The sequence below is a fragment of the Bradyrhizobium sp. Kon37 genome (assembly GCF_055807535.1).
On record NZ_JBVVOY010000020.1, the window covers coordinates 1 to 56638 of the forward strand.

At 64.2% G+C, this 56638-nt stretch carries 51 protein-coding genes (1 of these 51 cut by a window edge); 33 read left to right on the forward strand and 18 right to left on the reverse strand.

The features are described from left to right. Nucleotides 1–343: 343 nt before the first annotated feature. Together AC0L3J_RS28355 and AC0L3J_RS28360 are read right to left on the reverse strand one after the other, a co-directional pair. Nucleotides 344–718: a hypothetical protein gene (locus AC0L3J_RS28355; protein ID WP_473349166.1), complete on the reverse strand. Its 375-nt coding sequence runs from the start codon at nucleotides 716–718 to the stop codon at nucleotides 344–346. Between the two features lie 303 nt (nucleotides 719–1021). Continuing rightward, the gene (locus AC0L3J_RS28360) at nucleotides 1022–1270 is read right to left on the reverse strand and encodes a hypothetical protein (protein ID WP_354056949.1); all 249 of its coding nucleotides are present in this window, start codon (nucleotides 1268–1270) and stop codon (nucleotides 1022–1024) included. A 489-nt stretch (nucleotides 1271–1759) separates the two neighbouring features. Here AC0L3J_RS28360 and AC0L3J_RS28365 point away from each other — a divergent pair, with 489 nt between their 5' ends. The 6 genes from AC0L3J_RS28365 (at nucleotide 1760) to AC0L3J_RS28390 (ending at nucleotide 10095) form a co-directional block, all read left to right on the forward strand. After that, nucleotides 1760–2440: a response regulator transcription factor gene (locus AC0L3J_RS28365; protein WP_473293669.1), complete on the forward strand. Its 681-nt coding sequence runs from the start codon at nucleotides 1760–1762 to the stop codon at nucleotides 2438–2440. A 9-nt stretch (nucleotides 2441–2449) separates the two neighbouring features. Next, complete coding sequence (locus AC0L3J_RS28370; protein ID WP_473349167.1) at nucleotides 2450–3874, forward strand: sensor histidine kinase; 1425 nt, start codon at nucleotides 2450–2452, stop codon at nucleotides 3872–3874. 60 nt (nucleotides 3875–3934) lie between these two features. Next, nucleotides 3935–4852 (forward strand): RNA polymerase sigma factor RpoH, encoded by a 918-nt coding sequence (rpoH, locus tag AC0L3J_RS28375; RefSeq protein WP_473349168.1) that lies wholly within the window; start codon nucleotides 3935–3937, stop codon nucleotides 4850–4852. A 79-nt stretch (nucleotides 4853–4931) separates the two neighbouring features. After that, a complete protein-coding gene (locus AC0L3J_RS28380; RefSeq protein WP_473349169.1) occupies nucleotides 4932–8114 on the forward strand; it encodes an efflux RND transporter permease subunit in 3183 nt (1060 codons plus the stop codon). Beyond that, nucleotides 8111–9382: an efflux RND transporter periplasmic adaptor subunit gene (locus tag AC0L3J_RS28385; protein ID WP_473349170.1), complete on the forward strand. Its 1272-nt coding sequence runs from the start codon at nucleotides 8111–8113 to the stop codon at nucleotides 9380–9382. The genes AC0L3J_RS28380 and AC0L3J_RS28385 overlap by 4 nt, the downstream gene beginning before the upstream one ends. Before the next feature lie 11 nt (nucleotides 9383–9393). Further along, nucleotides 9394–10095, forward strand: coding sequence for a hypothetical protein (locus AC0L3J_RS28390; RefSeq protein ID WP_473349171.1), 702 nt, complete (start codon nucleotides 9394–9396; stop codon nucleotides 10093–10095). 48 nt (nucleotides 10096–10143) lie between these two features. On the opposite strand, the gene AC0L3J_RS28395 is transcribed toward AC0L3J_RS28390, so the two are convergent. The 4 genes from AC0L3J_RS28395 to AC0L3J_RS28410 form a co-directional block, all read right to left on the reverse strand. Beyond that, entirely contained in the window at nucleotides 10144–11352 is a 1209-nt protein-coding gene (locus AC0L3J_RS28395) for an ABC transporter substrate-binding protein (RefSeq protein ID WP_473349172.1), read from the reverse strand. A gap of 56 nt (nucleotides 11353–11408) precedes the next feature. Next, on the reverse strand, nucleotides 11409–14306 hold the full coding sequence (locus tag AC0L3J_RS28400) for an ATP-binding protein (RefSeq protein ID WP_473349173.1): 2898 nt from the start codon (nucleotides 14304–14306) through the stop codon (nucleotides 11409–11411). 482 nt (nucleotides 14307–14788) lie between these two features. Further along, nucleotides 14789–15016 carry a hypothetical protein gene (locus tag AC0L3J_RS28405; protein WP_473293677.1) on the reverse strand — a complete coding sequence of 76 codons (228 nt, stop codon included), beginning with the start codon at nucleotides 15014–15016 and terminating at the stop codon, nucleotides 14789–14791. Nucleotides 15017–15322: 306 nt separating this feature from the next. After that, a complete protein-coding gene (locus AC0L3J_RS28410; RefSeq protein WP_473349174.1) occupies nucleotides 15323–15565 on the reverse strand; it encodes a hypothetical protein in 243 nt (80 codons plus the stop codon). A gap of 254 nt (nucleotides 15566–15819) precedes the next feature. Between AC0L3J_RS28410 and AC0L3J_RS28415 the strand changes: the two genes are divergently transcribed. Together AC0L3J_RS28415 and AC0L3J_RS28420 are read left to right on the forward strand one after the other, a co-directional pair. Continuing rightward, nucleotides 15820–16101, forward strand: coding sequence for a hypothetical protein (locus AC0L3J_RS28415; RefSeq protein ID WP_473349175.1), 282 nt, complete (start codon nucleotides 15820–15822; stop codon nucleotides 16099–16101). 245 nt (nucleotides 16102–16346) lie between these two features. After that, complete coding sequence (locus AC0L3J_RS28420) at nucleotides 16347–19067, forward strand: ATP-binding protein (protein WP_473349176.1); 2721 nt, start codon at nucleotides 16347–16349, stop codon at nucleotides 19065–19067. Nucleotides 19068–19071: 4 nt separating this feature from the next. Here AC0L3J_RS28420 and AC0L3J_RS28425 read toward each other — a convergent pair whose 3' ends face one another. Both AC0L3J_RS28425 and AC0L3J_RS28430 read right to left on the reverse strand, forming a co-directional pair. Next, entirely contained in the window at nucleotides 19072–21942 is a 2871-nt protein-coding gene (locus AC0L3J_RS28425; protein ID WP_473349177.1) for an ATP-binding protein, read from the reverse strand. 202 nt (nucleotides 21943–22144) lie between these two features. Further along, nucleotides 22145–23038 (reverse strand): SDR family NAD(P)-dependent oxidoreductase, encoded by an 894-nt coding sequence (locus AC0L3J_RS28430; RefSeq protein ID WP_473349178.1) that lies wholly within the window; start codon nucleotides 23036–23038, stop codon nucleotides 22145–22147. Nucleotides 23039–23374: 336 nt separating this feature from the next. Here AC0L3J_RS28430 and AC0L3J_RS28435 point away from each other — a divergent pair, with 336 nt between their 5' ends. The 9 genes from AC0L3J_RS28435 (at nucleotide 23375) to cydB (ending at nucleotide 30561) form a co-directional block, all read left to right on the forward strand. After that, a complete protein-coding gene (locus AC0L3J_RS28435; RefSeq protein ID WP_473349269.1) occupies nucleotides 23375–24430 on the forward strand; it encodes a catalase family peroxidase in 1056 nt (351 codons plus the stop codon). Then, nucleotides 24427–24990, forward strand: coding sequence for a cytochrome b (locus tag AC0L3J_RS28440; protein ID WP_473349179.1), 564 nt, complete (start codon nucleotides 24427–24429; stop codon nucleotides 24988–24990). The genes AC0L3J_RS28435 and AC0L3J_RS28440 overlap by 4 nt, the downstream gene beginning before the upstream one ends. Before the next feature lie 63 nt (nucleotides 24991–25053). After that, complete coding sequence (locus AC0L3J_RS28445) at nucleotides 25054–25554, forward strand: Dps family protein (RefSeq protein ID WP_473349270.1); 501 nt, start codon at nucleotides 25054–25056, stop codon at nucleotides 25552–25554. Nucleotides 25555–25563: 9 nt separating this feature from the next. After that, nucleotides 25564–25764, forward strand: a complete 201-nt coding sequence (locus AC0L3J_RS28450) for a hypothetical protein (RefSeq protein ID WP_473349180.1) — start codon at nucleotides 25564–25566, stop codon at nucleotides 25762–25764. A 72-nt stretch (nucleotides 25765–25836) separates the two neighbouring features. Further along, nucleotides 25837–26436 carry an HdeD family acid-resistance protein gene (locus tag AC0L3J_RS28455; protein WP_473293687.1) on the forward strand — a complete coding sequence of 200 codons (600 nt, stop codon included), beginning with the start codon at nucleotides 25837–25839 and terminating at the stop codon, nucleotides 26434–26436. Nucleotides 26437–26439: 3 nt separating this feature from the next. Continuing rightward, entirely contained in the window at nucleotides 26440–27276 is an 837-nt protein-coding gene (fdhD, locus tag AC0L3J_RS28460) for a formate dehydrogenase accessory sulfurtransferase FdhD (protein WP_473349181.1), read from the forward strand. 19 nt (nucleotides 27277–27295) lie between these two features. Next, nucleotides 27296–27964 carry a YoaK family protein gene (locus AC0L3J_RS28465; RefSeq protein ID WP_473349182.1) on the forward strand — a complete coding sequence of 223 codons (669 nt, stop codon included), beginning with the start codon at nucleotides 27296–27298 and terminating at the stop codon, nucleotides 27962–27964. A 198-nt stretch (nucleotides 27965–28162) separates the two neighbouring features. Further along, nucleotides 28163–29572, forward strand: a complete 1410-nt coding sequence (locus AC0L3J_RS28470) for a cytochrome ubiquinol oxidase subunit I (RefSeq protein WP_473349183.1) — start codon at nucleotides 28163–28165, stop codon at nucleotides 29570–29572. Between the two features lie 2 nt (nucleotides 29573–29574). Further along, nucleotides 29575–30561 (forward strand): cytochrome d ubiquinol oxidase subunit II, encoded by a 987-nt coding sequence (gene cydB / locus AC0L3J_RS28475; protein WP_473349184.1) that lies wholly within the window; start codon nucleotides 29575–29577, stop codon nucleotides 30559–30561. An 83-nt stretch (nucleotides 30562–30644) separates the two neighbouring features. Here the strand turns inward: cydB and AC0L3J_RS28480 are convergent, their stop codons facing one another. After that, nucleotides 30645–31892: an oxalate decarboxylase family bicupin gene (locus tag AC0L3J_RS28480; RefSeq protein ID WP_473349185.1), complete on the reverse strand. Its 1248-nt coding sequence runs from the start codon at nucleotides 31890–31892 to the stop codon at nucleotides 30645–30647. A gap of 249 nt (nucleotides 31893–32141) precedes the next feature. Here AC0L3J_RS28480 and AC0L3J_RS28485 point away from each other — a divergent pair, with 249 nt between their 5' ends. Next, complete coding sequence (locus AC0L3J_RS28485; protein WP_473349186.1) at nucleotides 32142–34433, forward strand: FdhF/YdeP family oxidoreductase; 2292 nt, start codon at nucleotides 32142–32144, stop codon at nucleotides 34431–34433. A gap of 22 nt (nucleotides 34434–34455) precedes the next feature. On the opposite strand, the gene AC0L3J_RS28490 is transcribed toward AC0L3J_RS28485, so the two are convergent. Then, complete coding sequence (locus tag AC0L3J_RS28490) at nucleotides 34456–35526, reverse strand: sensor histidine kinase (protein WP_473349187.1); 1071 nt, start codon at nucleotides 35524–35526, stop codon at nucleotides 34456–34458. Nucleotides 35527–35547: 21 nt separating this feature from the next. Between AC0L3J_RS28490 and AC0L3J_RS28495 the strand changes: the two genes are divergently transcribed. Beyond that, nucleotides 35548–35763, forward strand: a complete 216-nt coding sequence (locus AC0L3J_RS28495) for a hypothetical protein (RefSeq protein WP_473349188.1) — start codon at nucleotides 35548–35550, stop codon at nucleotides 35761–35763. A 298-nt stretch (nucleotides 35764–36061) separates the two neighbouring features. Here AC0L3J_RS28495 and AC0L3J_RS28500 read toward each other — a convergent pair whose 3' ends face one another. From AC0L3J_RS28500 to AC0L3J_RS28515, 4 genes are all read right to left on the reverse strand, one after another. Next, nucleotides 36062–39205 carry an efflux RND transporter permease subunit gene (locus AC0L3J_RS28500; RefSeq protein WP_473349189.1) on the reverse strand — a complete coding sequence of 1048 codons (3144 nt, stop codon included), beginning with the start codon at nucleotides 39203–39205 and terminating at the stop codon, nucleotides 36062–36064. After that, a complete protein-coding gene (locus AC0L3J_RS28505; RefSeq protein WP_473349190.1) occupies nucleotides 39202–40374 on the reverse strand; it encodes an efflux RND transporter periplasmic adaptor subunit in 1173 nt (390 codons plus the stop codon). The genes AC0L3J_RS28500 and AC0L3J_RS28505 overlap by 4 nt, the downstream gene beginning before the upstream one ends. A gap of 20 nt (nucleotides 40375–40394) precedes the next feature. Further along, nucleotides 40395–40853, reverse strand: coding sequence for a hypothetical protein (locus AC0L3J_RS28510; RefSeq protein ID WP_456768678.1), 459 nt, complete (start codon nucleotides 40851–40853; stop codon nucleotides 40395–40397). 219 nt (nucleotides 40854–41072) lie between these two features. Further along, on the reverse strand, nucleotides 41073–41414 hold the full coding sequence (locus AC0L3J_RS28515) for a hypothetical protein (RefSeq protein WP_473293695.1): 342 nt from the start codon (nucleotides 41412–41414) through the stop codon (nucleotides 41073–41075). Between the two features lie 303 nt (nucleotides 41415–41717). Between AC0L3J_RS28515 and AC0L3J_RS28520 the strand changes: the two genes are divergently transcribed. The 9 genes from AC0L3J_RS28520 (at nucleotide 41718) to AC0L3J_RS28560 (ending at nucleotide 49709) form a co-directional block, all read left to right on the forward strand. Further along, nucleotides 41718–42503 (forward strand): alpha/beta hydrolase, encoded by a 786-nt coding sequence (locus AC0L3J_RS28520; protein ID WP_473349191.1) that lies wholly within the window; start codon nucleotides 41718–41720, stop codon nucleotides 42501–42503. Between the two features lie 162 nt (nucleotides 42504–42665). Continuing rightward, the gene (gene mdcA, locus AC0L3J_RS28525; protein ID WP_473349192.1) at nucleotides 42666–44312 is read left to right on the forward strand and encodes a malonate decarboxylase subunit alpha; all 1647 of its coding nucleotides are present in this window, start codon (nucleotides 42666–42668) and stop codon (nucleotides 44310–44312) included. Nucleotides 44313–44322: 10 nt separating this feature from the next. Continuing rightward, nucleotides 44323–44640 (forward strand): malonate decarboxylase acyl carrier protein, encoded by a 318-nt coding sequence (mdcC, locus tag AC0L3J_RS28530; protein WP_473349193.1) that lies wholly within the window; start codon nucleotides 44323–44325, stop codon nucleotides 44638–44640. Beyond that, the gene (locus AC0L3J_RS28535; RefSeq protein ID WP_473349194.1) at nucleotides 44637–45575 is read left to right on the forward strand and encodes a biotin-independent malonate decarboxylase subunit beta; all 939 of its coding nucleotides are present in this window, start codon (nucleotides 44637–44639) and stop codon (nucleotides 45573–45575) included. Before mdcC ends, AC0L3J_RS28535 begins: the two co-directional genes overlap by 4 nt. After that, nucleotides 45562–46284 carry a biotin-independent malonate decarboxylase subunit gamma gene (gene mdcE / locus AC0L3J_RS28540; RefSeq protein ID WP_473349195.1) on the forward strand — a complete coding sequence of 241 codons (723 nt, stop codon included), beginning with the start codon at nucleotides 45562–45564 and terminating at the stop codon, nucleotides 46282–46284. The genes AC0L3J_RS28535 and mdcE overlap by 14 nt, the downstream gene beginning before the upstream one ends. Next, nucleotides 46259–46939, forward strand: coding sequence for a malonate decarboxylase holo-[acyl-carrier-protein] synthase (mdcG, locus tag AC0L3J_RS28545; protein WP_473349196.1), 681 nt, complete (start codon nucleotides 46259–46261; stop codon nucleotides 46937–46939). The genes mdcE and mdcG overlap by 26 nt, the downstream gene beginning before the upstream one ends. Continuing rightward, the gene (gene mdcB, locus AC0L3J_RS28550) at nucleotides 46936–47817 is read left to right on the forward strand and encodes a triphosphoribosyl-dephospho-CoA synthase MdcB (protein WP_473349197.1); all 882 of its coding nucleotides are present in this window, start codon (nucleotides 46936–46938) and stop codon (nucleotides 47815–47817) included. Before mdcG ends, mdcB begins: the two co-directional genes overlap by 4 nt. After that, nucleotides 47814–48764: an AEC family transporter gene (locus tag AC0L3J_RS28555; protein WP_473349198.1), complete on the forward strand. Its 951-nt coding sequence runs from the start codon at nucleotides 47814–47816 to the stop codon at nucleotides 48762–48764. The genes mdcB and AC0L3J_RS28555 overlap by 4 nt, the downstream gene beginning before the upstream one ends. Nucleotides 48765–48773: 9 nt before the next feature. Then, complete coding sequence (locus AC0L3J_RS28560) at nucleotides 48774–49709, forward strand: acyltransferase domain-containing protein (RefSeq protein ID WP_473349199.1); 936 nt, start codon at nucleotides 48774–48776, stop codon at nucleotides 49707–49709. A gap of 216 nt (nucleotides 49710–49925) precedes the next feature. On the opposite strand, the gene AC0L3J_RS28565 is transcribed toward AC0L3J_RS28560, so the two are convergent. The 4 genes from AC0L3J_RS28565 to AC0L3J_RS28580 form a co-directional block, all read right to left on the reverse strand. Then, on the reverse strand, nucleotides 49926–50942 hold the full coding sequence (locus AC0L3J_RS28565; protein WP_473349200.1) for a helix-turn-helix domain-containing protein: 1017 nt from the start codon (nucleotides 50940–50942) through the stop codon (nucleotides 49926–49928). A 217-nt stretch (nucleotides 50943–51159) separates the two neighbouring features. Beyond that, complete coding sequence (locus AC0L3J_RS28570) at nucleotides 51160–51540, reverse strand: response regulator transcription factor (protein WP_473293706.1); 381 nt, start codon at nucleotides 51538–51540, stop codon at nucleotides 51160–51162. Nucleotides 51541–51642: 102 nt separating this feature from the next. Then, entirely contained in the window at nucleotides 51643–52314 is a 672-nt protein-coding gene (locus AC0L3J_RS28575) for a response regulator transcription factor (protein ID WP_456768691.1), read from the reverse strand. Further along, nucleotides 52311–54188 (reverse strand): PAS domain-containing sensor histidine kinase, encoded by a 1878-nt coding sequence (locus tag AC0L3J_RS28580; RefSeq protein ID WP_473349201.1) that lies wholly within the window; start codon nucleotides 54186–54188, stop codon nucleotides 52311–52313. The genes AC0L3J_RS28575 and AC0L3J_RS28580 overlap by 4 nt, the downstream gene beginning before the upstream one ends. Before the next feature lie 70 nt (nucleotides 54189–54258). Here AC0L3J_RS28580 and AC0L3J_RS28585 point away from each other — a divergent pair, with 70 nt between their 5' ends. The 5 genes from AC0L3J_RS28585 to AC0L3J_RS28605 all read left to right on the forward strand — a co-directional run. Further along, nucleotides 54259–54528 (forward strand): hypothetical protein, encoded by a 270-nt coding sequence (locus AC0L3J_RS28585; protein WP_473349202.1) that lies wholly within the window; start codon nucleotides 54259–54261, stop codon nucleotides 54526–54528. A gap of 144 nt (nucleotides 54529–54672) precedes the next feature. Beyond that, a complete protein-coding gene (locus AC0L3J_RS28590) occupies nucleotides 54673–55524 on the forward strand; it encodes a helix-turn-helix domain-containing protein (protein WP_473349203.1) in 852 nt (283 codons plus the stop codon). Next, complete coding sequence (locus AC0L3J_RS28595) at nucleotides 55521–55730, forward strand: hypothetical protein (RefSeq protein ID WP_456768695.1); 210 nt, start codon at nucleotides 55521–55523, stop codon at nucleotides 55728–55730. The genes AC0L3J_RS28590 and AC0L3J_RS28595 overlap by 4 nt, the downstream gene beginning before the upstream one ends. A 428-nt stretch (nucleotides 55731–56158) precedes the next feature. Next, on the forward strand, nucleotides 56159–56353 hold the full coding sequence (locus AC0L3J_RS28600; protein WP_473349204.1) for a hypothetical protein: 195 nt from the start codon (nucleotides 56159–56161) through the stop codon (nucleotides 56351–56353). Next, nucleotides 56325–56638 carry the 5' portion of a hypothetical protein gene (locus AC0L3J_RS28605; protein WP_473349205.1) on the forward strand. It continues 139 nt past the right edge of the window, so only the first 314 of its 453 coding nucleotides appear in the window; its start codon is at nucleotides 56325–56327; its stop codon lies off the right edge, out of view. Before AC0L3J_RS28600 ends, AC0L3J_RS28605 begins: the two co-directional genes overlap by 29 nt.

A 56638-nucleotide genomic window follows, 5' to 3' on the forward strand; every position in this document is an offset into this window, starting at 1 on the left:
CAGAAGGAAAGTTCGGCTCCCGGGAGAGCACGGCATAAGCCGTCCGACCATCGCGCAGGGAAGGCCGAGTGATTGGCACCACCTGTATGCTGCTGTGTGGTTCTTCCTGCGTGTGCGTTTCGCGCAGCGGAGGGTGTGAGGTCAGCACCCGGCCTTCCCTGCGCCCTCTTGGATCTACGAGGGTGAATGACCAGGCAAAGCTCGGGCGATAAGCGCCGCGAGGATGCGAAACTGTGTGTTGCGCCATCATGCATGCCGACAGACGCGCCATGATACTGCGCTAGCGGGATCGGCCCGGACCGTAACGCTGTGCGATCCGGACCGATCGGCGTGATGCGCGGATCTAGCTGCAGCTCAGCGGCAACGACCGGCCGGGATGCAGTTCGTACCAATCATAACAATCCGGATAGGCGCCGTAGAATCCATATCCGGGCCGGTAGCGACCGTAGCTGTGAAACGCGTGTTGGCGGAGGTCGCCGGCATGATCGCCGAAGCCGAGGTGCCCGCCGCCGAACCGGGCGCCGCCGCCGAATCCGCCCTCATGTCCCATGCCGCCGAAATGCGCGCCGCCGCCAAAGCCAGCATGTCCGCCGCCAAAGCCGCCGCCGCCAAATCCGCCGTGGCCGCCGCCACCACCACCGCCATGCGCGTCGGCCGTGCCGATCGCGAGCGTCGAGGCGAGCGCTGCTGTTGCCAGAATCATGATGACTCGTTTCATGGAAAACTCCTCTCGTGTTGAGCCCGGTCATCCCTGAAGCCCGCTTCCGCGTCGCGCGGTGCGCGCGAGGCTGCTTGATGGCTGGGCGTGTGATGCTGGAGAGGTAGGAGCGCTGCGCGGCAATCCAACTGAATTCGACGTCAGACATTCAGGTCAGACATCGGGCGCGCCGCGCACGAAGGTGATCGCGCCGCGCGTGGCCGCGAGGCAACGCAAGGGAGCGGGCTGACGAGGTCAGTCCGCTCCCCGTGATTCGATAAACGTCCGGCCGGCGAAGTCACCCGGCCGGAAACGTTGGCGCGATCAGAAGAAGCTGCCGGTGCCGGGCTCGCAAGGCACGTTGTTGCCGGTCCACGGCGCAGTGGCGAAGGCGCCGACGCGCGGCGCAGGAACGCAGCCACGTTCGCCCTGATAGACGGGCGCGCTCGTTGCGACCGTGTCGGCCTCCATCGCGGGCTGCCGCACGACGCGGTGATGCTCGCGCGCCATCACGGGACCGCCGAGCATCGCGGCTGCAATCAGTCCCATCGACAACAGTTTGGACGTGGTCATTCGCTCTCTCCTTTGATGACATCAGGCCGACCAAGCCGGCTGCTCATCGAGGTGTGCGCGACCGGGCACGATTCAAATGCACGAATTGCTCACCACAATTCAACGGCCCGTGAGCCGATGTAACGTCGCACCACGATCGTGCGAATCCATAACATTCGTTGTCCCCCGGACGACCGCGAGCGCGTCGAGCTCATATGTTCGATGCAGCGCAGTTCGGAGCGGAGCCCTGAAGATGATCACGCCATTGGCAACACGTATCGCCCTTGCACTGGCGCTGCTCCTCAGGCGCACGGCCGAGATCATGAACTGCAATTCAATGGTGCCCCCTGTGCCGCGAGCCTATCTCGTACCGCAGCGAGTGGCCGGCAAAAGGCGGCGTCAAGGCCGCGCATTCGACGAGCGCGGGCATCGAACATGACCCAGCGCGTCGCCGAGCCTACGCGTACCCACCGCGCGCCGAGACGCCGCGTGGAACGTGGAGCGAGGGTCATGAACCGGATTCTCCTGATCGAGGACGATGCGGAGACCGCGGAGGCGATTGTCGCCGAGCTTTCCGATCGCGGCTTCGAGGTGCAGTGGGCCGGCGACGGCGTCGACGGTCTCGACCGGGCGCGTGCGTCAAGCCCGGATGCCATGATCGTCGATCGCATGCTGCCGGGAATGGACGGGCTCACCGTCATCGAGGCGCTGCGCAGGGATCAGGTCCGGACACCCGTCCTGGTCCTGAGTGCGCTCGGCGCGGTGGACGATCGGGTGCGCGGGCTGCGTATGGGCGGAGACGATTATCTCACAAAGCCGTTCGCGCTCGTCGAGCTGGTCGCGCGGATCGAGGCGTTGCTGCGCCGTCCGATCGACAGCCGAGAAACGACCTTGCAGGTCGGGCCGCTCGAGATCGATCTGATCGAGCGTACCGCGCGACGCGGCGGGCGTGAGCTCGACCTGCTGCCGCGCGAATTCCGCCTGCTCGAATACATGATGCGCCGGAATGATCAGCTGCTGACGCGCGCGATGCTGCTCGAAGAGGTCTGGAACTACAAGTTCGTTCCGGCAACCACGAACCTGATCGACGTGCATATGGGCCGGCTCCGTCACAAGGTCGACGGCCCCGGAGAGGTGCCGCTCATCCACAACGTCCGAGGCTCCGGCTTCGTCCTGCGTTCGCGGCAATAGGGGCCGGCGATGCGTCAGATCCAGCTGATCCGCTCCAGCACGTTCCTTTCGGCCCTGGCCATGGCGGCATGCTTCGCGCTGTTCGTCGTCGGCCTGTTCGCATTCATCTACTGGAAGCTCGACAACTATCTGGTCGCGCGATCCGATCGCATGATTACCACCCAGATTCACTTTATCTCAGACCTGTCGCCGGCCCATCGCATCAGCGCGATCGCGGATCATCTGGATCAGGATTCCAGGGGCGTGCAATACGCGGGACTGTTCGATGCCGCGGGCACCCGCCTTGCCGGCAACATCGACCGCGTGCCGCGCGAGCTCGGGCTCGACGGAGCGGTGCAGGGCGTGCGCCTCGATCTCATCAAGTCGACGACAGTGCACGATCCCGTCGTCAGGGTGATCGGCAAGCGCCTCGACGGCGGCGATGTCCTGGTGGTCGGACGGAATGTCGACGAGACACGCGAGATCTCGAGTGTGGTGGGGCAGGCCTTGGCCCTCGGCCTGCTGCCGGCCTTCAGCCTCTGCCTGCTGGCCGGTGCCTGGCTCAGCCTCCGCGCCCAGAGGCGCGTCGAGGAGGTGAACCAGCGGGTCCAGCGCATCGTCGCCGGCGAGCTGCGCGAGCGGCTTCCGCAGGACGGGACGGACGATCCGTTCGCGCGGCTGGCCGGGATCGTCAACGGCATGCTCGACGAGATGGAAACAATGATCAATGCGCTCGCCGGCGTCGGCAACGACATCGCCCATGATCTCAGGACGCCGCTCACGCGCGTCCGCCTGGCGCTGGAGCGCGGGCGCTCCCATGCGGCCACGCTGGAGGAGCTGCAGGAGACCATCGACAAGGCCATTGCCGGCATCGACCAGTCGCTCGCGATCGTCACCGCCTTGCTACGCCTGACCGAGATCGAGAACAACCGCCGCATGGCCGGCTTCGGCGACGTCGCGGTCGACGAGATCCTGCGGGAGGTGTGCGACGTCTACGAACCCATTGCCGAAGACAAGCGCATTGCGCTTGCGGTCGTCATCGAGCGCGATGTGCTGGTGTGGGGTGACCGCGACCTGCTGTTCGAGGCCATCGCCAATCTCGTCGACAATGCTATCAAGTTCACGCCGTCAGGCGGTCGGGTCGAGCTCGCCTTGGAAGCGGACGACGACACGGCGCTGGTGTGCGTCAGCGATACCGGGCCCGGCATCAGCGAGCAGGAACGCGAGGCGGTGCTGCGTCGGTTCTATCGCTCCGACAAGATGCGCCATACGCCGGGCGTCGGCCTCGGACTGAGCCTGGTCGCCGCCATCGTCAAGCTGCACGGCTTTCGGCTGATCGTCGGTCCGGCCCCCGGAGGGCGGATCGAGATCCTGGCCTGGACCGGACGGGCGGGGACGGCCGCCGCGCGCCGGTGGCGGACATTGCTGCACGCCGACGCAGACCAGATGGGATGAGCCAAATGATCCGCGATGCTTTCGAGATTGAACAGCCGGCCTGGACCGTGGGAGCGACAGATGCAGACTAGCCACGAACTGACGAGGACCAATCCCCCTGCTACGCCGGTCGCACCGGTGCCGTTCCTCAGCGCGTATTCCGCGGCCATCGGGCGCTACGACTTCCTTGAGCCCGGTCAGGAGCAGCAGCTTGCACGCCGCTGGCAGCAGACGCGGGACCGGCGAGCGGCAGACGCGCTCGTCACCAGTCATCTCCGCCTCGCGGCCAGGCTGGCGCGAGGCTACAAGGGATACGGCCTTCCGATGGTCGATCTGATCGCCGAGGCGAATCTCGGCCTCGTGATCGCAGCGTCACGCTTCGAACCCGGTCGCGGCGCGCGCTTCTCCACCTACGCCATCTGGTGGATCAAGGCGGCCATTCACGAGTACATCCTGCGGTCCTGGTCCCTCGTCAAGATCGGGACGACGGCCGCGCAGAAGAAGCTGTTTTTCAAGCTCCGCGGCGAGATCAGGAAAGCCACCGGCAGCGCGATGTCGGGGCTCACCCCTGACGTCGCCGAATTGATCGCGGGGAAGCTCGAGGTTACCGCGCGAGAGGTGATCGAGATGGACACGCGGCTGCATGGCGACATGTCGCTGAACGTGCGCGTCGGTGGCGAGGACAGCGGAACCGAGCTGGAAGCCTTGCTGGTCGATGGGGCGGTCGACGCCGAGACGGTGCTGGTCGATCACGAGCAGACCGAGCGGCGTGGCAGCGCCTTGCGTGTTGCGCTCAGCGGGCTTGCGGCGCGGGAACGTCGCGTCTTCGATGCGCGGCGGCTGACGGAATGCCCCGTCACGCTCGATCGGCTCGCCCAGGAACTGTCCATATCCAGCGAACGTGTCAGGCAGATCGAGATCCGCGCCTTTGCCAAGGTCAAGCGTGCGGTGATGCTTGCCATGCAGGATGCGCCAAGGGGCACCGCATGCAGCGTCTGAATTCGTTTTCATTTGAACGCAGGTCCGGCCGCTCTCATCTGTCCGACGATCCCGCGTAAACCGCTCCAGGCAGACCATCATGGGAATTGTTCGCTTCGCGCTACGGCTTCCGCACACATTCTACGTGCTTGCCGCGCTGATCCTGTTCCTCGGCGGCATCGCGATCCGGTCGATGCCGACGGATATTTTCCCCGAGATCCGCATCCCCGTCGTCACGGTGATCTGGAGCTACACCGGGCTCTCGACGCCTGAGATGGAGCAGCGCGTCAGCACCTACAGCCAGTATTCGATCAGCGCCAACGTCAGCGGCATCAAGAATATCGAAGCGCAGACCCTTAACGGCCTGTCGATTCAGAAAGTCTACTTCCAGCCGGACGTCAATCTCGATCTCGCGATTTCGCAGATCGTCTCGGCGACCAACGCGATCCGCGCCCTGATGCCGCCGGGCATCCAGCCGCCGATCATCGTGCAGTTCAATGCCTCGAGCGTGCCGGTGCTCCAGCTCAGCCTCGAGTCGAACAGCCTGAACGAGCAGCAGCTCTACGATTTCGGCATCTACCGGGTCCGCCAGCAACTGGCTCCCGTCCCTGGCGTGACCCTGCCCACGCCTGCCGGCGGCAAATACCGCCAGATCATGGTCGACATCGATCCGAACAAGCTGCTGTCGCGCGGACTGACGCCGCTCGACATCGTCAACGCAGTGAACACCCAGAACCTGACGTTGCCGACCGGCACGACCAAGATCGGCGACACCCAGTATACCGTTCGCACCAACGCGACGCCGGCCACGATCGAGGACCTCAACATGATCCCGGTCAAGTTCGCGAACGGGGCCACGATCTTCCTGAAGGACGTCGCCCAGGTCCGCGACGGCGCCCAGGTGCAGCAGAACATCGTCCGCGAGGACGGCCATCGCGCCGTCCTGCTCAGCATCATCAAGAACGGAAACGCCTCCACGCTCGCCGTCGTCAACGGCGTCAAGGCGGCGTTGACGTCGATCCGCGCGGCGGCCCCGGCAGGGCTGAAGATCAATGAGCTGTTCGACCAATCGATATTCGTCGCCCATTCGGTCGACGGCGTGCTGCGCGAAGGCGCGATCGCGGCCGGCCTGACCGCACTGATGATCCTAGTGTTTCTGGGATCGTGGCGATCGACGCTGGTCGTCCTGATCTCGATCCCGCTGGCGATGCTGTCCTCGCTGATCGTGCTGTATTTCCTCGGCGAGACCCTCAACACCATGACGCTCGGCGGGCTCGCCCTCGCGGTCGGTATCCTCGTCGACGATTCGACGGTGACGATCGAGAACACGCACCGGCTCTGGACCGAGGAAGGCTTGCCGTTGCCGGAGGCGACGCTGCACGGAGCCGCCGAAATCGCCATCCCGACGCTGGTCTCGACGCTCGCGATCAGCTGCGTGTTCACGTCGGTCGTGTTTCTGGAGGGCCCGGCCAAATACCTGTTCACGCCGCTTGGCCTCGCCGTGGTGTTCGCGATGCTGGCATCATACGGGCTGTCGCGGACGCTCACGCCGATCACCATCGGCCTGCTGCTGAAGGGCGAGCGGCGTCATGGCGAAGGCGAGCGCCCGTCGGGGATCTTCTCGCGCGCCTCCGCCGCCTTCGAGCGCGGTTTCGAGCATCTGCGCGATGGCTATTCCGATCTCCTGCAGAAATTGCTGCGCCGTCGTGCCGTCCTGCCGGTCGTCGCCGTGCTGGTGCTGGCGCTCGGAGCCACCATGTTCGCCTATGTCGGCAGGGATTTCTATCCCGTCATCGATGGCGGCCAGATCCAGCTTCATGTTCGCGCGCCGGCGGGCACGCGGATCGAGCGTACGGAAGCGATCTTCCAGGCGGTCGAGGACAAGATCCGCGAGGTCATTCCGCAGCGCGACCGTGCGTTGATCGTCGACAATATCGGCCTCCCGGCGCGGGCCTACAATCTCGCATTCACCGATGGCTCGACGATCGGGGTGAATGACGGCACCATTCTGGTGTCGCTCAAGGACGGCCACAAGCCGACTGCGGATTACGTCAGGAAGCTGCGGCAGGTGCTGCCGGCGGCCTTCCCGGAGGACACGTTCTATTTCCAGGCGGCCGACATCGTCACGCAAATCCTGAACTTCGGTCTTCCGGCGCAGATCGATGTCCGCACGGTCGGCTACGGCAGCAACAATCTGGCCGTGGCCAAGGAGCTGCAGAAGAGCCTCGCGGCGATCCCCGGCGTGGTCGATGCGCATTTGCAGCAGGAGGTCGATGCTCCCGCGTTCTACGCCGACATCGACCGCACCCGCGCAGCGCAGCTGGGCCTCAATGCGAGCACGGTGGCGACCAATATCAATGTGAGCCTCAGCTCGTCCGCGCAGGTCTCGCCGAATTTCTGGACGGACCCGACCTCAGGCATCCCCTATTACCTGGCGGTGCAGACTCCCGAATACAGGGCCAACTCGCTGAACGCCCTGGGCAACACGCCGGTGTCGGCGTCGGCTGCCGCAAGCGGCCAGACCGTGCCCGGCCTGCTCAGCAACGTCGCGACGTTCAAGCGGGGGACCGTTCCCACCAATTCGAACCAGGCCAACGTCCAGCCGGTGTTCGACGTCTATGCGAGCGTCCAGGGGCGCGATCTCGGCAGCGTCGCGGCTGATATCGAAAAGGTGACGTCGACCCTGCAGAAGCAGCTTCAGCCAGGCAATTCGATCCGGGTTCTGGGACAGATCCAGAGCATGCATCAGTCGTTCCGCGATCTTGGAATCGGGCTGCTGTTCGCGGCCATCCTGGTCTACCTGCTGATGGTCGTGAACTACCAGAACTTTGGCGATCCCTTCGTCGTCATCCTGGCGCTGCCGGCGACATTCTGCGGTATCGTGACGATGCTGTTCATCACCGGGACGACGCTGAACGTGCCGTCGCTGATGGGAGCCATCATGGCGATCGGTGTTGCCTCGGCGAATTCCATCCTGCTCGTGACCTTCGCGCGTGACGAGCAATTGAAGGGACATTCCGCGTTCCAGGCGGCGCTGAGCGCGGGCCGAACGAGGATCCGGCCGGTGCTGATGACCGCGGCGGCGATGATCGTGGGCATGATCCCGATGGCGATCGGCGGGCCGGGCGAGGAGCAGAATGCCGCGCTCGCGCGGGCGGTCATCGGCGGCCTGCTGTTCGCGACCCCGACCACCTTGCTGATCGTGCCTTATCTCTTCGCCATGCTGCGCAAGGGCAATGACGGCAAGCCGCGCCACGGTGTATTCGAGGAGCAACCGGAATGAGTGACGTTCGCGCAAAGACGGATGACGACGGGGCGAGAGGTCGCCCGGCGACGGAGAGCCTCCGGGTCGTGGAACTGCCGGGCAAGGGCGCACGATCTGGACATCGTTACGGCGGTGCGTTGCTCGGCGGAGGCGTGCTCCTGCTGCTTGCGGGCGGTCTGGGCATCGGCGGCTGGCGGCACTATGAGGCTGCGCGTGAGGTTGCCGCCGTGGCGGAGCAGGTTCGGACCAGCGTTCCGGAAGTTCGGGTGGCGACAGTCAAGCCCAGCGGCGACATCATGAAGGTGAGCCTGCCGGCGACGACGACTGCGTTCGAGGCGGCCAACATCTTCGCGCGGACCAGCGGCTACATCGAGAAGCGCCACGTCGATATCGGCGATCGGGTCAAGAAGGGCGATCTCCTCGCAGAAATCACCGCTCCCGAACTGGATCAGCAGATCGCACAGGCGCAGGCGACGCTCGCCCAGAACCAGGCTGCGCTTCAACAGGCGCAGGCGAGCCGGGAGCTGGCGGACGTCACCAACTCGCGGGACAGCAATCTCGTCAAGCAAGGCTGGTTGACGGCACAGCAGGGCGACAATGACCGCCTCACCCTCCGCGCGCAGCAGGGGGCTGTTGGCGTTGCGCAGTCGAACATCACGGCGCAGGAAGCGCAGATTCGCGTGCTCCAGCAGGAGAAATCTTATCAGCGTGTGGTGGCGCCGTTTGACGGTGTGGTCACGCAGCGGAACGTGGACAATGGCAGCCTGGTGCAAGCCGGCTCCACCTTCATGTTCACGATGATGCATTCCGACGTGATCCGAACCCAGGTCTTCGTACCGCAGGACGAGGCGTTCGGCGTTGCCCCGGGCGTCGATGCCAACATCCGCGTCCCCGAGATTCCGGGGCGGACGTTTGCCGGCAAGGTCACGCGGATCGCGACCGCGCTGCAGCCGGGGAGCCGGACGCTGCTGACCGAGATCGACGTGCCGAATCCCGATGGCCTGCTCAGTCCCGGCATCTATTGCACGGTCGAATTATCGATCCCGCGCCGGACGCCGTCGATGACGATCCCGTCCGACGCACTCGTGTTCGATCAGAACGGCCTCCACGTCGCGGTCGTGCGGAACGGTACGGTCCATTTGCAGCAGGTCTCGATCTCCAGGGATTTCGGCACCACGGTGGAAGTGCGCGACGGCGTGCAGCCCGGCGATCAGGTCGTGCTCAATCCTGCGGTCACTCTGGCAGAAGGCAGCAAGGTCACCGTTCGCAAGCTTGAGACGAGCTAGGGACACGAAAGATGATGCGGTTCGCGTTTGCAATGATGGTCGCTTGCCTGCTCGGCTTCTCTCCGGGCCAGGCACAAATCGCAACGACCGGCAGCACCGCAATGGATCTGCCGACGGTGCCGGGCGCGATCGTGATCTCGCCGCTCAACAGTCCGGGGCCGTTTTCCGCAACGACCGTACCGGGTGCGCCGGATACGACGTTGGCGCCTGTTCCGCTCGCGTCGGATCCGACCACGCCGGGGACGGTGGTCGTCTGCACCCCGCCGTCGTCATCGCCAATGCCGGTGCCGGCGACGCCGACGGTATCGCCCTTCGGCCTCCCAACATCGGGTATCGCGGCTCCGATCCTGCCGGTCACGGGACAGAACAGCAGCTCCATCGGGACGATCGCCGCAGCTGCGCCGGCGGGAACGGCTGCGACAGTGGCATGCAGCTCAACGCCGGGAGGACAGGTGACGAGCGCTGCGTCCCTGCCGCTTTCGATTTCGCAAGTGCCCGCAAGCCCCGCGCCCGGCACGATCCTGGCGGACACCAACGGCGCCGGCGGCACGGGGATTGACTCGAATGCCGCCGTCGTGCCCAGCCCCAACAGCTCGGCGTGCGCGGAAGGAGTCTCGATGACTCTGGCGCAGCCCGCGACGATGTTGCCGGCCAACGCCTCAGGCGCGGCGCCGACGCCGGGCGTGTCGCCGATCCTGCCGCCGGGATGCTGAGGTGGCCTTGCAAGGCTTTCGTATCACCGCATCACAGCGCATTGCCGGTCATGTGGCCGGGCGGAGCTTGCGGACTTCGGCGTCCGGTGGAAGCATCGTACCGCCATCCCGGTATTTCCAGTCCACCATGACAGCCTTGTTGCCTCTGACCGCGGTGCGGCCGACGAACGTTCCCATCGTGCTCTGATGGTCGATCGAACGCCAAATTGCCGGCCCAAACGGCGTATCGAAGCCAACATTGCCAAAGCCATCGGCCATCGTTTCGGTCTCGACGCTTCCGAGTCGTTCGATCGGAGCCACGATGGAGCTGATCATGGCGTGACCGACCACGGAGCCCATGGTGGGAGCCTCGCCGTAGCGCACGGAATAGGCCGACGCGAACGAGCTGTTGGCCTGGTCCAGGATATCGGTCACGGGATAGCCGGTCACGATCCATCCTGTCGGCGCGTCCTTTCCGAACGGATGGAGATATTCGGGTTCGCCTGTTGTGAACGACACGACGTCTCGCCCTTCGAACAGGCCGCGATCATGTCCCTGCCGGACGAATCTGGTGAGGTCGGGCCCGAAGGTGATGTTGAGAATCGCTTCGGGGTTCTGCTGGGCAAGCGCGTTCACGACGACGCCGGCATCGATGGCGCCCAGCGGCGGCCACTGACTGCCGACGAACGCGACATCGGGACGACGTTGGCGCAGAAGCTGCGTGAACCACCTTGCGGCCGACTGCCCGTACTCGTAATTCGGAGCGATCGTCGCCCATCGCGACGCCTTGAGTTGCGCAGCCTCTTCCACCAGCATCGCTGCCAGCATGTATGTCGAGGGGCGGAGCCGGTAGCAATAGCGATGCCCGCTCTCCCAGACGAGGGCGTCCGTGAGCGGCTCGCTTGCCACGAACAGGATTCGGTTTTGCCGGGCGAAGTCGCTAATGGCGAGGCCGACATTCGACAGATATGCGCCCGCCAGCAGATCGACCTCGTTCCTGCGCACGAGCTCCTCTGCCGCGCGGATCGCGACGCCGGGTTTGCCTTCGTCGTCCCGGCTGATGACCTGCAGCTCGCGCCCGAGAAGGCCGCCTTTGGCGTTGACCTGCTCGACCGCCAACTGCCAGCCGCGACGATAGGGCAGGGTGAACGCGGGCGCGCTGCTATAGGAGTTGATCTCGCCGATCCTGATCGGGCGCGTGCCCTGCGCACGGATGATGCCGGGCGAAAACATCGACGCACCGATGCCGCCCAAAATCTGTCGTCGAGAAATGTTCATCACGCAAGGTCCGGAAGATGGAGTGAAGGGCAGTGTCGGCCGAAAGGCATCGCAACCTAATGGCAGGTGCAGGTTGGGGGCCGGTCGTCGTCGCATGTCGAAAGCGAGATGCCCGGTATTTCAGCCAGAGTACGGGCAAAGGCGAGGGCTGGAAGATCGACCTCCTGATCGAACAGAGCGCTGACCGGACCGACGAGATCGAGCGCCCTCTGCTGACGGTTCGATCCCGCCATGATCCTTGCCCATGCCGCGGCAACCTTCAGCTCGTAAAAGGGGCATTGCTGGTCCCTGGCCACGAACAGTCCTTCGCCGAACAGCAATTCGGATCGAGACAAATCGGATGGATCGTTGGCCAGGAGAATTTCAGCCTTGATCCTCAGGAGATCGGCAAGGCACCACAATTGCCTGCCCCGCCGCGACATCGACAAGGCCTCTTCCACCGCGGTCAGGGCCTGCGCAGCCTCGCCGCTTGCGAGCAGGCCTTCGGCAAGCGATCCGAGAAACTCGGGATTACGCATCAGCCAGCCGTTCTCGGTCCGAGCCTTCAGGCCACTGCGCAGCAGCGCTATTCCGTCGTGATGCTTGCCTTGCAGAACCAGCAATTGTCCCTTCAGGCAGGACGTCCAGCTGGTCCAGAAAGCTATTCCCTCGCGCGTGACGAGCTCGAGAAGGGAGGATATCGCCTGATCCGCGGCGGCAAGATCATGCGTCATCAGCGCGATCGGGCAGACGGCGTTGCGGAGTGCGTAGGCGATCGCAAGCTTGTCCTTCTCACGCTGGGCCTCCTCGAGGCACTCGGCGGCCAGAGATCTGCTCTGGGCGATCTTGCCCTGCAGCAGCAGGACGCGCGCCAACATCGCCTTGGCAAGCACACTCTGGTTCAGCAGAAACCACATCTGGTTCGCACTGCCGTTCAATCCGTGAGCCGAATGATCCAGCGACAACGTCAGCTCGCGTCGTGCATCCTCCTGCATTCCGAAAAAATGCGTGGCGGCGCCGATCAGGCGACGGCCGACCGCCTCGTTGGCGAGGCTCCCGGTGCGCAGCGCGATGTCGAGGTAGCGTTCGCCGACCTCCTTGGCCGCGGCATATTGACCCGAGTTGAGGTTATAGCTCCACAGCGTCCAGACCGCCCTGAGCTGAAGCTCGAGGTCGGACAGTTCCTCGGCGAGCGCGAGACCGATGCTCAGCGCCGCCTTCATGCGGTCCGCTGTTCCCGCCGTGTTGAGAAGCGCGAAACCCAACGCGACATAGAGCTGCGCCTTGAGCTTCGGAACGCAGGTGAACCCGGGACTGAAATGCGCAAGAGCGTGCTCGATCCGCGTCGAGCATTCCACGAAGGACAGCAACTGCATCCATACCGGAACGAAGCCGGCCGTCAGCTCGATGCCAAGCGCGGTATCGCCACCGGGCGAGAACGCCCAGTCGAGCGCTGCATGCACGTTGCCGATCTCCTGGGCGAAACGGGAGATGTCCTCGGGAGCGGGAGAGGCATCGCCGAGTGGCGCTATGATCTGCCTGAGAAAGCCGGCCTGCCGCCTGGCAGCCTGTTCGACGCGGCCTGCGTCCGCGAGCTTCTCCAGCGCATAAGCGCGGGTGCTCTCCAGGAGACGCCATCGCCCCTCGAATGAGGGGTCTAGCGACACCAGCGATTTCCCGACCAGATTGAACAGGGGTTCAATGACGTCCGACCGCGACAAAATGTCATCCATCATCGCGATGGCCGCGTCGAGGGCGAAGCCGGCCGGAAACACCGCGAGACGGCACAGTAGATCCTGCTCTGCCGGGGGTAAAAGGTCATAGCTCCAGTCCAGTGTCGCCCGGAGGGTCTGGTGGCGCGGCAACTGGTCACGGCGGCCGCCGTTCAGGAGCTCGAAGCGCTTGTCGAGACGGAGCAGTACGGTGTCCACGCCGAGATTGGCGGCCCGGGCCGCGGCAAATTCCAATGCGAGCGGAATGCCGTCGAGGCGGCGACAGATGGCGGCAATCTTCCGGAGCTCTTCCGTGCCTGCGACGAAGCTGGCGCGCAGGGCTTGCGTCCGTGCGACGAACAACTGCACCGCGCTTTCCCGCAGCAGCAGATCGGGATCGTGCATGTCGGGATCAGGAACCGACAGCGCTGGGATGGCTGCAACATATTCGCCGTCGATGCGGAGACCTTCGCGGCTGGTCGCGAGAACGGTGACGTTCGGGCAATAGCGAAGCACGGCACTGGCGATTTGCGCCGCCACTTCGATCACATGCTCGCAATTGTCCAGGACAAGAAGCAGACGGCGGGTCCCGATGGCCTGGGCAATGCTCGCGGCCGAGACTTCCTTGTCATTCGAGGCGAGCTTGAGTGCGCGTGCGCATGCGGATGCCACAAGTGCCGCATCCTGCAGAGTCGCGAGCTCGACCAGCGCCACGGAATCGTTGAAGGCAGGCGCGACGCTGCGCGCCAGCTCGATTGCAAGCTTAGTCTTTCCGATGCCGCCGGGTCCGACGAGAGTAATGGCCCGATAAGCCGAAAGCACATCGACCAATTGGCTCATGCAATCCTCGCGACCGATAAGGGGCGCACGGATGCTCGGCAGGTTGCTGGAAAAGGGCGCGTCGGCGGGAATCGTTATCGGTGCGGCGGCAGGGTGATCCAGATGCCCGCTTCGCCAGGTTCCGGCGAGCATATATCCGCGGCCCGAAACCGTCTTGAGGAGATTGCGATCCTCGCCGAGCGCCTTGCGAACGGCCGAGATATGAACCTGAAGCGTGTTGTCTTCGACGGTCAGGCCCGACCAGACGCTTCCGATCAAATCATCTTTGGTGACGAGAAGACCCGCCGAGCCGACCAGCTTCTCGAGTATCTCGAACGCGCGGCTGCCGATCGGCACGATGTCGTTGTCGTATCTCAGTTCTCGGCGTTGGCAATCGATCAGCCAATTTCCGAAAGAGTAGGTGCGGTCAACTGGCGATGACATGACGGGTCCGTGCATCAACTTCGCTGCCATGATCCCGGGGAATCACGAGCCCGTCCTTGAGATCACCGACCCTTGGCAAGAATTTGAAAGCGCGAATGCGCTTGGGCTGTCGTACAGGGGAGATTATCGGCGTGTCAAGAAGGCCCGCCCGGTCGCCGGCGGCTTTGTTCATCGTCGATGCTGACACCCGACGCGTTCGTGTTCGACACACGAATTCGTGACAGCAGCCGGGTGTGTGTCACGATAGGAGAGTCGGTCGGAAGGAGCCTGATGCCATCAATGGATGCGTCATTTGCTCACATCGCCGAAAATCGTCGGGCAAGGATTCCGGAGTACAAATGCGTGCCGGAGACGTGCACCGGTCGCAAGAACGGCGGCCCGATCGTGAGCCGCCGCCCTTCCTCCGCCGAGAGGTTGAATCCGGAACGTTGAGACCATCAACTTCCAGCCGGCGTCGACCGGACTTGCTCCGGTTCGCGAACTCAATAGCCCGAGGTGGGCTCGCACGGCGGCCGGCGCCAGGGAGCGGTTGCGTACGCGCCGACGTCGGGAGCACGGACGCAGCCACGCTTGGAGGTGACCGGGACGCGCTGAGCCGACGCGTAGGCGTCGACATTGGTGCGCTTCGCGTTGCCTTCGCGAGCCATCGCGGGGGAGGCAATCATGGCTGCGACCACGAATCCGGCCGACAAGAGCTTCAGTGTCGTCATCGAACATCTCCTTGAGAAAGCGACGCCGGGAACGCCCCGGCCCGCAAGCGAGACATGTGCGTTCGCGCGTCGGATCCATAGCGTTGATCGAACGAACATTTTCGTCTTCGCACGGAGTCGTCGAAGCGCGTTGACTTCAGACATCGACGACTCATCCGATCAGGAGCTTCGCGCCCTAATCAGGTGATGACGTCGCCTGCTGGCTGTGAGGTCCGAGGGCGCGTTGCGTGGCGCGGTCGCGCTCCTCGTTGTAGGTACTCTCATCTGCAATTGGCAGGACCCATGATGCTCGCTTGCGATATCTCCTCAATGACGCCAGTGCCGGTTGTGAAGCTGGTCCATGCCGAAGACGGGCGCCGCGCCACCGGGACGCTCGAGGCCCATTCGTCCAGCAGGTGTCAGCGCGCCGCCATTCAGCACGTCGCGATCGGGGTACATCGATGCAAAGGCTGCCGGCTCCTGATCGGCGAAGGACCAGGCTGCGGACGCGGATGATATCGTTGCGGTTGAGATCAGCGCCGCGGCGATCAGGATCTTGAATGCACTCATAGCGATTCTCCATTATTTGCTGTGTGCGGAGAGGCGCTTGGCGACGATCGCTGCTCGGCTGGTGGCGTTTCCGAAAATTATTCTTGATGATGGTGATGTAGGTTGTCCTGGTGGAAAACCCCCGCGGAGGTACATCACTCTTGCGGGAAGAGTCTGTCACGCTTGTCAGAATCCTCGCGCGAATGTGCGTGGTCAAACGCGTCCTGTGCACGTCTCTGGGAAGCAGGTCGTTTGAACATCTGGAGTTGTGACCCATGAGATTATTTGCTGCTATCTGCGTCGTCGCTAGCGTTGCGCTCTCGGGCACTGCGTTGGCCCGCGGCGGCATGGGATCGCATGTGTCGATGGGGCGCGGCGGTGCGCTCGGTACGAGCGCCGCCGCGCCGGGCACGACCTCGCTGGGCACCGCGCTTCCATCGTCCGACGGCGGTGGTCACGCGATGAAGGGGCCGTTGCTCGGCACGGACCAGACCATCGCCAAGGATGACATCCGGCTCGAGAAGATGCTGGAAGGATCAATCTGCCGCGGCTGCTGAACAGCGCCATTGCGAGGCGGGGGCTAGCGGCTGCGCCGTCCGGCAACTTGTGTCTTTCGAAAGGGTTGATGGTAAGCTGGACTGAAGATGATGAAACCGCTTGGGCTGTCCCAATGATGGCTGAGCCAGGCCAGCGCCCCGTCTACATTTGCGCGGAATGGGAGATCGATCTTGTCAGACGCGAATTGCGCTCGGCCGGAGAGCTTGTTCCTTTAGGCGGACGTGCCTTTGAGATTCTTGCGGAATTGGTTCAAGCGCAGGGCCAGCTCGTCACCAGGAACGACCTGACGGAGCGGGTCTGGCGGGGCGTCTTTGTCGAGGAGAGTGCGCTTCGGGTGCATATCGCGGCGATCCGAAAGGCGCTTGGTCCCGACCGCGACATGCTCTCGACCACCGTTGGGCGCGGCTATCGTTTGCGGGGAGCGTGGCGGATCCGGCATATGGAGACCCCGCTACAATCTGTCGCAACCGGCGTGCTGCCGTCGATCAACATTCCCAGCGCATCGTTTAATCTCATTGGCCGGGCTGCCGCGATCGCACATGTGTGGCGGCTTCTGTCGGCCTATCGCGTGGTGAGCCTGGTCGGGCCCGGCGGCATCGGAAAGACGGCGCTGGCGCTGGAGGCCGCAAGAACGCCGCCGCCCGGCTTTGCGGGTGATCGGTTGCTCGTCGAACTGGCCTCGCTATCCGACCCCAGGCTCGTCTGCTCGGTCATCGCCGGCGTGCTTGGCACCAAGCTCGAGGGCGAGGAGATTTCGCCGGACGCCATCGCGCGTGCGATCGGCTCTCGACCATTGTTGCTCGTTCTCGACAATTGCGAACATGTTATCGATGCCGTGGCGCAGGTGGCTGAACTTGTCGTCAGCCACTGTTCTGGGACGATTATTGTAGCGACGAGCCGGGAGGCGCTACGCATCGAGGGGGAGCATGTCTACCGCGTGCCTCCGCTCGGCGTGCCGCCTGAAGCCCGGCTCGAACCCGGCGGCGCTTCTGCGTATAGCGCAGTGGAATTGTTCACGAGCAGGGCCAAGGCGCTGGGTTCAAACTTCGCGCCCGACGAGGAGAACATCGGCGCCATCGCGGCGATCTGCCGGCGGCTGGACGGCATTCCACTTGCGATCGAGTTTGCGGCGGCGCGCGCGGTCATGCTCAGCCCACCAAAGATCGCGGCACTTCTCGACGACAGGTTCAAATTCTTGACGACCGGCCGGCGCACGGCGTTGCCGCGGCAGCAAACGTTGCGCGCAACGCTCGACTGGAGCTACGACCTCTTGCCGGACGACGAGGCGTGGCTGCTCCGGCAGCTCGGCATATTCGCTGGCGAGTTCCAGCTCGATGCAGTGATCGCGCTTGCCGGCGAGTGTATCGGCGACGTGACCGGACAGCTCGCCAGGCTGGTGGCGAAGTCGCTTGTTCTCGCCGATATTCGCGGCGACAGGCCTCATTATCGCCTGCTGGATACCACGCGCGCTTATGCATTGGAGAAGCTGCAGGCCGCCGGAGAATTTCCCGACGCCGCCCGCCGCCAGGCCAAATACTATTCCGGATTCTTTGCCCGCGCCGAAGCCGACAGCGAAGTGAAGCCGCAGGCGGAGTGGCTCACGATCTATGGCCGTCACATCGATAACGTGCGAACGAGCCTCGATTGGGCCTTCTCCTCCGGCGGAGACCCGCAAATCGGTGCGGCGTTGACGGCGGCTGCGGTCCCGCTATGGGTGCAGTTGTCGCTCCTCAGTGAATGCCGCGAGCGGACCGAACTCGCCCTGGCACGGCTCGATCCGACGGCTGCGAACGCACCGCGGCTCCGCATGCAGCTGTCGGCCGCGCGCGGCTGGTCGCTGATGTACGGTGTTGGCAGGGCCCGGGAGGCTGGTCCCGCCTGGGCTGCGACCCTGCAGCTCGCCGAGCAGCTCGGTGACAGGGATTACCTGTTGCGCGCGCTGTGGGGGCTCTGCATCGATCAGTTCAACAACGGCGAATTCCGCAGGGCGCTTGAATTTGCGAATCGCTTCGCGGAGGTCGTGGTCGACTCCGGAAATCCCGTCGACCGCATGATGGCCGATCGGCTTCTCGCAACCACGCTGCATTATCGCGGCGACCAGCGGCTCGCTCATCATCATATCGGGCGAACCCTGTCGCGGCTCTCGGAACTTGCGGCAAAGCCGCAGGTCATTCGTTTCCGGTTCGACCTGCGGGTCTCGACGCGCTATTTCCAGGCGCGGATCCTGTGGTTGCTCGGGCTCGCGGATCAGGCCCTGAGCGTCGTCGAGCACAACGTCGAGGAAGGCTGGACCAGCGGGCACGCACTCACATTCTGCAGTGTCCTTGGCCAGGGCGCCTGCCCGATTGCGTTCCTGGCCGGCGATCTCGACGCGGCCGAGCGCTATTGTACGATGCTGCTCGAACACACTGAGCGTCATCCGATCCGCTTGTGGAATCTGTGGGCGCGCGCCTTCAGGGGCCTCTTGATCTCGCGCCGGGGCGACCTCGCGACCGGATTGCCGCTGCTGCGCAAGGCGCTCGAACTTGCGGGCGAGGCGCGGCACCTGCCGCGGTTTCTGCTTCCCCTCGGCGAACTCGCGGTATGTCTCGGAGAGGCCGGCGAGGTATCGCAGGGGCTCGCGACCGCAGACGAGGTGCTCGCGCGATGCGAGGCGAGGGACGAGGGGTGGTATGTCGCCGAACTCTGGCGCATCAAAGGCGAATTGCTGCTGCTTCCGGGCGAGCACCGCTCGACGAGCGCCGCCAAGCAGGTGTTCGAGAGGGCGTTCGAGGTGGCGCGGACCCAGGGCGCCTTGGCCTGGGAGCTGCGAACGGCGATCAGCGTGGCACGATTGAGCGCGAGTGAGGGGCAACCGGCCGATGCACGCCGTGTTCTCGCATTCGTATACGGCAAGTTCACCGAGGGTTTCGAGACGGCCGACCTCCGTGATGCGCGCGCAATGATGTCGAAGTTGGGATCGTAGGCGATCACTTGGCCGCAAACGAGCACGAGCGCGGCGGGCTCAGCTCAGCCAGCAATTCCCTCGCCGTCTCGAGGCTGCGCGTGTGGAATCCCTCGGTAAACCGCCGATAGACGGACGCAAGCATATCGTGTGCCTCGTGGCGGCGCCCGCCTCGCTGCCATAGCCTCGCAAGCGCGATCGCCGCGCGAAGCTCATAGCCTAGCGCTCCCTGATGGCGGGCGACGTCGAGCGCCTGCACGAGGCTCAGCTCCGCTTGCGGAAGATCCGGACTTCTCTTGCGCATCAGCGCTTCCGCTCTGACGCGCAACATGTCGGGCATGTCCATCATGAAGTTGCAGTGCCGGGCCTGGGCAATCGCCCGATCAATGGTGTCCAGGGCTTCGTCGCCATGACCTGTCGCCGCCAGGGCTTCGGCGAGGGGCATGCGAAGCCCTGCCACTGCACCGAAATTCCGGCTCTGCAGCTTCTCGATCGAACCTTTCAGCATCGCGAGCCCGATGCCGGTCTCGCTGCGGGCCAGCAGCGTAATCCCCTTTATGGCCTCGCCGACCATCTGGAGGATGGCGAGGTTGTGCCTTCGGGCCTCCACGATGAACCTGTCGACATGTTCCTCACAATCCCCCGTGTCGCCATTCCAGAAGAAGACGCCGAATGCCCATGGCAACGCTCGGCAGAACATGACCGGATGATTCGTTGCGATAACGTCGGAGATGGCCCGGCGCACCAGTTGCGTCGCCTGATCGGGATGTCCCTGAAGCCAGAGGACGCGCGCAAGGGTGATTTGAGCGCGTTTGGGATATTCGAGGGTGAGGCCGCTAAGGACGTCCCCATCCAGGCCCGAATGACGCAACGCCGCTTGGATGTATGAGCGAGAGTCAATGAACCTGCCGAGATACTGGCAGGAGATGCTGAGCAACACGCGCATGCGCGCGACGGCATTGGAATCGTTGCTGGTCAGCGCAATGGTTTCGCCACGTTTGGCGGTAGCCAATGCCTCATCATATTTTCCGACGAACAATTGCAGCAGATGCAACTGGTCGATCAAACGGATCTGCTCTGGTATGTCACCGAACTTTTCGGTCAGAGCGAGCGCGCGGCGGAGGTGATTTGCGCCAAGCTCATCCAGCTGTCCCGTGAGCATGCGGGCGGCTCCAAGCGCAGTATGAAGGATGAGACCGTGCCTGCTGCTTGCATCGGTTTCGTCCAGTGCTTCGATGGCGCGGGTCACCCAGAGTTCGGATTCCGGCAGGAGCGACAGCTTGAAGAAGAGCGGTATCGATGCCGCGACGAGGGCCACGCCGGTTGTGCGGTCTCCCTGATCCGAGAAGCACCACGTCAGCGCGGCCCGTATGTTGCCGAATTCCTCGGCCGCCGCCGAAAGGTCCCGGCCCGCTTTGCCCGCGATCCTTTCAAGGAGACCGAGAAAGTAGCGGGCGTGACAGTGCAAAATCGCGCGGGCGTCGCCGCTGGCGGCAAGTTTCTCTTGCGCGTACGCCCGGGTCGAATCCGCGAGGCGGTAGCGGGTCGGTTGCGAGGCGGTGTTCAGTGCAAGCATCGACTTGGCGACGAGACTGTCGATGATCGCAAGGATCGCATCGTCGTTCTCCGCGGTCGCGGCAATCGACCGCGCGGCCTCCAGGGTCATGCTGCCGACAAACACCGACAGCCGGCCGAGGATTACGCGCTCCGGTTTGGAGAGAAGATCGTAACTCCATTCGATGGTTGCGCGCAGCGTGCGGTGTCGGGGCAGCGCGGTGCGTCGTCCCTCCCAGAGCAGATTGAGGTGCTGGTCGAGGAGCTGGACCATCGCTCTCGCGCCGTATGCGGCCACATGGCCGGCGGTGAGCTCGATCGCTAGCGGGATGCCGTCGAGCCGACGGCAGAGGTTGCCGACGTCGGAGGCGTTCGCATCCGTCAGCGTGAACTCGCCGCCTCCCGCGGTCGCACGCTCCACGAAGAGTTTTACCGAAGGGTAGGCGAGAGCATTTGCGGCCGTCAGAATGGCCTTCTCCGGCGGGCTCGGCAGGGGCGGGAGACGGTATGTGAACTCGCCTTCGACGCGCAGCAACTCGCGGCTCGTGGCCAGGATGTGCAGCTCGGGGGCCACCTGGTAGAGCCGTTCGGCCAGCGCTGCGGCCGCTTCGATGACATGCTCGCAGCAGTCCAGCATGAGCAGCATGCGCTTGTCGCGCAGGAATGTCGCGAGGCTGCTCGTGGGATCATTCGATCGAACCAGCAGCCCCAGCGAAGACGCGACGATCGCCGGCACCGGAGCGGCGTTGCCGGTCTCGCCGAGGCCGACGAAGTGGACACGACCGGCGAATTCCGCGAGCAAGGCATGGCCCGCGGAAACGACGACCGTGGTCTTGCCGATGCCGCCCGGGCCGACCACCGTGACGAAGCGGTGGGCTCGCAGCTTGTCCGAGATGTCCTGGATAGCTCGCTCACGTCCCACCATCTGTCGGGGATGCGCCGGCAAATTGTGGACGTAAGTCGGATTGGTTGGCGCGGGTTGCCTCTGTTCCGGGCGCGAGACCGCCGCGACGAAGCAGTAGCCTTGGCCGGAGACCGTGCTCAGATATCTGGCGCCGGCATTGCCGTCTCCGAGTGCCTTGCGGAGTGCGGCGATATGGACACGCAGACTGTTTTCCTCAACAGCGGTGCCAGGCCATGTCCTGGTGATCAGATCGGTCTTGCTGACGACGTGGCCGGCCTGCCGGACCAGCGCGAGCAGGATGTCGAATGCGCGACCCGATAGTTGGAGCGGACTCCCGTTTCGTTCAATCCGCCTCTGCGAGGGGTCGAGGCGAAACGGCCCGAAGAGAAAAATCTCCCGGGCGGACTCGTCTTCGGCGGGGCGGCCAGCTTGGGCCATCAAGTCGTTACTTTGCCAGCGGGGGGCCATTTTGGGACATCAACCCGGCGCACGACTCGTCACGTTCTGTGATTTGGAAGCACACCAAGACGTGCGACCGCAGTGGCGCTCAGACGGTAACATCCGGTCGTTTCAGGGTAAAGCATCGGGCTCTATCACTTTCGTCTGAGGCTTGATCGTGCGACGCCACGACGCGCCCGCCCTATCCGATCGATGCCGGCTTGAGAATGTCTTCCAGTCCGATCCGGCGGAGCAGTTCCGCGCGGACGCTGTCGGCGACGGCATCGACGGCTGCAGCTCCGTCATCGTCCGGGCCGAAATGAACACGCAGCGGACGCTGTCCGAATGGCATGTCGACGATATCGGCGATTGCGGTTGCGACGTCTTGCGGAGTTCGCTCCTTTGCTGAAAGCTGCGCAAGTGCCGATACTGCGATCTCGCTCAAATCGGCCGTCGGACCATCCGCATATTCCTCGGCCCTGATGGTGTCGAGCGGACGGCCGGAGCGAACGTAGTGGCTGGGTCCGAGCGCACTTGGGACGATGATGGTCGTCTCGACACCCCAGCGCGCGAGCTCGCCGGCATAACCGAGCGCCAGCGCGTCCAGTGCGGCCTTCGACGAAGCATAGGTTCCCAGGAAAGGAACCGAGCCGCCACGCGCGCTGCTCGACGAGACCCATATCAGCAGACCATGGCCCTGCCTGCGCAGCTGCGGCAGTGCGGCCCGATTGAGCCTTTGCGCACTCAGAACGTTGGTGTCGTAGAGTTCCGCAAGCTGGTCCGGTGTAAAGGCCTCCGCTGGCCCGTAGAGCACCTGCCGGGCATTGTGCACGATTACGTCGAGGCGGTTGTTCTCAGCGACGATGGCATCGATGGCCGAGTTTACGGAGGCTTCCGAGGAGACGTCGAACGCAATGGTTCGGAGTTCCGCGCCATGCGTCGCGGCCTCGGCTCCGGCCTCTCCGACGTCGGGCTCATCCTGGCCATCCATTTCCCGCATGGAAACGTAGACCCTATGTCCGGCTTGAGCCAGTTTCTGGCATGTGCTTCGTCCGATGCGGTTTGCAGCTCCAGTGACGACGATCACTTTGCTCATTCGATCCCCAATCGCATTGCGGCATCCGCAAAGGCACCAGCGTCGCGACACGTTCATCGTTCGTCGATCGACTGGCGGCCTTGCGTGAAGAACCTCTGAAATGCCGCCGGTTGCAAGACGGGTCTTTCGAGCCCGGCGGGCGATTTCCAGATCGCACGAATTATTTCGAGAAAGCCCGAAAGTGGAGCTTCCCGCCGATCGGACCAGCCGGAACGTGCCTTCGCGAAATTGGCGGTGGGTTTCAGAAGATCGCGATCCTGGCCGGCGGCTACAAAGAACCCGAACCGCTCGACAGAGCGAGCCGCGTGGCCGGTCTGCGCTTGGCGAGGAGAAGCAATGAATCAGTCAGGCAATTCGCCGCGTTCGGGGCTTGGCTGGCTCGTGTTGATCGTGGCCCTCGTCGGAGGCGGCGCTGCTGCGTTCGCGTACGCTGCGGGCTGGCTCTCGCCCGGGCGCCTGACACCGGAGCTGATGATTTCGGCGCTGACGCCTCCGAGTGGCGCGCCGCTCGGGCACCGGCGAAATCATGCCAAGGGAATCTGCTTCACCGGCGTCTTCGAGTCCAACGGAAACGGCGTGGAGCTCTCGAAGGCCAGAGTCTTCGAGAGAGGCGGGTATCCGGCCCTGGGCCGCTTCAATCTTGGCACAGCCGACCCGAACGCCGTGGATGCGACCGTGCGGGTGCGCGGTTTGGGGTTGCAGATCGCAGCGGCGGACGGCGAAGAGTGGCGGATGGCGCTGATCGACCCGCCGGTCTTTGCAGTGTCGACGCCGCATGCGTTCCACGATCTGCTGATTGCATCCGGCAAGAAGGATCCGGAGGCGATGAAGAGTTTCATCCAGGCAAACCCGGAATTCGCCGCCTTCGCGACCTGGGCCAAGACGGCGCCGTGGACCGCGAGCTATGCGGAGGATGCCTACAACGGCCTCAACAGCTTCATCTTCACGGATGCGAATGGCGGCGAGCGCGCGGTGCGATGGTCGCTGCGGCCGACCGCAACGGTCGTTCCGGTGTCACAGGCCGAACTGGAGAAGCGCGGCCCGGATTTTCTCGAGCAGGAGATAGCGGAGCGGGTCCGGACCGCCGGCTCGCAACGCTGGACCATGGTCACGACCATCGCCGATCCCGGTGATCCGACCGCGGACCCGAGCAAGGCTTGGCCCGAGGGGCGGCGTACGGTGCAGGTCGGAACGCTTGTCGTCCAGCGGATCGAACCCGAGCGGGATGGACCCTGCCGCGACATCAACTTCGATCCGACCGTGCTGCCCCAGGGAATCCGGGTGTCGGACGATCCTTTCCCGGCCGCGCGCTCGTCGGTCTACCGCAAGTCCTATGATTTGCGTGCGGCCGAAGCCGGCAACTATCCGCGAACCGCGACCGTCAAGCCATGAGCAACTCTCCGCATCGTTTCGCCCTGTTTCAGCGGCTCCTGCACTGGCTGATGGCAGCCTGCATCGTTGCCATGTTCTTCATCGGCGTCGGCATGGTGTCCACTGTGGCGGCGACATATCTGCCGCTCATCCTGATCCACAAGACGCTCGGCGTCACGCTTCTGGTCCTCGTCGTGATCAGGCTGGCGCTGCGGCTCCATTACGGCGCGCCGCCGTTGCCGGCAGATCTTCCGCCGGCGATCAAGCTGGGAGCGAGATTGTCGCACCAGCTCCTCTATGGCTTCATGATCGTCATGCCGTTGCTGGGTCTCGGCATGCTCTGGGCTGCGGCCTATCCGGTCGTCCTGTATGGCGGGATTCGAATCCCGGCGCTGCTGCCGCAGAGCGATCGCGTGCACACGCTGCTATGGAATGCTCATTTTTACCTGGGCTTCGCGTTCTTTGCCCTCGTGCTGCTGCATCTGGCGGCAGCGCTGTTCCACACATTGGTTCGCCGCGACGGCGTGTTCGGGACGATCGCACTGTTTCCACTGCGGAACAGGACGACGCCGGCAGAATGAGCGCTTGGCGCGTCGGCGACATGCGCGGCTCAAATTTTTCAACCTCCAACAAGGATGACGACAATGACCAAAGCAGATATCCAAACCCCAACGGATCTCGGGGCCAACGCGAACCGGGACGTTCCAGCCGCGCTGAGAGCGCTGCTGGCTGATGTCTTCGCGCTGTACCTGAAGACCAAGAATTTCCACTGGCACGTGTCGGGAAGGCACTTTCGCGACTACCACCTTATGCTCGACGAGCAGGCCGAGCAGATCTTTGCCATGACCGACGACATTGCCGAGCGGGCGCGCAAGATCGGCGGAACGACGCTGCGCTCGATCGGCCAGATCGCGCGCGAGCAGCGCATTCTCGACAACGACGCCGATTATGTCGACCCGCAGGACATGCTGGCCGAGTTACGCAGCGACAATCAGCAACTGACGCGGGAAATGCGCCGGGTCCACGAGCTCTGCGACGAATACGGCGATGTCGCGACCGCAAGCCTGCTGGAAAACTGGATCGACGAGACGGAGCGGCGGATCTGGTTCCTGTACGAGACCGGCCGGGGCGGCCCGAACTCGTAAGCACCTGGCATGGGATGCGGCCGCAAAGCGAAGCGGGCCGCGCGCTGCGACGACGCGGAAGCGACGGAGATCCTCGCGTCCGCGTATTGCTGGCTGATCGTCTTCGCATTGATCGACCAGGCGCACGCCATGTACCCGTCGGTCGTGAATCCCGCAGCAGCGCTCCGCATCGTGCGGATGAAACAATGGCGCTGCATCCTCGAAAGATGACTGGACGCGGATCTCTATAGGCTTGACCACGTCCACGACCGGCACGCCGGTCATACGTACAAGGGTCAAGCCATGACGGATATGTCGAACTCGAAGGCGTCGCTCGGAAGGGCCGTTCACGCGATCAGCGGAAAATGGGGCTGGTTCGTTGCGCTGGGGGTCGGTGAACTGATCCTCGGCGGCATTGCATCGGTCAATCTGATGGCGGCGAGCCTCGCCTCCGTGCTCGTCATCGGCGTCAGCATGGCAGTCGCCGGGATCTTCCAGATCGTGCATGCCTTTTCGGTGCACGGCCTGCGCGGCTTCCTGTTCTGGCTGTTCGCCGGGATCGTCTATGCCGCTGCCGGAGCCGTCGTCCTCTACGATCCGCTGCTGGCTTCGTTCACGCTGTCGCTCGTGGTGTGTGCTCTCCTGGTCGTTGCCGGTGCGACACGGATCTGGACGGGTTTCCATCTGCGGCCGGCCGCGGGCTGGCGCTGGATCGTGGCAGCCGGCGTTGTGACGTTCTGCGTCGGCGCGATGCTGATTGCGGTCTTGCCTGCCGTCGGCCTGTGGCTGCTCGGTGCGATGCTGGTCGTGGATCTGGTCTTCCAGGGTTGGGGCTTTATTGCATTCGGGCTCGCGCTCAGAAGCCGAGCCTCGCGGCATTCGGCCGAGCCGGCGACGGTCTGAGCCATGATGACAGGTTCGACATTCACGCGGCACCGGGAGATCGACTGGCGCGGTGGCCGCACGACATCGACGTCGCGGCTGGTTGCCGAGGAGAGCGCCATTGCGCTCACTTACAACGGATCGACCCATGCCGTGATGATGGGAACGCCAGCCGATCTGGAGGATTTTGGTCTCGGCTTCAGCCTGACCGAGGCGATCATCGACCGCGCAAGCGAGATCAGGAGCATCGAGCTGATCTCGAACGAACTCGGCATGGAGGTTCGGATGTGGCTTGACGGCGGCCGCGCGACGACCCTGGCCGCACGCCGCCGCGCCATCAGCGGTCCGGTCGGATGCGGATTATGCGGTATCGAAAGCCTCGAACAGGCGCGTCGCGCGCCGTCACGCGTTGAAGGGCGTGGCATTGCCTTTCACGCGCGGGACCTGCTGAACGCCATGCATGCGCTGTCTCCCCTCCAGATATTGAACCAACATACGCGGTCCGTTCACGCGGCAGCCTTGTGGCGCCCTCGCACCGGCATTGCTCTGATCAGGGAGGATGTCGGCCGGCACAATGCGCTCGACAAGCTTGCCGGCGCAATCGTCCGCGACGGCAAGTCAGCCTGCGACAGCGCCGTGCTGCTGACGAGCCGGGTTTCGGTGGAGATGGTGCAGAAGGCCGCGATGATCGGCGCGCCGGTCGTTGTGGCCGTTTCCGCGCCGACCGCGCTCGCGATCCAGACCGCGAACGAGGCGGGAATCACGCTACTCGCCGTCGCCCGCGATGACGGATACGGCGTGTTCACGCATCCGCGCCGTGTTCTGCTGCCTGACGAGGCCGCCCCGCGCGCCGGCTGCTGACTTCGGCGGACCCGCGAATATGGCCATGCAAACTGCAGCACTGGAGCCCCTGGCCGGGACAAGCGTCGAAGCCTGTGCCCCGGAACGATCGCTGCTGGTTGCCTCTGTGCTGAGCATGTCGGGCGGTTTCCTCGACGCGTTTACCTGGCTGTCACTCGGCGTCTTCGCGAGCTCGCAAACCGGCAATGTCGTCTTCCTCGGAATCTACGCGCTATCAGGGCAATGGCAGCGCGCGCTTCACCATCTTCTTCCACTCGTGGCCTTTGTCCTGGGAGCGTTGGTGGCGGTTCGCACCCGGGCGGCGTTATGTTGCCTCATCGGAGAGATCGTCTGTCTCGCCGCGACGATGCTGTTGCTTCATCGCGTTTCGGATGAGATCACGATCCTCGTCATCTCCTTTGGCGTCGCGCTGCAGTCGGCAAGCTTCAGACAGGTCGGTCACTGGAAATATCTCTCGGTCACGGTCACCGGCAACATGCTCCGGGCCATGGATCAGTTCGTTGCGGCGCCTGATCGCGATGCGGCGCGCGGCGCCGGAACCATGCTCACGCTCTGTTTGGCGTTCCTGCTAGGGGCCGCCGTCGGCGGTTGCGTGACGAAATGGTTGGGAACCTGGAGCCTCGCTCTGCCGATGGCATCGTCGATATACGTTCTCTGGCTCTGCCGCCGGCGAAGCCATTCGCACTGACGTCGCGCTCGCTTGTTGCAGGCAGAGGCGCTCGCCATGCCATTCGGAAAGAGGGCGTTCGTTCGCGGAAGCGCATGCGCCGTCCCGCGGATAAGCTCGGGGGTGCGGCCGCGGTGCTCAAGGTCGACAACATTCCGCAATCGGCCGCTCGCGCGCGGGCGACCGCGAAGCGGGCGTGAGCGAACGGGAGGCTCTCCGATGGATCCGACGGCACTCCTCCTGTCGCGGCTGCAATTCGCCTTCACCATCTCGTTCCACATCATCTTCCCGGCATTCACGATCGGGCTTGCGGCCTGGCTCACCGTGCTGGAAGCGATGCACCAGTACAGTGGCAAGCCCGTCTACCGGACCCTGTTCGCGTTCTGGCTGAAGATCTTCGGCGTGGCCTTCGGCATGGGCGTCGTATCGGGCGTGGTGATGGCATTTCAGTTCGGAACGAACTGGAGCGTGCTCTCGAAGATGTCGGGTCCGATCCAGGGCCCGCTTCTGTCCTACGAAACATTCACCGCCTTCATGCTGGAGGCGGGCTTCTTCGGCATCCTCATCTTCGGCCGGCCCCGGGTGCCGCCGTGGTTCTACCTGTTCTCGACCGCGATGGTTGCGCTCGGAACCACGCTGTCGGCGTTCTGGATCATGGTCAACAACAGCTGGATGCAGGTGCCGACCGGCTACGTCCTGCAGAACGGCCAGTTCGTGCCTGATGACTGGGCGCAGATCATCTTCAATCGCGTGGTCTGGGTCCGGCTTCCGCATATGCTGCTCGCGTCCTACCTGACCGGCGCGTTCTGCGTGGCGGCGACCGGCGCGTGGTATCTGCTGCGGCGGACCTATCGCGCCGAGGCGCATGTAATGCTGCGGATGGGCCTTGCGCTCGCGGCGGTGCTGCTGCCGGTCCAGCTCTTCATCGGGCATCTCGTCGGTGACTACGTCCACGACTACCAGCCGGCTAAGTTCGCCGCGATCGAGGCACGCTGGCATGACGAGCAGCCGGCCTCGGAGGTGCTGATCGCAATTCCCGATTCGAGCACCGAATCGAACAAATACGCGATCTCGATTCCCGTGCTCGGCAGCATCATCGGCAGCAGGAGCCTGACATCGAAAGAGGTCGGCCTGACCAGCTTTGCGCCGCAGGACCGGCCGCCGGTAACGATACCCTTCTTCGCCTTCCGCATCATGGTCGGCTGCGGTTTCGTGATGCTGGGGCTGGCCTTGCTCGGGACCTGGCTCGGCCTCAAGCATCGGCTGGATCGGAGCCGCCTGCTGCTGTGGGGCATCTTCCTCAGCTTCCCGCTGCCGTGGATCGCCATCCTCACCGGCTGGTACACCGCGGAAGTGGGGCGCCAGCCATGGACGGTCTATGGCGTGCTGCGCACTGCGGACGCCGTGACGCCGTTCCTGACCGCGTCGGCTGCGTTGACCTCGCTGATCCTGTTCGTCGCGGTCTACGCCTTCATCTTCTCGTTCGGGACATATTACATCTATCGGCTGCTGCGTGCCGGCCCGGCGGGACTCGGCGGCAAGCCGCTCCACGTCCCCGTGCCCAATCGGCCGATGTCGCTCGCCGATCAGGTGCCGGCCGCCAGCAGCTATCTCGAGGCAGGAGAGTAACCATGGTGATGTACTGGGTTGCCCTTCTTGCCATCAGCATTCTGATCTATCTCCTCCTCGACGGGTTCGATCTCGGCGTCGGCATGCTGTTCGGCCTGGCCGGCAGTGAGGCGAAGCGAGACGCCATGCTGAGCACGGTCGCTCCGGTCTGGGACGGCAATGAGACCTGGCTGATCGTCACGGGCGTGATCATGTGGGGCTCGTTTCCCGTGGTGTACGCCATGGTGATGTCGGCATTCTATATCCCGGTCGTCGTGATGCTGCTCGGATTGATCCTGCGCGGCGTGGCCTTCGAGTTTCGCGGCAAAGCGCTCCGTTCGCGCTGGGTCTGGGACGTCAGTTTCGTCGCGGGCTCGTTTGCGGCGAGTTTCATGCAGGGCGCGATGGTCGGCGCTCTCGTCGAAGGACTTCAGTTCTCCAACGGCGATTATACCGGTGGAACGCTCGGCTGGCTGACCGCCTTTTCCGCCCTGTGCGGGATCGGACTCTGCTTCGGCTATTCGCTGCTCGGGGCCTGCTGGCTGATAAGGAAGAGTGATGGTCCCGTTCAGGATGCCGCGCGGAGCCAGATCCCGCCGCTGGCGACCGGCGTCCTGGTGTTCCTGGTCGTCGTCTTTGCGTATGCGCTTGCCGAACATCTTCCGATTCTGCAGCGCTGGACCGACCGGCCCTATCTGCTCGTGTTTCCCGCGATCGGCGCCGGCGCGGCCGCGATGCTGGCCAAGAGCATCCTGGTCCATGACGATTATTGGCCGTTCCACATGGTCGCGCTGATCTTCGTGGCGGCTTTCGCCACGCTCGCTCTGTCGTTCTGGCCCTACATGATCCCGTTCGTCATCACGATCGACGAGGCCGCGGCGCCTCATGCAAGTCTCGCCTTCATGTTCTGGGGCGCTGGCCTGTTCGTATTCCCGCTGATGCTGCTCTATGTCGCCGTGGGCTATCGCGTCTTCCGCGGCAAGGCGGCCCCAGCGGCCGATCACTACTGACCGCTGTACGGCTCGAAACGCGGACAAAAAGAAAGGCGCCGGTTTCGGCGCCTTTCTCGTTCTGGTCCCTATGTGGATTTGCTTCAGGATTTGGGCATGACACCGGGGCCATTGTCCGGCCACTGGGCGATCAGCTTCTCGTCGATGTTGAAATGCTGGGCGACCAGGCTGGGAGGCGTGTGCGTCAGCCAGTTGGATAGCGACACCTCTTCGTAGCGAGGCGCACGAAACACACCGACGAACTGCAGTTCGGTGTCGCCGACGTTCTCCACATAATGACCGAGATTGCGCCTGATATAGCCGATGTCGCCGGCGGAAAAGTCCGTCGTCAGCGCGTTGGGGCCGGTGTCGAACACCGTCATCCGTGCCTTGCCCTTGATATAGTACTGCCACTCGTCGGCATTCGGATGCCAGTGCATCTCCCGGACCGCTCCCGGCGGCATCGTCACCAGCGCCGCGGCGACGGTGGTGGCGACCTTGAAGTTGCTGCTGTCGGCGACGCGGATGCTGCCGGCGGAGCTCTCCTTCACCGGTGCCGAACTGCCGAGCGAATGGATGAAGGGATAGGGCGGTGCCTCGGCATGCTTGGCGATTACGGCACGATCGGCGGCGAGATCGCCGGGCACCGTGCCCTGGAAGATCCAGCGATTATGCAGCGGAATCTTCGCGAAGGTATCGGCCGGGACGCCGAAATTCTTCGCGAGCACCTCGGGCGGCGTATGGGCGAGCCAGTCCGTGACCAGCAGCGTGTTGAACTCATTGGCGTGGCCGTCGTCGAAACAGATCACGAATTCGCAACCATCAGGCCCCAGGCCTTGCAGCGAGTGCGGCGCGCCCGGTGGGAAATACCAGAGGTCGCCGGCCTTGAGGTCGCCGACATAGGGGTGCCCCTGCGTGTCGAGCACGGTGATGCGGCAGCTGCCGTAGGTCATGATCGCCCATTCGGCCGCCTGATGCCAATGCAGCTCGCGGATGCCGCCGGCGGACAGCCGCATGTTGACGCCAGAGATCTCCTTCGAGATGGCGAAGTCCGCGACGGTGACTTGCCGTGCCCAGCCGCCATTCTGGATGCGCCTCGGCGCATTGTTGAACGAGGCCCAATCCATCGGCAAGCCACCGACGTCGGTCGCCGGCGGAGTTTGTGCGGAGGGGAATTGCTTGCCCAGTTCGGGATTCTGCGGACCGGGATCGGTCAGGCTTCCGGGACTCTTGGCGTTGACGGCGCCTTGCGGCGGCTCGTCCGGATTGCCGAAGGTTGCGGCCTGCGCACTGGAGCCGACCATGGCGGCGCCTGCCGCGGACATGGCCAGCAAATCACGTCGTGAAAGCATCTTGGGTCGCTCCTGAAAACTGTCGAAAGCCCTCCCGTAGCGACGGGGCTCCGGCCGACCAACCTAGTTTCCGGTTGCCGCTTCTGCTTCCGCGAACGGCGCTGTTTTTGCTGGAATGCATGGCTGCTTCGGCCCGCCGCCCGGGATCGAACGTGTGCAATTGCGAAATTCGGCTTCGTTCTGAAAAGACGGCTCTGCCTGCGCGATCCTTAACTGAACCGGAGAATTGCCACATCGAGAGATATCGAGATGACCACGAAGTCGGTCCGTCCCTATCGCGAACCCGCCGGCGGCTGGGGCGCACTGAAGGCGCTCAGCGAGGCGCTTCTGGTGCAGCGGGCGCCGCTGAAAGGTGCAGCGACGCTCAGCCGGATGAATCAACCAGAGGGCTTCGATTGCCCCGGCTGTGCCTGGCCCGATCCGAAGCATACCTCATCATTCGAATTCTGCGAGAACGGCGGCAAGGCAATCGCTTGGGAGACAACATCGAAGCGCTGCACGCCGGAATTCTTCGCCGAGCATACCGTCACCGAGCTCGCTGGCTGGAACGATTACGATCTCGAAATGGTCGGGCGGCTCACTCATCCGATGGCCTACGACGCCGTATCCGACCGCTATCTTCCGGTGAAATGGAGCGATGCATTCGATATGATCGGTCGCGAGCTCCGGGCCTTGCCGGATCCGAACATGGCGGAGTTCTACACGTCCGGGCGGACTTCGAACGAAGCCGCCTTCCTCTTTCAGCTCTTCGTGCGCGAATACGGCACCAACAACTTTCCCGACTGCTCGAACATGTGCCACGAGGCGACCAGCGTTGGTCTGCCGTACTCGCTCGGCGTCGGCAAGGGCACCGTGCTGCTGGAGGATTTCGACAAGGCCGATTGCATCTTCATCTTCGGCCAGAATCCGGGCACCAACAGCCCGCGGATGATGACCAGCCTGCGCAATGCGGCACGCCGCGGCGCCTCCATCATCTCGTTCAACCCGTTCCGTGAGCGGGCGCTGGAACGTTTCCAGGCGCCGCAGAGCCCGGTCGAGATGATGACGCTGTCGTCGACGACGATCAGCTCAAGACTGTTCCAGGTGCGGGTCGGCGGCGACGTCGCCGTCCTCAAGGGGATCATGAAGATCCTGGTGGAGGCCGACGAGGCTGCCCGTGCCGCCGAGCAGCAGGAGATCCTGGACTGGGATTTCATTCGTGGCCACACCGCCGGCGTTGAGGCGCTGATCGACGATCTCAAACGCACGCAATGGCCGGACATCGAACGTCAGTCCGGCTTGACGCGCGAGGACATGGAATATGCGGCGGGCGCCTATATGAAGGCCGAGCGCGCCATCCTCGTGTACGGAATGGGCATCACCCAGCACTGGCGCGGTGCGAACAACGTCCAGCAGATTGCCAACCTCGCCCTGTTGCGCGGCAATGTCGGGCGCGATGGCGCCGGCGTCTGCCCGGTTCGCGGTCATTCCAATGTGCAGGGCGATCGGACCGTGGGAATCACGGAAGTCCCCAAGGCGGACTTCCTCGAGCGCCTGGAGCAACGCTTCGGCTTCAAGCCTCCGGCCGCACCGGGACACAATGTGGTGACCGCGCTCGAGGCCATGATCGGCGGCGAGGTGAGGGCCTTCTTCGCGATGGGCGGCAATTTCGCCGCAGCCATTCCGGACTGGCAGGCGACCCAGGCCGCGCTTGGCAAACTCGCTCTGACTGTCCACGTCTCGACCAAGCTCAACCGCAGCCATCTGATCCATGGCCGTGCCGCCCTGATCCTGCCGTGCCTCGGCCGCACCGAGATCGATGTGCAGCAATCGGGGCCGCAGTCGGTCACGGTGGAAGATTCGATGTCGATGGTGCATGCGTCCGCCGGCCGCAACAAACCGGCATCGGAGCATCTCCTCAGCGAGATAGCGATCGTCGCCGGCGTCGCCAAGGCGACGCTGGGCGAGCGCACGGTGGTCGATTGGGACGGCTTCATGGCTGATTACGACCGGATTCGCGATGCGATCGAGGCGGTGTTCCCGATCTTCCAGGGCTACAACGCCCGCATCCGCGTCCCCGGCGGCTTCCATCTTATCTCGACGGCACGCGAGCGCATCTGGGCGACGCCGTCGGGCAAGGCGAACTTTTTGGTCTTCCCGGGTTGCGGCGAGGACCCGCCGCAGAGCGATCCGGATTTCTTGTGGCTCACCACAATACGCAGCCACGATCAGTACAACACGACGCTCTACTCGATGTCCGACCGCTATCGCGGCGTGTTCGGCCAGCGCGACGTAGTCTTCCTCAACGAATACGAGTTGAAGAAGCGCGGGCTTGCCGACGGCGACCGCGTCGATCTGATAACCGCCTCGACCGATGGCGCAGAACGGATCGTGCGCAACTTCCGCGTCGTGGCCTATGCCTTTCCGACCGGCTGTTGCGCGGCGTATTATCCGGAAGCCAATCCGCTGGTGCCGCTCTATGCCCGTGATCCCCTGAGCCTCACGCCGTCATACAAGGGCGTGCCGATCCGCCTGGTGCGTGCGGCCGCGACCGGAGAATAGCGACTGCGCCGGAGACGTCCCGTCACATCTCGGCGTGGAGATCGCGGCGCGGCGAATCCGCCGGCGAAACGGCTATCGGCAGCGTGAACCAGAAGCGGGCGCCGCCATTCGCGCCGTGGGCTTCGGCGCCGATCCGGCCTCCATGCGCTTCGACGATCGACCGGCAGATCGGCAGTCCCATGCCCATCCCGCTGTCCTTGGTCGTGAAAAAGCTCTCAAACAGCCGATCGACATGTTCGGCGGCGATGCCAGGACCGTTGTCCTCCACGGAGCAGCACAATTTCGCCGCGTCCTGCGTGACCGTGCTGATGATGATCCTCCGATCATCATATCCCGCTTGTGTCATCGCCTGCACCGCATTGATGGTTAGGTTGACGATCACCTGCTGGAGCTGGGTGCGGTCACCGAGCACCAGCGGCGTGCCCGGATCGGGCCGGTGCAGGACCGTCACGTTGCGGGATTCCATCTCGTGTTGAAGGAAAAGAAGCGCTTCGCGAATGATCTCGTCGAACGACAGGGATGCCTGCTCGGGGACTTTCCGGGAAGCCATCCCGTGAACGCGCGCCACGATGTTCGCGGCGCGCTGGGTATCCACGACGATGTTCTCAATGGTCTTGCGGATCTCGAGGATATCGGGGACGGGCCTGTTCAGCCACCGCAGCCCGGCGGCGCCATTGGTGGCGATAGCGGCGAGCGGCTGATTCACTTCGTGGGCGATCGACGCGGTGAGCTCGCCGAGCATCGAGACACGCGCGGCATGTGCGAACTCCGCCTGCACCTGCCGGAGCCTTTCCTGGGCGCGAAGGCGTTGTGAAATGTCGATCGTGCCGACCAGGCTTATTTCGAGATCATTGATGGGGCCGACCCGAGCTGTCGTGAAGAGAACGTCGACGACGCGGCCGTCCCAGGTGACCATCCTGGTCTCTTCCTCGAAGTTCGTCTCGCCGCGATAACGGGATTCCATGGCGCGCCGGAACGTATCGGGACGTTCCTTCCAGGTCTCGGCCATGGAACGTCCGACATAGCCGTCGACGCCTCTGCCGAACATCTGGATTGCCCGTTCGTTGGCCTCCTGAAACGAGAGCGCATCCATGCAGGTCCGGAGGAACTCGGGATGGCTGTCGAAATAGGCGCCGAGGTCCTTGACGCCCTCGGCGCGCAATTTTCGGAACAGCACGACCAACCTGCTGGCGTCGAGCTGACGAAACGCGATCGGCATGCGGCTGAACAAATGGCGGTAGCGCTGCTCGCTCCGCTCCAGCTCGGCATGGGCCTTCTTCTGGGCGGTGATGTCCATGATCGCGCCGACGAGCGTCAGCGAAGCGGCTAGGAAAGCAGCGAAAGCGATCGCCGTAAAATTGTCTCCAAGCAGTGAACAGGCGAAGGACAGCAGGGTCAAAACCAGGCTGCCCCAGGCCCACAGCAGAATCCGATCCTGTATTGTCTGGATCGGCAGCAAACGGCGCCACCATCGCTGGGGCTGTAGAGAGTTAGCGCCATCCAGGCGTTCGAGCGTCATGCAAAAGGTTTACCGCCCCGCCGGAGGCCGGTCTTTTGCGTTTTCCTTGGTGCTTTGTCAAAACGCACGAAGCCGTGATCGAGGCGACATCATGCCTGCGGTCACCTGCTCAAGCGGATTCATGGCGCAATCCCGTATCTGCTCCGCTCGTGGATGGAGCGGATGTCTCGGCCGACCGCGGCTTGCGTCCGGTGAGCCAATTGCTGAACTGGTCCAGATAGAGATAGACGACGGGCGTCGTGTAGAGCGTCAGGATCTGCGATAGCATCAGGCCGCCGACGATGGTGTAGCCGAGCGGCTGACGCAGCTCGGCGCCGGTGCCGGAGCCGATCATCAGCGGCACGCCGCCCAGCAGCGCCGCCATCGTTGTCATCAGGATCGGGCGGAACCGCAGCGTGCAGGCCTGGTAGATCGCCTCTTCCGGGCTGAGCCCGTGCTGGCGCTCCACCTCGAGGGCGAAATCGACCAGCATGATGCCGTTCTTCTTGACGATGCCGATCAGCAGGATGATGCCGATGATGGCGATGACGCTGAGATCCATGTGGACGGCCAGCAGCAGCAGCAGCGCGCCGATGCCTGCCGAAGGCAGCGTCGACAGGATCGTAATGGGGTGGATCAGGCTCTCATAGAGCACGCCGAGGATGATGTAGATCACGATCAGCGCCGCCCCGATCAATAGCGGCGTGCCCGACAGGGAGGACTGGAACGCCTGCGCATTGCCCTGGAACGAAGCCGTTAGCGAGGCGGGCTTGCCGGTGCTCTTCTCGATCTCCTGGATCGCCGCCACCGCATCGCCCAGCGCGACTCCAGGCCGCAGGTTGAATGAGATCGTCACCGAGGGAAACAGGCTCTGGTGGTTGATCAGGATCGGCGCGGGCTTGATGACGCTGTGGACCAGCGTGCTCAGGGGGACCTGCTGGCCGGTGGCCGAGTTCAGGTAGATGTCCTTCAGCGCTTCGGGGCCGTACTGGAAACGCGGATCGACTTCCATCACGACATGGTACTGGTTCAGCGAGGTGAACATCGTGGAGACGATGCGCTGGCCGAAGGCGTCGTCGAGCGTGTTGTCGATCGTCGTGGGCAGTATGCCGAAGCTCGATGCGACCTCGCGATTGACGGTGACCTCGAGCCGCGGGCCAGCATTGGCCTGGTCGCTCGCGACGTCGGTGATGAGGTCGAGCGCGCGAAGCTTGTCCAGGAAGATCGCCGACCAGTTGGTGAGCTCGTTTGAATCGGCATCCGTCAGCGTGTACTGATATTGCGTCTTCGACAGCCGGGCGCCGATGGTGATGTCCTGCGCGGCCTGCATGTAAAGTCTGATGCCCTGAATATGCGACAGCGCAGGTCCCAGCCGTTCGATGATCTGATCGGCACTGGCCTTGCGCTCCGGCTTCGGCTTCAGGACGATGAAGATGCGTCCCTGGTTGAGCGTCGCGGTCGGGCCGCCCGGGCCGATATAGCTCGCCACCGACTGGACCGCCGGATCCTTCGAGAGGATGTCGACGACCGCCTGCTGGCGTTCGGACATCGCGGGGAAGGAGATGTCCTGTGCGGCTTCGGTGATGCCGACGATCTGCCCGGTGTCCTGCTGCGGAAAGAAGCCTTTCGGAATGATCACGTAGAGGTAGCCGGTCAGCGCAATGGTCGAGAGCATCACCAGCAGCGTCACAAAGCGATGGCGCAGCACGATTCGCAGGCCGCTCGCATAGAGCGCGAGCAGGGCATCGAAACCGCGTTCGAAGGCGAGGTAAACCCGGCCATGCTTCTTGCGCGATTCGTCCTTCAGCAGCCGCGCGCACATCATCGGCGTCAGCGTCAGCGAGATGATGAGCGACAACAGCAGCGAGGCGGTGATCGTGACGGCGAATTCCTGGAACAGCTTGCCGACGTAACCGCCCATCAAAAACAGCGGGATAAACACCGCGATCAGCGACAGGGTGATGGAGACGATCGTGAAGCCGATTTCGCTGGACCCTTTGAGCGCGGCCTCCATGGGCGTCATCCCCTGCTCGAGATGGCGCACGATGTTCTCGATGACGACGACCGCATCGTCGACCACGAAGCCAACCGCGATCGACAGCGCCATCAGCGAAAGATTATCCAGGCTGTAGCCGAGCACGTAAAGCACCGCGAACGTGCCGACCAGCGACAAGGGAACCGTGATCGCCGGGATGATGGTGGCCCAGAGATTCCGCAGGAACAGGAATATGACCATCACGACCAACGCGACCGTCAGCATCAGCGTGAATTGAACGTCGGAGACGGCCGCGCGGATGGTGGCGGTGCGGTCGGCGGCGATCGTCACCTTGATTGCCGGGGGAACGGAGGCCTGCAGTTGCGGCAGCAGCTTCTTGATGCGGTCGACGGTCTCGATCACGTTGGCGCCGGGAACGCGCTGCACCGCCAGGATGATGGCGGGATCCTTGCCGTACCAGCCGGCCAGAAGGTCGTTCTCCGGTCCGTCGACCGCCGTGCCGATGTCGCGTATCCGCACCGGCGAGCCGTTGCGATAGGCGATGATGAGGTCTTCATAGGCGGAGGGCTTGAGCAGCTGATCGTTGGTGTTCAGCGTATAGGTGACGCGCGGGCTGTTGAGCGTGCCCTTGGGCAGGTCGACATTGGCGCCGGCGATCACGGTGCGGACGTCTTCGAGGCCGATGCCGCGGGCGGCGAGCGCCTGCGGATTGACGCGAACGCGGATCGCGGGCTTCTGCTGGCCGCCGATGCCGACGAGACCGACGCCCGGCACCTGCGAAATCTTCGGCAGCAGGATGTTCTCCGCATAAGCGTCGACCGTGGTCAGCGGCAGCGAGTCCGACGTCAGCGCGATCAGCATGATCGGCGTCTCCGCCGGATTCACCTTCCGGATCGTCGGGGGGTAGGGGATGTTCGGCGGCAGGAACGGGCTCGCGGCATTGATCGCGGCCAGCACGTCCACTGCCGCACTATCCACCGTGCGCGACAGCTCGAATTGCACCGTGAGCTGGGCCACGCCAAGCGCGCTGGACGAGGTGAGCTGGGTGACGCCGGGGATCTGGCTGAGCTGCTGCTCGAGCGGCGTGGCCAGCGACGAGGCGATCGTTCCGGGGTCGGCGCCGGGCAATTGCGCCGAGATCTGGATGGTTGGATAGTTGACGTTCGGCAGCGCGCCGACTGGCAGCAGCGGATAGGCGGCAAGCCCGCACAGCAGCAAGCCCGCCATCAGCAGGGCGGTTGCGATCGGCCGCAGGATGAAGGGGGCGGAGAGGTTCATGGGATTGCGTCCTGCACGGCACTTTGCAGGTCGGCTTCACGCGCGGCCTTGCCGTGCAGCTCGCGAACGCGACTGCCTTCCGCGAGCCGGTACTGGCCGTCGATCACGACGACGTCGCCGGATTTCAGTCCCTGGTCGATCAGGGCTTGGCCATCGCTGATTTGTGCGACGTGAACGGGACGCAAGGCGGCCGTCTCGCCGCCGGTCACGACATAGACATAGCTGCCGTTCGGCCCCTGCTGTACGGCCGAACCGGCGACGGTGAGCGCGCCCTTCCGGATCTCGAGCAGCAGGCGCGCGTTCACCAGCTGGCCCGGCCACAGCCGGTGCTCATGGTTCGGGAACACCGCCTTGAGCTGCACGGTGCCGGTCGTCCCCGCGATCTCGTTGTTGACCAGCAGCAGCGTGCCTTCGTCGAGCTTCGTCTTGTTGTCCTGGCTGTAGGCGATGACCTTCAGCTCACCCTTTGCGGCGTGCTCCTGGATCACGGGCAGGTCGGTCTGCGGCAGCGTAAAGAGCAGCGAGATCGGCTCGATCTGGGTGACGACGACGAGACCGTTGGGGTCGGTCGGGTGAATCACGTTGCCGACATCGATCTGGCGAACGCCGGTGATGCCGGGAATGGCCGACGTCAGGCGCGTGTAGCTGAGCTGGACGTTGGCCTCGTCGATCTGGGCCTGGTCCGCTTTGACGGCGGCCCTTAGCTGGGCCACCTGCGCGGTCTGCGTCTCGATCAGTTGCGGCGTCGCGTAGCCCTTGTCGCCGAGCTGATTGTAGCGGGAGAGATTGGCCTCGGCATTCGTCAGTTGCGCCTGGTCCCTTTCGCGATTGGCCGTCAGCTGCTCGATCTGCGCTTCGTAAGGACGCGGATCGATCTGGGCCAGGAGGTCGCCGGCCTTGACGGTCTGTCCTTCCGTGAAGGCGATCCTGACGATCTGCCCCTGGATCTGGCTGCGCACGACGTCGGTGTTGTAGGCGATCACCGTGCCGATGCCGCGCAGATAGATCGGCACGTCCTTGCCCGTGATGGTGGCGGCGACCACCGGCACGGCGGTGGGCACGGGTGCGGCGGCTACGGCCGGCTTCTGGTCGGTGCCGAAGAACCAGAAGCCCGCGCCGGCCAGGATCACGGCGAGAGTAACGATCACAATGGTGAGGGTCCGTTTCACGGCGATGGTCCTTCTTGATCTCAGGGATTGCCGGAGCCGTCGATCGACGTCGTGCTGCCCATGGATGTGGGGCCGGGCACCGGCACGGACGGACTAATTCCGGCGCCGCCAATTTCGGTGGAGCCCAGCGGAATTCCGACGCGCCCGACCGTCGATGTCGAGGGCAGGGACGACGGTGCCACGCTGCTGCCGGCGCAATTGGTCGACGAGGTGCCGGACAGCCCGCCGCCGTCGAACAATGCTCCGCTGGATCCGGCGTTGCCGGACCCGGCACAGCCCATCGTGCTTTGCACGGGATTGATCGGCGAGATGCCGGGCGTTGCGATCTCGGTCGATCCCAGCGGGATGCCTACAGGTCGCGTGGATTGCGGGTTGAGCGGCGACGTCGCAAGCATTCCGGCAGGCGGCTGCATGCCCGGCATCGTTGTTTGAGCGTTGGCCGCAGCCGGGACCAGCCACAGCATGGCGATCGCAAGCATCACACACTTATATGTTGAATGCCGTTGTCGCATGGCTGAAAACTCCGGCTGACTGCGATCGAACAATAGGAAGCCGCGGGAGCGCGGGTATTTCGAGAACGCACGTCCTGCTCCCCGGCTGCACGACGGCGAGGCGTAACACGTGCTTCGCGCGTCTCATTCTCTTTCGCGCGACCATTTTGGCGCGTCGCCGCGTCGTCGGCCCTAAAACGGCTTTCGCTATCTCAGGATGGCGCGCGCGTGCGCGATCTCCTGGCTGCACGCGGCGATATCGCCGGTGCGATTGGCGGCGCGCGCGCGCTCGAGCGAATCGAGCGCATCAGTGAAATCGACGCCGTTGCTCCCTTCGGCTTCGGCGAGCGAGCGGGGCGTCGGTTGATGGCTGCGCAGCGCGTTGAGGCTCTCCGGCTTCCAGCCGTGGGAGCCCGCGTCCTTCTCGATGGCCAGATCCAGCTGGGCCTGGGTTTGCGCGATGTCATCCGTGCAGGTGCCGGCATGAGCCGGCATTGTTGCGCTGAGCAGGACGAAGAGGGCGGCCCGGCACGTTGCGGTGGAGGTCATTGGTCGATCCTATGTTCGGATTTGGAGTGGCGTCATGAACGTTGTGGTGAATGACAGAGTGCGCATCGATCGTCTTTCATGTCCGAACGCCGGCCGTTCACGCTCGCGAGAAATCATGTCATGAATGTCAGTGTGCATGACATGGGCCTTCGGTTAGAGGTGCATCTCGGGATGATGTTCGGGCGCTGATTGTCGCAGCTTGCGTGCTGCGGCGTGCGAAGTGGCAAGGACAGTTGTTTGCCGAAATACGCAGGCAAGCCTCGAAATTAGTGTCACGTCATTCCAACCCGGAGTGATCCTGACATGAAATACCTCAACGCTGGTCTCGCCTTTGCCGCTGCGCTCTCCTTGATGGCGACCGTTGCCCCCGCGCGCGCCGAACCCCTGAAAAATATCGTCCTGGTGCACGGCGCCTGGGTGGATGCGTCCGGCTGGAAGCCGGTCTACGAGATCCTGACCAAGGAAGGTTTCCGCGTCACCATGGTGCAGGAGCCCGAGACGACATTTGCAGACGACGTCACGGCAGCAAAGCGCATCCTCAATCTCCAGGACGGCCCGACGCTGCTCGTCGGCCACAGCTATGGCGGCTCGATCATCACAGAGGCGGGTGTGCATCCCAATGTCGTCGGCCTGGTCTACGTCGCCGCGCACGCGCCCGACGTCGGCGAGGACGAATCGGCGCTCGGCAAGAAGACACCGAGCGTCCTCGGCAAGACCGAAGGCGTCATCAAGGTCACGCCCGACAAATTCACCTATCTCGATCCCGTGCAATTCCCGAAGCTGTTCGCGCCCGATCTGCCGCGTGAGCGCGCCGAGTTCGTCGCGCGATCCCAGGTGCTGGCAGCGACGCAGGTGTTCAGTACGCCGCTGACGGCGGCCGCGTGGAAGACCAAGCCGAGCTGGGGCATCGTCGCCGGCAGCGATCAGATCATCAATCCGGATCTCGAGCGCTGGTACTACGAGCGCGCGAAAAGCCAGACAACGGTAATCCCAGGCGCCAGCCACTCGGTCTACGAGTCTCATCCGAAGGAAGTGGCGGCCGTGATCGCCCGCGCCGCGCGCAGCATCCCGCAGCCCGCTACCCGCTGACGCCCGTTTTTGCCGGTCCTGACGCACGGCCGGCAGAAGGAAGGACGGCGGGGGTGACAGCACTCCCGCCGCCCCGAATGTCCCGCAAATTCACGAATGCAATCGAAGAAGCGAAGAAGCGCTGATGCTTCTGTGCGGCACTTGTCTGAGGGAATGACGGTCATGACAAGCTGGCAGAACAATCGAGCCGCGCGCGATGCGCGCATTGCCGCGGGAGCCGGCTTTGCCCGCGGCAAGGTCGTCGAAGCACACGACGTCACGCGCCTGCTGGAGGCCGTGATCCGGCCGGGCGACCGGGTTTGCCTGGAGGGCGATAACCAGAAGCAGGCGGATCTGCTGAGCCGCGCGCTGCTGGCTGTCGATCTGTCCAGGGTCAACGATCTGCACATGGTGCAGTCGGGTGTCGTTCTGCCCGAACATCTGGACCTGTTCGACCGCGGCGTCGCGAAGCGGCTCGACTATGCCTATTCCGGACCGCAATCGGCGCGGATCGCGCGCATGCTGTTCGGCGGCAAGATCGAGCTCGGCGCGGTCCATACCTATCTCGAACTGTTCGCCCGCTATTTCATCGACCTCACGCCGCACGTCGCGCTGATCGCCGCCGTCAGCGCCGACCGCGAGGGAAATCTCTACACCGGCCCGAATACCGAGGACACCCCGACCGTGGTCGAGGCGACCGCGTTCAAGGACGGCGTCGTGATCGCACAGGTCAACGAAATCGTCGACACCGTTCCGCGCGTGGACATCCCGGCGGACCGTGTCCATTTCATCGTCAAGGCCGACAAGCCGTTCTTCGTCGAGCCGCTGTTCACGCGCGATCCGGCCGCGATCACGGAAGGCCAGATCCTGACAGCGATGCTCGCGATCAAGGGCATCTATGCGCCCTATGGCGTACAGCGGCTCAATCACGGCATCGGCTTCAGCACGGCCGCGATCGAGCTCCTGCTGCCGACATTCGGCGAGAGGCTGGGGCTGAAGGGGACGATCGCGACCCACTTCGCGTTGAATCCCCATCCCGCGCTCATTCCCGCGATCGAGTCCGGCTGGGTGCGGCAGATTCACTCGTTCGGATCGGAGGTCGGCATGGACGACTACATCCGCGCCAGATCCGACATCTACTTCACCGGTCCCGACGGCTCGTTGCGCTCCAACCGCGCCTTCTGTCAGACCGCCGGGCTCTATGCCTGCGACATGTTCATCGGCTCTACGCTGCAAATCGATCTGCAAGGGAACTCGTCGACCGTCACCGCCTCGCGCATCGCGGGCTTCGGCGGCGCCCCGAACATGGGAGCGGACGCCCGCGGGCGGCGTCATCCGAGCGAGCCCTGGCTGAAGGCCGGAGCGGAGGCCGATCCCGACAGTCCGGCGCCGCTACGGCGCGGCCGCAAGCTGGTCGTGCAGATCGGCGAGACTTTCGGCGACAAGAACGTGCCGCTGTTCGTCGAGAAGCTCGATGCGATCGAGCTCGCGGAGAAGCTCAATCTCGAACTCGCGCCGGTCATGATCTATGGCGATGACGTCACGCACATTGTCACCGAGGAAGGCGTGGCGAATCTCCTGCTGTGCCGGACCGCGCAGGAGCGCGAGCAGGCTATCCGCGGCGTCGCCGGCTACACTGATGTCGGTCGCAGGCGCGATCGCAACATGGTCTCGCGCCTGCGCGAGCGCGGCGTGATCCGCAGGCCGGAAGATCTCGGCATCAATCCGCTCGACGCGGATCGCAGCCTGCTGGCGGCGCGCTCGATCAAGGACCTCGTGCGCTGGTCGGGCGGACTCTACGCACCGCCGTCAAAATTCAGGAATTGGTGAGGGACGGACCATGGAAGATCTCAACTTTCAACACCAGGTTCGCGCGCGAGCCGGCGGCACCAGGCAAAGCGCGATTGTCGGCGTGGTCGCTTCCGGAAATCTGGAAGTGCTGGTCGAGCGGAGCTTGCCGGATGCGGAATGCGCCGTGGACGTCAAGACTGCGGCCGTGGGCTTCGGAGCAGTCTGGAGTGCCGTGATCAGCGATTTCGTCGAACGCTATTCGCCGGGCGGGCTGAAGTTCTCGATCAATGACGGAGGCGCGCGTCCCGATACGGTGTCGCTTCGGCTCGCGCAGGCGGTGCGATTGATCGCGGAGGCCGGCCAATGACCGCTCCGCTCAAGGACATCAGCCCGGCCGAACGGGCCCGCAACACCAGCTTCTACGAGGCGTCGGCCCGCACGCGACTGGAGCTGCTGCTCGACGCCGGCAGCTTTGTCGAGTTCATTGGGCCGGAGCAGCGCGAGGTCAGCCCGCATCTGAAGATATTCGACCTTCCCGAGCAATTCGACGACGGCATCATCGTCGGTCACGGCCGCCTCGACGGCTCGCCGGTGTTCGTCGCCGCGCAGGAAGGCCGCTTCATGGGCGGCGCGTTTGGTGAGGTACACGGCGCCAAGCTGATCGGGCTGCTCCGCGCCGCGCGCCAGATCGGCTCGACCCCGGTCCTGATCCTGCTCGATACCGGCGGCGTCCGCTTGCAGGAGGCGAATGCCGGCGAGCTTGCTATCGCCGAGATCATGCGCGCAGTGATGGAAGCGCGCAGCGCCGGCGTGAAGGTCATCGGCCTGATCGGCGGCAGGTCCGGATGCTATGGCGGCGGTGGCCTGATCGCAGGCTGTTGCTCCGTTCTCGCCGTCTCGGAGCCGGGGCGCATCGCAGTGTCGGGCCCCGAGGTGATCGAGACCAATCGCGGCGTCGAGGAGTTCGATTCCCGCGATCGCGCCTTGGTCTGGCGGACCATGGGAGGCAAGCATCGCCGTTTGCTCGGTGCCGCCGATGTTTTCGTCGACGACAATGTGCAGGATTTTCGCGTGGCCGCGCTGGAGCTGCTCGGCCTGGTCGGACCTTTCGGTCTCGACAGGCTGAGGGCCGAGCAGCGGCGGCTTGCCGACCGGCTGCGCAGCTTCGGTGACTGCGGTGATGCCGTGGACATCTGGACGGCGGAAGGCATCGCGCATGCCGAAGCCGTTCCCGAGCTGCCGGCCGATGAATTCATTGCCCTTGCCAACCGGATCGGGAGGACCAGCCGTGACGCTCGATGATATCCTCGCTTCGCTCTTTCCCGCCGGCCATGAGGTGAGGAACGACAAGGGCGTCATCCTCGGCTCGGCGACGCTGCGATCCGGCGGCCGGATCCTCTTGCTTGGTGTTGCAGACCGGACGGCGCTAGGCGTCGACGAAGCGATCAGGCTATCGGGCCACGTCCTGGAGTCGATCGACCGGGACTCCGGGCCGATTCTGGTCCTCGTCGACAGCGACAGCCAGCGCATGAGCAAGCGTGACGAATTGCTCGGACTGAACGAGTTCCTCGCGCATCTGGCCAAGGTGCTGATCCACGCGGACATGCACGGTCGTCCGACGATCGGTCTTCTCTACGGCCACTCGGCTGCGGGCGCTCTGCTTGCGACGGGTCTTGCGACGCGCGTGCTGGTCGGATTGCCCGGGGCCGATCCCGCAGTGATGGACCTGCCGTCGATGGCGAAGGTCACCAAGCTATCGATTGAGGCGCTGCAGGAAAAGGCGAAGTCGACGCCGGTATTCGCGCCGGGCCTGTCCAATCTCGCGCAAATGGGCGCCGTTCACATGACGTGGAGCAATGCCAATTCGCTCGCCGAGCAGCTGGAGGCGCTGCTCGCCGACATGCCTGCTGAGCATGATCGGCGGGATGCGCTCGGCAAGGGGCGCGGTGGCCGGTTGAAGGCCGCCGATATCGCGGAGCGCGTTCGTGACCTCGCCCTGCAAACCCGGTGAACGGCCACCCGGTCGTCACGACCTCGTCTTCGTCAGCCCCGCAGGCTGGCGCGCGATGCTGGATGCGCGCGGTGATCTCGCAACCGAGTCCCTTCTGGCGCGCTGGCCTCGAATGAGATGGCCGACGGTCAGGCGACGCGCTTTGCCATCCGAGGCGACCGGCCTCGCCTTGGGCCTGCCCTTGCCGCCTTCGGCCGGCAAGAAGCGGATCTCGCTTCTGGTCGATATCGACCACGTCGCCTCGGTCGCGAGGCCGCCGTTGCTGCGGCAGACGCGGGCTTACGCGCCGCGCAACTGGTGGCCCGCGCTCGACCGGCTCGACGGGCTGGCACTTCGCCATGCGGTGGACGTGCGCGTGTTCGGCAGCCTGGCCTGGCAGGCGCTGACCGGGCTCGACTACGTTACCGGCCGTTCCGACCTCGATGTCCTGTTCGAGTTTCGCCGCGAAACCGACATCGATCGCTTCGTCGCCCATGTCGCCGCGATCGAGACCGGCGCGCCGATGCGGCTCGATGGCGAGTTGATGGGTGCCGACGGCGCTGCGGTCAACTGGCGCGAATTCCACGGCGGCGCGAGCGAGCTTCTGGTCAAGAGCATCGAGCGGGTGGTTCTGCTCGGTAGGCATCAATTCGTGTCGGGAGCGATGGCATCATGATCACCACGGCCGCAAGAGGCGTGGAACGGCCATCCCTGCACCGGGCGCAGACGGTGCCTGATGTCTCTGCAATCGGCGCCGTCGCCGCCGATTGCCTCGTCAAGGAGCTCGAAACCTGGCCGAAGCCGGGTCTGGTGAGCCATGTCGACAATGGCAGCCACGACGATATGGATGCCGGCACGTTTCGTCGCAGCGCTGCGGCGATCAGGCCCTATCTGCAACAGCTGGCCGACGCGGGCGCGTTTGGCTGCGGCATGGGACGGCTGCGAATCATCGGTCTTGAGGCGGAGCGCGCCATGTTCAATGCGACGTCGGGGATCAACACCCACCGCGGCGCAATCTTCGGGCTCGGCCTGCTGTGCGCGGCGGCCGGCGCGAAAGCCGGCGGTTTGGTCGATCCCGGGCTTCCGCTCGGCGCTGTCGTGGCGCGTCTGTGGGGCGACAGCATCCTCGGCGGTCCAGTGTTGCTGCACAGCCATGGCAGCGTGGCGCGCCGCCGTTTTCGCGCGGGCGGTGCGCGTATCGAGGCCGCGAACGGATTTCCCAGTGTCTACGGAATCGGCTTGCCGGCGTTGCGCAGGGCCGCGTCGGTCCTGCCGGAGAATATGGAAGCTGCCCGGGTCGAGGCGTGCCTTGCTCTGATCGCGTTCGTCGAAGACACCAACCTCCTGCATCGCGGCGGGCTCGACGGCCTTCGCTTTGCGCATGATGCGGCGCGTCGCTTCATCGCTTCAGGCGGCGTCGGCGCGTCCGGCTGGCGTGCACAGGCGCAGTCGATCCACGAAAGCTTCGTTGCCCGTCGCCTCAGCCCGGGTGGATCGGCCGACCTGCTTGCAATGACACTCTTTGTCGACGCCCATGAAAGGCCGATTCCATGACGTCCAACGCGATCCTGATGGCGCTGGTGCCGGTCTTCTTCGTTCTGTTGCTGGGATACGCCGCCGGAAAATTTCATATCGTCGACAATCTTCACGTCGACGCCCTCAACGCATTGGTGATGGATTTCGCGCTGCCGGCGTCGCTGTTCGCGGCGACAGCCTCGGCGTCGCGCCGCGAGATGATCGAGCAGATCCCGCTCTTTCTGGTGCTCGGCGTGACGATGCTGCTGCTCTATCTCACCTGGTATTTTGCTGCACGCAGCTTTTCCAAGGTACCCCGGTCGGAGGCATCGTTACAGGCATTGACGATCGGCTTTCCGAATCTCGCCGGCGTGGGCCTTCCGATCATGACGTCAGTCGTGGGGCCGGCCGGCACTGTGCCGGTTGCCGTCGCATTGGCGGCGGGCTCGATCCTCATCAGTCCGCTGACCCTGATCATGGCGGAAATGGGCGCCGCCAAGGCTCGCGGCGAGCAAATGGCGGCACGGCAGGTCCTGAGAGCAATTCGGCGTGCGATCACCAAGCCGGTGGTGCTCGCGCCGGCGCTTGGCATCCTGTTCTCGTTATCTGATGTGAGCCTCGACGCGTTGGCCCGTGCAAGCCTCGCGCTGATTGGAAGTTCGGCTGCCGGCGTCGCCTTGTTCCTCACCGGAGCCATTCTGTCGGCGCAGTCGTTTCGACTGGACTGGAAGGTCGTCGCTGCAACATTGGCCTCGGACATCGTGCGCCCGCTGTTGGCAGTCGCGGTCATTCGCGTCATTCCGGTCGCGCCGGATGTCGCGAAGACGGCCATTCTGCTCGCCGCCGTACCTTCCGGCTTTTTTGGAATCCTGTTCGCCGTCAACTACCGGCTGGATTCCGCCAGGGCGGGATCCATGGTCATTGCGAGTACCGCGTTCAGTGTCGTGACCCTGGCGATTGCGATCGCAACGCTCTTTCCGAACTAGGCGACGGCGATGACGCTTGCGATCCTGTGCTCGGGGCAAGGCAGGCAGCACCGGGAGATGTTCGCCCTTACCGGCGACGCACCGGAAGCTGCGCACCTGTTTGCCCATGCGGCGACATTGCTCGGCGGCAGGGATCCGCGCGATTTCGTGCGCAGCGAGCCCGACGAGGCCCTGCATCGCAACCGCGCCAGCCAGATCCTGTGCACCTTGCAGGCGCTGGCCGCCACGGCGGCGCTCAAGGATGTCATTCCGCATGGCGCCGTCATCGCCGGCTATAGCGTCGGCGAGGTTGCGGCCTGGGGCGCCGGGTTGTTCGAAGCGGCCGTCACGCTCGACCTCGTCGCGCGCCGTGCGGAGGCCATGGACGCCTTCACGCACGCCGGTGATGGCCTGGTCTTCGTGCGCGGACTTTCTCGTGGCGACGTCGACCGCCTCTGCGTGCGCTGCGGCGCGGCGATTGCCATCATCAATCCCGGCGACGCCTTCGTGATCGGCGGGAGCCGGGAGGCATTGAACGCAATCGCCGCAGAGGCGCGGGCGATGCACGCGGCAATGGTCGTCGATCTGCCGGTCGAGGTCGCTTCCCACACTGAACGGCTCGCCGGAGCGGCGGCGGCGTTTCGCGAGGTATTGCGGTCGGCGCAGGTCACGTTCCCGCCGGCTGCCGGCGCGCGCATCCTGAGCGGTATCGACGGCGCTACGGTCGTCTCCGCCGAGATCGGCCTCGACAAGCTCGCCGCGCAGATCTCGCAAACCGTGCAGTGGGCAAATTGCCTGGAGAGCTGCTTTGAGGCGGGCGCCACGATTTTTCTCGAGCTTGGACCGGGACAGGCGCTCAGCAAGATGGTTGCGGAGGTCGAGCCCGGATTTCCGGCGCGCTCACTGGATGATTTCAGGAGTCTTCAGGGTGTCCGTGCCTGGATTGCGCGTCACCTCGGCGCCTAGCGCCGATTGGTCCGAACAGAGGCCGCAATCGATCGTGCAGTGCTGTCGAAAAAAGGGGCCGCCTTGGGGGAGGACGGCCCCTAGATGCTCGTATGCCCAGGGAGGAGAGAGGCTCGAGCGGTGACTTGGGGGTCTTGGTCACCTAACACGCACAGCATCGCCGATCCCGTAACCAAAGTATTTCACGAACCCCTTCTGTTTCTCATTTCGCATGATTCACAGGAAGTCCGCGGGCAGCATGTGAGCCACGGTCTTCGATGTCGAAGCCGGATCGCGGGCGGAGAGCCTGGCCGAAGCCGATGCGTTCCGGCTGGCGCAGCGCCAGCGCGCGGGCGTGTCGCCCGTCACGCGTTTAAACACGGTCGAGAAATGCGCCTGCGTGCAGAAGCCAACGGTCAGCGCGACTTCGACCAACGCCGTCTCGGAATTCGACAGCAGCAATTTCGCATGCTCGATGCGCTGGTGCAGCAGGTATTCGCGTGGCCGGTATCCCGTCGCGGCGCGAAACTGGGCCGCGAAATGCATCCGCGACAGTCCCGCCACCTTGGCAAGCTCGGACAGGGTGATGCCGTGGTCAAAGTTCGTCCCGACATACTCCTCGACGCGCCGCAGCCGCCATTTCGGCAACGCATTGACTTTCGCGTGAGGGAGCTCGCGCCGGGCGATGTGCATTGCCAGCGTCCGGCCGATACAGCGTGCGAATTCCCGGTCGACCGAATGGCCGCGTTCGGTCAACGCTTTCGCAAGCTGCTCGGCAAACGGGTCACGGAGCAGGACCAGGTCGTTGAGGCCTTCCGGCGCGGCGGGTCCTGCTCCGGGCCGTAGAGGCGAAAAATAACGGCCGGCAGAGACGTGGAAGTGCAGGAAATCGCACGGCGCGTAGAACTGCGCACTGAGCCGCTGCGACGGTGCGCCGATATACAGCGTGCCTGCGGGCATGACGCCGTCAAAGACGGTGTGACGACCTCTGGTCAGTTTGACGCGTGTTGTTTTCAAGGCGATGGCCAGGAAGTATCGGTCGCAAGGTGTCCGGGCTCCTTCGTGCCTTATGCCTGTTTGTGCAGAGATCCAGCGCGAGATCGTGATGTCCTCGGACGCGATGCCGGCATGTTGGCCGGGCTGGCGCCACCTTCGTTCGAGGGGAAATGCGAGAGACTCTTGCAGGAAAGCCGGTTCGCGCTGGCTGGGCTGATACGTCACCCGGGCGCCGGCCGCTTGCATATCAGTAAGCATCGTTCGTCCCCTATCCTGGATTCTGCTGCCGTCGGGACGGCAGCAGAATGCAATTGATCCGTGTTCGAACGATAGGTGCGACCGCGTCGGGAGGCTCGTTAAGGAAGCTGAAGCGGTATTAGATTTTGCAAATGCGAGTGGGTGCGACCGCGGGTCGTGAAAAATTCAATTGGAACAAAGGGAAAAACCGTGCTCGTCCCCCCAGCCGCGGACTGGACTATTGCGGCCCGTGGCTTGCCAGCGCCTCTTCAAGGCAGCGAATGATTTCGTCACCGCTGGACGGCTTGCCGAGATAGCAATGCGCGCCTGCGGCCATGACACGCTGACGCACGGTTTCGCTCGGAAAAGCCGTCATGAAGATGATCGGGAAACGGCGGCCGGCGGCAATCAGCCGGGCCTGCAGCTCGTCACCGGTGATCTCGGGCATCTGGACGTCGGCGATCATGCATTCCGGATCGTCTCCCGGCGCCCGCCGCAGGAAATCCAGACCGGATTCGTAGGCCTGGGCCTCGTAGCCGACCGAACGCACGAGGCTCGCAAGCGAGGCGCGAACGCCTTCGTCATCGTCCACGATCGCAATCACCGGGGTCTTGGCCATTGGCGTACAATCCTGACCGCGGTGTTCCGCAAGGAGGATATCTCCCTTGGCACGGCCGATGACGCCCTATATGCACCCGGGACGGTCCCGCCGGAATTATACTCAGGTTTGGTCCGTAGTCCTTCGGGTCTGGGAAACCCCGAGCGCCTCGGCCTTGCGGACGAGGTCGGCCAGCGACCGCACCTCCATCTTGCGCATGACGTTGCCGCGGTGGATCTTGACCGTGATCTCGCTGAGGCCGATCAGGGCGGCGACCTGCTTGTTCATCAGGCCGGCGGTGACATGGCCCATCACCTCGCGCTCGCGCGCCGTCAGGGTCTCGTATTGGGCGCGGATATCCTCCTTGGTCGCGGCTTCGGCACGGTCCTGCGCGTCGCGCTCGAGTGCCGCCGTGACCGCATCGAGCATGTCCTGGTCGCGAAACGGCTTGGCGAGGAAATCGACCGCGCCGGCCTTCATGGCGCGCACCGACATCGGAATATCGCCATGGCCGGTCATGAAGATGATGGGATGTCTGATGCCCTGCCGCACGAGCTGGCCCTGCAGATCGAGCCCGCTCACGCCGGGAAGGCGGACGTCCAGCACGATACAGCCTGGGCGGTCCGGGAGTGAGCCGCCGAGCAGTTCGGCGGGCGAGGCGAACAGGCGCGTCTCGAGGCCGACGGATCGGAACAGGCTGTCGAGCGAGGCGCGGATTCCGGCGTCGTCATCAACGATGATGACAATCGAGTTGACGGATTGGGCGGGCGGCTGCACTTGGTCTGGTCGTGTCATGGTCCCGGATGTTCTTCGGCGTATGGCAGGGTCAGGCGGAATGTCGCCCCCGCGCCGGGCGTGCTCTGGACCGACAGCCGGCCGCCGTGAGCTTCCACCGTCGTTCGGCAGATCGCAAGTCCCATGCCCATTCCCCCGGGTTTCGTCGTGAAGAACGGATCAAACAGGCGCGGCATGTCGTCAGGCCTGATACCGGGACCGCTGTCCTGGACCATGATGGCGAGACGCTCGCCGTCAATGGCGCTGGCGCGCAGCTTGACGGTGCGGGAACCGGGCTGGTCCGCCATGGCCTGGCCGGCATTGACCAGCAGATTGATGAGCACCTGCTGAAGCTGAATCCGATCGCCGCGAATTGGCCTCAGGCCATGCTCGATCTCGGAGGTGAGGACGACGTCGTCATTGGCGAGCTCCCGCGCGACCAGAAGGGCCGCGTCCTCGATGATCTCGGCGATATCGATATTGTCCTGCTGGACGGGCGCTTTCTTCAGGAAGGTCCGGATACGAGCTACGATCTCGCTGGCACGGCGGCCTGCCGCGACGACCTGGGCGATCGTGGCCGCGACCTCGTCCAGATTGGGCACCTCGCGCCGCAGCCAGCGCAGGCCGGCCTCGCCGCTGGTGACGATCGCCGCCAACGGCTGGTTGACCTCGTGGGCAATCGAGGCGGTGAGCTCGCCGAGGGTGGCGACGCGCGCGGCATGGGCCAGCTCCGCCTGCGCCGCGAGCAGTGCATCCTGCGCCTGCTTGCGCTCGGTGATGTCGACGACAAAGGCGAGCACGTTGCGATCGCCGTGGGGCCCGGACGGAAACGTGATCGTGAACAGCACGGGAACCTTGCGCCCGTCGAACCTGACAAGCTCGGTCTCGCCTTCGTAGAACGGCTCGCCTTCCGCAAAAGCGATCAATGCGCCGAGGAAACTCCGGTCGTTCTCACCGAGAAGCAGGTCCACATTCTCGATAAAGGCCGAGGCACCGTTTGCACCTGCCATCTTTTGCAGGGCCGGATTGACGTCGGTGATTTTGGCGAGCCGGCGGGCATTCCGCACGAAATCAGGATGTTGCGCCAGATGGTCGCGAAGGCCGGCTGCCGCGGTGTCCAGCGATCGCAGTGCGATTCGGACTTCGCTCCAGTCCTCTTCGACCACGCCGATCCGGCTGGCGTCGAACATCCGGCGGTATCGCTGCTCGCTCTGCACCAGTGCGCTGTGCGCGACCACGCGGTCGGTGACGTCGGTATGCGTCTCGAGAACCCCGACGGGCTTGCCGAGACGGTCGTGTTGCAAGGCCCATCGGGCATCGACGGTGATCACGGCGCCGTCCTTGGTCCGCTGCTGCACGCGGCCTTCCCATCGGCCCGCGCCGAGCAGGCCGGTTTCGATGACTTCGCGCCGGTCGGGATAGGTGGTTTGCAGAAGCTTGTCGGCGAGCTGTCCGACCGCCTCGTCGACCGACCAGCCATAGGCCTGCTCGGCGGTCTTGTTCCAGAAGGTGATCACGCCACCGCGATCCCTGACGAAGATCATGTCATGCGAGAGGTTGAGCAGGCGCGCCTGCGCCGCGAGGCGCTTCGTCGCCGCGTGATTCTGCAGGGCCAGCAGGGTCGTGATCCCGATCGCGGCGAGGCTCACCAGCGCACGAACGGTGGGCGAGGCGATGCTCTCCAGATCGTGCGACAGCAGATAGGCGATAACCGTCAGGACGACGCAGCCGGCCGCGGCGACGATGGTATCGTCGCGCCGGTTGGTCTTCGCCGCGAGCAGGACCGCCACGACATAGAGAACCGCGACCGCGCCCTCGAGCGGCGTCAGCACGTCAACCAGGAAGACCGCAATGGCAAGGATGGCGGAGCAGAACCGCAAACCGGCGCGGCTCATGGATGAACCCGTGGGTCGATCATGAGTCGTTATCGTCACTGGCAGTCGCTCTTCTCATACCTGCGCGTTGATGCCGCGATTTGATCGCGTTCACAACATCCCGCGGCGTGATTTTCGTGCTCTCGTGGAAGACCTGCGCGCCACGCAATCCGGCGAAAGTACCGGCAGCCGGCATTCAGGGGAGAAACCGGCCGGCTCGCGTGGTTCCATCGGCGAATTTGTGCAAAAGCGCGTCAACTTACCGCAGGCACCGCACGCCGCGATTCGCGTCCGCATCAGCGATGCCGGTCATCGCAGCACCGTCGCGCCCACCCGGCGAACATGCCGCGATCATACCTAGGTATGACACGATTAACCCGAGAACCTATCGATGCACCCGCGCGTAGAATGGATCGCGCGAACCGCCGAACTACTCTGCTCCCACGACATTCGGACAAGCCGATCAGGCGATGCCGGATCGAAAACGGGACAAGGAGATTCGACGATGTCGCTGCAGATGTCACGCTCACAGGCAATCAAGGATCATGACGTTCGCGCGATCGATATCTCGGCAATCGATCGCCAGCGGACCGGACTCTCGAACCTCCCCGACCGGTTTGGCGAAAACGGAACGATGCTGTCCTTCGTTCACCTGGACGTGGCCCTCGCGGTCGAGACGAATGCGGCCGACGTTGAACGATCCGCCGATCGTGGTCCTCGCTTCCGGCTCTCTGCAAAACTCCTTGCGCAGCAGCCTGTCGAGAGCGCGCAGGCGGTTGCAGCGGAAGCCGCCGATCCGGTCATGCGGCGCCTGTCGGACGCACTCGCGGCAACCGAAGCCGCGCACGATGCCCATTCGGCGATCATGGCCGACGCCTTGCGGCTTGCGATCCTCACCCGGACGTTCAGCCGGCAAGCGTCCGGCGCACCGGCCGCACTCGACCCGGCCGATGGTGTTCACGCGGAAGGGACCTGCCGGACCGTACGATCGTTGCAGACCTGGCGCCTCAAGCGCGTTCTGGAATATGTCGACAAGAATCTGGCCGCCAAGGTCACGCTTCAGGACATGGCCGCGGTCGCCGGCCTGAGCCGGATGCATTTCGCCGCACAGTTCCGTGCAGCCGTCGGTGACCGGCCTCACGAATATCTGTTGAGGCGCCGCATCGAGCGCGCCCAGGAGCTGCTCAAGCAGGCCGAAGTCGCTCTGGTCGATATCGCCTTGACCGTGGGCTTTCAGACCCAGGCGCATTTCACCACGGTGTTCAAGCGCTTTGTCGGCGATACGCCGTACCAATGGCGCAGCGCCTATCTCGCGCAATTCATGCCGCTGCCGCGCGCAAAGGCAGGTTCGTCATGAGCAATTTCGGCATTCACGCCCTGTTGCTGTCGCTGCTCGGCAATCACCCGGCGCTGACGCACCATGAATTCATGGAAGTGGTCGAGATTGTCCGCGCTCTCGGCAATTCGTATCGCCTGGCTGCACTGGAGCCGGGGAGCGGCTTTCTCTACGGACGCTTCGCCTTCAATTTCTGCCGGGTCGTTGTGTCGTGTGTCGCGCGGTAGGCGGCACTTCGGTGTCACCCGCGCGTCGAGTATCTACGGCAGCGACTGTCTGCTGTGCGTGCTCATTATCATTCAACCGTGCAGACCATCGGGCTCACTGAGCGATGGCCTTGTCGCTGAGAGTAATGCGGATGTCGGTCATGAGGGCGGACGAGAACTGCTAAAACGGTTTTCAAACGGTTTTGGCGAACTGAGGTGTTTGAAGGTCAGGGTTCGCTGGACTGCGAAGCTATGCGACAGGGTCGCGACGTGACGCCGGCCCCCTCAGACTCCTAACCCCAAGCTGCCGGCGTTTGAAGTCGTGGCGTCCAAGGGGATTGCGCCCGCTCGGGCTGGGTGAGCACCAGCGAAATTTTCAGATCATTAACAATGTTGAATCCCTGGCCGGAGCGATTGCCCTACCCTGAACCTTTCCGCTGGGGCTTTCCATGATCGATACGGCGACCAAGGCGTTGTTGCGCACCGTTCTCGACGAGGTGTGTGAAGGTGTTCCACGCTGTGAGATCGGCGCCAGGACCCGCGTAGCTTCGAAGCTTCTGGAGACTGCAAGCGGGGGTGACATCTCTGCGGATCGCCTCAAACAAGCGGCCCGCAATGCTCTTTCAGAAGTCCCGACGATGTGACGATGGTCATGTGGGGGCGGGGCTGAATTTCCACGTGACGGTCCTCAAGATCCTGGTGAGCTACCCGGATGGGTTCGCTGCCCTGGAGGATCTCAAGCGGGATATGGCCATTCTAGCGACCAGCGGTCGCGACTGGACCGAGCGCACCCGGCGGCTCGCCGGGCGAGTGCCGGGGCTGGACATCTTTTCGCAAGGGCTGATCGACCGGACAGACGGCGGGTGGCGCATCACGGCCAAGGGCCGCGCCGTGCTCGAGCTGATGGAAGCTCGCCCGGACCAAGCGCC

Excerpts from the sequence above, each read along its gene's own strand:
- AC0L3J_RS28445 (WP_473349270.1), top strand. The coding sequence starts at position 25,054 with ATGACCAAAGCAGATATCCAAACCCCAACGGATCTCGGGGCCAACGCG.
- AC0L3J_RS28470 (WP_473349183.1), top strand. The coding sequence starts at position 28,163 with ATGGATCCGACGGCACTCCTCCTGTCGCGGCTGCAATTCGCCTTCACC.
- mdcA (WP_473349192.1), top strand. The coding sequence starts at position 42,666 with ATGACAAGCTGGCAGAACAATCGAGCCGCGCGCGATGCGCGCATTGCC.
- AC0L3J_RS28415 (WP_473349175.1), top strand. The coding sequence starts at position 15,820 with ATGAGATTATTTGCTGCTATCTGCGTCGTCGCTAGCGTTGCGCTCTCG.
- AC0L3J_RS28450 (WP_473349180.1), top strand. The coding sequence starts at position 25,564 with ATGGGATGCGGCCGCAAAGCGAAGCGGGCCGCGCGCTGCGACGACGCG.
- AC0L3J_RS28585 (WP_473349202.1), top strand. The coding sequence starts at position 54,259 with ATGCCGCGATTTGATCGCGTTCACAACATCCCGCGGCGTGATTTTCGT.
- AC0L3J_RS28390 (WP_473349171.1), top strand. The coding sequence starts at position 9,394 with ATGATGCGGTTCGCGTTTGCAATGATGGTCGCTTGCCTGCTCGGCTTC.
- AC0L3J_RS28465 (WP_473349182.1), top strand. The coding sequence starts at position 27,296 with ATGGCCATGCAAACTGCAGCACTGGAGCCCCTGGCCGGGACAAGCGTC.
- AC0L3J_RS28565 (WP_473349200.1), bottom strand. The coding sequence starts at position 50,942 with ATGCTTACTGATATGCAAGCGGCCGGCGCCCGGGTGACGTATCAGCCC.
- AC0L3J_RS28410 (WP_473349174.1), bottom strand. The coding sequence starts at position 15,565 with ATGAGTGCATTCAAGATCCTGATCGCCGCGGCGCTGATCTCAACCGCA.
- AC0L3J_RS28370 (WP_473349167.1), top strand. The coding sequence starts at position 2,450 with ATGCGTCAGATCCAGCTGATCCGCTCCAGCACGTTCCTTTCGGCCCTG.
- AC0L3J_RS28455 (WP_473293687.1), top strand. The coding sequence starts at position 25,837 with ATGACGGATATGTCGAACTCGAAGGCGTCGCTCGGAAGGGCCGTTCAC.
- AC0L3J_RS28400 (WP_473349173.1), bottom strand. The coding sequence starts at position 14,306 with ATGTCATCGCCAGTTGACCGCACCTACTCTTTCGGAAATTGGCTGATC.
- fdhD (WP_473349181.1), top strand. The coding sequence starts at position 26,440 with ATGATGACAGGTTCGACATTCACGCGGCACCGGGAGATCGACTGGCGC.
- AC0L3J_RS28555 (WP_473349198.1), top strand. The coding sequence starts at position 47,814 with ATGACGTCCAACGCGATCCTGATGGCGCTGGTGCCGGTCTTCTTCGTT.
- AC0L3J_RS28430 (WP_473349178.1), bottom strand. The coding sequence starts at position 23,038 with ATGAGCAAAGTGATCGTCGTCACTGGAGCTGCAAACCGCATCGGACGA.
- AC0L3J_RS28385 (WP_473349170.1), top strand. The coding sequence starts at position 8,111 with ATGAGTGACGTTCGCGCAAAGACGGATGACGACGGGGCGAGAGGTCGC.
- AC0L3J_RS28595 (WP_456768695.1), top strand. The coding sequence starts at position 55,521 with ATGAGCAATTTCGGCATTCACGCCCTGTTGCTGTCGCTGCTCGGCAAT.
- AC0L3J_RS28590 (WP_473349203.1), top strand. The coding sequence starts at position 54,673 with ATGTCGCTGCAGATGTCACGCTCACAGGCAATCAAGGATCATGACGTT.
- AC0L3J_RS28440 (WP_473349179.1), top strand. The coding sequence starts at position 24,427 with ATGAGCAACTCTCCGCATCGTTTCGCCCTGTTTCAGCGGCTCCTGCAC.
- mdcC (WP_473349193.1), top strand. The coding sequence starts at position 44,323 with ATGGAAGATCTCAACTTTCAACACCAGGTTCGCGCGCGAGCCGGCGGC.
- cydB (WP_473349184.1), top strand. The coding sequence starts at position 29,575 with ATGGTGATGTACTGGGTTGCCCTTCTTGCCATCAGCATTCTGATCTAT.
- AC0L3J_RS28405 (WP_473293677.1), bottom strand. The coding sequence starts at position 15,016 with ATGACGACACTGAAGCTCTTGTCGGCCGGATTCGTGGTCGCAGCCATG.
- AC0L3J_RS28365 (WP_473293669.1), top strand. The coding sequence starts at position 1,760 with ATGAACCGGATTCTCCTGATCGAGGACGATGCGGAGACCGCGGAGGCG.
- AC0L3J_RS28490 (WP_473349187.1), bottom strand. The coding sequence starts at position 35,526 with ATGGATGCGCTCTCGTTTCAGGAGGCCAACGAACGGGCAATCCAGATG.
- AC0L3J_RS28500 (WP_473349189.1), bottom strand. The coding sequence starts at position 39,205 with ATGAACCTCTCCGCCCCCTTCATCCTGCGGCCGATCGCAACCGCCCTG.
- AC0L3J_RS28535 (WP_473349194.1), top strand. The coding sequence starts at position 44,637 with ATGACCGCTCCGCTCAAGGACATCAGCCCGGCCGAACGGGCCCGCAAC.
- AC0L3J_RS28580 (WP_473349201.1), bottom strand. The coding sequence starts at position 54,188 with ATGAGCCGCGCCGGTTTGCGGTTCTGCTCCGCCATCCTTGCCATTGCG.
- AC0L3J_RS28560 (WP_473349199.1), top strand. The coding sequence starts at position 48,774 with ATGACGCTTGCGATCCTGTGCTCGGGGCAAGGCAGGCAGCACCGGGAG.
- AC0L3J_RS28395 (WP_473349172.1), bottom strand. The coding sequence starts at position 11,352 with ATGAACATTTCTCGACGACAGATTTTGGGCGGCATCGGTGCGTCGATG.
- AC0L3J_RS28575 (WP_456768691.1), bottom strand. The coding sequence starts at position 52,314 with ATGACACGACCAGACCAAGTGCAGCCGCCCGCCCAATCCGTCAACTCG.
- AC0L3J_RS28360 (WP_354056949.1), bottom strand. The coding sequence starts at position 1,270 with ATGACCACGTCCAAACTGTTGTCGATGGGACTGATTGCAGCCGCGATG.
- AC0L3J_RS28520 (WP_473349191.1), top strand. The coding sequence starts at position 41,718 with ATGAAATACCTCAACGCTGGTCTCGCCTTTGCCGCTGCGCTCTCCTTG.
- AC0L3J_RS28570 (WP_473293706.1), bottom strand. The coding sequence starts at position 51,540 with ATGGCCAAGACCCCGGTGATTGCGATCGTGGACGATGACGAAGGCGTT.
- AC0L3J_RS28600 (WP_473349204.1), top strand. The coding sequence starts at position 56,159 with ATGATCGATACGGCGACCAAGGCGTTGTTGCGCACCGTTCTCGACGAG.
- AC0L3J_RS28355 (WP_473349166.1), bottom strand. The coding sequence starts at position 718 with ATGAAACGAGTCATCATGATTCTGGCAACAGCAGCGCTCGCCTCGACG.
- AC0L3J_RS28380 (WP_473349169.1), top strand. The coding sequence starts at position 4,932 with ATGGGAATTGTTCGCTTCGCGCTACGGCTTCCGCACACATTCTACGTG.
- rpoH (WP_473349168.1), top strand. The coding sequence starts at position 3,935 with ATGCAGACTAGCCACGAACTGACGAGGACCAATCCCCCTGCTACGCCG.
- AC0L3J_RS28435 (WP_473349269.1), top strand. The coding sequence starts at position 23,375 with ATGAATCAGTCAGGCAATTCGCCGCGTTCGGGGCTTGGCTGGCTCGTG.
- AC0L3J_RS28425 (WP_473349177.1), bottom strand. The coding sequence starts at position 21,942 with ATGGCCCAAGCTGGCCGCCCCGCCGAAGACGAGTCCGCCCGGGAGATT.
- mdcB (WP_473349197.1), top strand. The coding sequence starts at position 46,936 with ATGATCACCACGGCCGCAAGAGGCGTGGAACGGCCATCCCTGCACCGG.
- AC0L3J_RS28495 (WP_473349188.1), top strand. The coding sequence starts at position 35,548 with ATGGCTGTCGAAATAGGCGCCGAGGTCCTTGACGCCCTCGGCGCGCAA.
- AC0L3J_RS28510 (WP_456768678.1), bottom strand. The coding sequence starts at position 40,853 with ATGCTTGCGATCGCCATGCTGTGGCTGGTCCCGGCTGCGGCCAACGCT.
- AC0L3J_RS28485 (WP_473349186.1), top strand. The coding sequence starts at position 32,142 with ATGACCACGAAGTCGGTCCGTCCCTATCGCGAACCCGCCGGCGGCTGG.
- AC0L3J_RS28480 (WP_473349185.1), bottom strand. The coding sequence starts at position 31,892 with ATGCTTTCACGACGTGATTTGCTGGCCATGTCCGCGGCAGGCGCCGCC.
- AC0L3J_RS28515 (WP_473293695.1), bottom strand. The coding sequence starts at position 41,414 with ATGACCTCCACCGCAACGTGCCGGGCCGCCCTCTTCGTCCTGCTCAGC.